Origin of the sequence: Streptomyces yangpuensis, assembly GCF_001005295.1 — a bacterium.
Lineage (GTDB): Bacteria > Actinomycetota > Actinomycetes > Streptomycetales > Streptomycetaceae > Streptomyces > Streptomyces yangpuensis.
The window spans coordinates 407,478-453,310 of record NZ_LBMK01000002.1; the positions used below are offsets into that span (position 1 = coordinate 407,478).

Sequence of the window (45,833 nt, forward strand, 5' to 3'; positions counted from 1 at the left end):
GATTATGGAAATAGCTAGTCTTGTTATGGGTGATCGGAGGTACCTATCAGTGGCTGTCGGTAATAGGGGAGCGAAGCAACCCACCCTCGCTCAGTTGCGCGCCTTCGCGGCGGTCGCCGAGCACCTGCACTTCCGTGACGCCGCCGCGGCCATCGGGATGAGCCAGCCGGCGCTCTCCGGCGCCGTCTCCGCGCTGGAGGAGGCCCTCGGCGTGCAGCTGCTGGAGCGCACCACCCGCAAGGTGCTGCTCTCCCCGGCGGGCGAGCGGATCGCCGTCCGGGCGCAGGTGGTGCTCGACGCCGTCGGCGGGCTGCTGGAGGAGGCGGAGGCGGTACGGGCCCCCTTCACCGGGGTCCTGCGACTCGGGGTGATCCCCACCGTGGCGCCCTACCTGCTGCCGACGGTGCTCGGGCTGTTCCACCGGCGCTACCCGCGGGTGGACCTGCAGGTGCACGAGGAGCAGACCGGCTCGCTGCTGGAGGGGCTGGCCGCCGGCCGCCTGGACCTGCTCCTGCTGGCGGTGCCGCTCGGCGTACCCGGCGTGAGCGAACTGCCCCTCTTCGACGAGGACTTCGTCCTGCTCGCCCCGCGCGACCACCCGCTGGCCGGACGCCGGGACATCCCGCTCGACGAACTGCGCGACCTGCAGCTGCTGTTGCTGGACGAGGGGCACTGCCTGCGGGACCAGGCCCTGGACATCTGCCGGGAGGCCGGGCGGACCACCGGGGCCGATGTCACCACGACCGCCGCCGGACTGTCCACGCTCGTACAACTGGTCGCCGGGGGAATGGGGGTGACGCTGTTGCCGCGGACCGCGCTGCGGCTGGAGACCGCCCGCAACGAGTACCTGTCCACCGGCTGCTTCGCCGAGCCCGCGCCCTCCCGGCGGATCGCCCTGGCCATGCGCACGGGGACCGCCCGCCAGGAGGAGTTCGCCGCGATCGCCGCAGCCCTGCGCGAAGCCGTACGCCCGCTCCCGGTCTGGCCCACCGACTAGGGGGTGTGGCCGGGCCGCGGGGAGCGGGCGTACGGGTTCAGGGGCGTACGGGTGTCACTCCGTACGCAGGCCGTCAGGGCGCATCATCCGCAGCAGCGGCGGCAGGCTGAGCAGGGTCACGGCGGCCACCACGCCCGCGCCGACCCCGGTCATCCCGAGCACCGAGGGCCAGTCGATCCGGACCGGCTGGGCGGCCATCGACATCAGGACGGCTCCGAGGGAGGTGCCCACCGCGGCCGCCAGCACCAGGCCCAGCACGATCGGCACGGCCGTCTGCCAGAGCACCGACAGGCTCAGAGTGGAGCGCTTGGTACCGAAGGCGACGAGCGAGGACAGCAGCTTCCGCCGCTCGCGCAGCTGCTCCAGCTGGGAGACGAACAGGCTCCCGCCGATCAGGACCAGTACGGCGGCGGCGCCGAAGAACAGCCCCGTGCGGATCGAGGAGAAGCCGGCGGCCTGGGTGCTGTGCCGCAGCGTCATCGCCGTGACGAGCGGGTCCGCCTCGAAGACGGCGTTGCGCGCCCGGTCCAGGGCGTCCGGACCGGACTCGTCGACCTGCACGAAGACCTTCGCGTCCGGGAAGTCGCCCAGCTCCTTCGGTGCGACCGACGGGGTCACCAGCAGGCCGGTGCGCAGGGCCCCGGAGGGGTCCTCCCGGGCGGGGACCGTACGGGCGCCCGCCGGGACCTGCCACTTCACCGGACCGGGCCGGTCGTCCGGCTCGGACGCGTAGCGCCGCACGTTGCCGACGAACAGCTCCTCGCCGGGCTTCGCCGTGCCCCCGTAGATCCCCGTGGAGGAGGGGCCGGTCAGGACGAAGGCGTCGCCCTCCTTGCAGGAGTCGAGCGTGGCGACCTCCCCGAGCGCGGCGCAGGTGCCGACGGTCACCTGGATGGTGTCCTCCTCCGCGGGCATCCCGTGGGCGGCCTGCGTGGAGGTCAGGGCGACCGCGCGGGTGACGCCCTGTACGGAAGCGATCCGCCGTGCGAGGTCGTCGACCCGGGCGTCCGACGCGCGGTTGGCCAGGACGGCGACGGCGGCCCTGGAGGGGTCCTGGCCGGTCGACTCGGTGTAGTCGCCCTCGACGCCCGCGAAGAGCATCTGGAGGGCGATGGCACCGGCGACGGCCACGGCGATGCCGTTGACGAGCCGGGCGGCGCCGCCGCTGTCGACCTGGAGCCGGCGGACCGCCAGCTGCCAGGAGACCGGGCCGCCGGCCGTCTTCCCCACGAAACGCTCCAGCAGCCAGGGCAGCAGCACCGTGATCCCGATCAGCAGGAGCGCCACGCCACCGCTGACCTGCCACTGGTTGAACCTGCCGTGGTTGTTGCCGCGGCCGCCCATGGGCAGGAGCAGTCCGATGCCGACGAGCGGGAGCAGCAGCCGCCACCAGATGCGGCGCCGGGAGGGCTTGGCCGTACGGACGACGCCGAGCGGCTCGATGACCACGCCGCGCAGCGCGAACAGGGTCACGGCCACCGCCGCCGCGGGCACCGCGACGGCTACCAGGGCGGCCAGCCAGGGCGCGGGGTCGAGGTCGGCGGGGAAGACGCTGCGCTGCCGGAGGCTGACGCTGCCGACCAGGGAGCGGCCGACGGCGAAGAACCCGGTGCCCAGGACCAGTCCGACCACGGAGCCGGCCAGCGCCTCGCCGGCCGCGATGCGGCGCACCATCCGGCTGTCCGCGCCGACCAGCCGCAGCGCGGCGAGCCTGCGGTCGCGCCGCTCCCCGCCGAAGCGGACGGCGGTCGCGATGAACACGGCGACGGGCATCAGCAGGGCGACGAACGTCAGGACGACCATCAGCATGAGGACGGGGTCGAGGGTGTCGCGGTCCGTCTCGTAGCCGAAGCTCGTGATGCGCTCGACGCGGTGGTCATCGGGGCCGTTCTTGGTGAGGGTGTCGCTGCCCAGGTAGAAGAGCAGTTCGCCGGGGCCGACCAGGCCCTGGTCCCCGACGATCTCGCTGACCGGCCCGTCGAGCCGTTCGCGCAGCAGGGCGCCCTCGGAGGACTTCAGCAGCCGGTCCAGGGCGGGGGAGAGGGCCAGCTCGCCCGGGCCCGGGATCTTCTTCAGGCCCGGCGGCAGCGGGGCGTGGGGGCCCTCCGCCCGCAGGACGTGCCCCTCGATGTCCTTGCGCTGGTACGTCTGCCCGATCCTGGCGTACAGGAGGGTGTCGGGCCCGGGGGCGTCGGCCGTGTCGGAGTGCATCGTCGACCGTGCGTCACCCCGCTCGTACCGGGCGGTGAGGGCTCCGGGGATGGCGGTGCTGATCAGCAGCAGTGCGACGCCGAGACCGACGCCGACCCCGGTGAGCAGGGTGCGGATCCACCCCTCGCGGCCGCCGCCGAAGGCGAAGCGGGTGCCCATGCCGAGGTCCCGGGTCCATACCCGCGGCCGGCTCATACGATCCGCTCCATGTCGCGTGACCTGCCGTCGCGCACGACGATCTCGCGGTCGGAGTACGCGGCCACGCGCGTCTCGTGCGTGACCAGCACGACGGCGGCGTTCGCGGACCGGGCGGCCTCCGTGAGCAGCTGCATGACGAGTTCGCCGTTGAGGGAGTCGAGGGCCCCGGTGGGCTCGTCGGCGAAGATCACCCGGGGGCCGGTGACGAGGGCGCGGGCGACGGCCACGCGCTGCCCCTGGCCGCCGGATATCTCCCCGGGCCGCTTGGCGCCGAGGTCCTCCACCTGGAGCTGCTCCATCCAGTGCAGGGCGGTGCGCTCGGCCTCCTTGCGTTTGACGCCGGTCAGGCGCAGGGGGAGGGCGACGTTCTCCACGCAGGTCAGTTCCGGTACGAGCTGGCCGAACTGGAAGACGAAGCCGAACTCGGTGCGGCGCAGCTCGCTGCGCTCGCCGTCGTTCATGGAGGTGAGCTCGCGGCCGGCGTAGACGATGGAGCCGGAGTCGGGCGGGACGATCCCGGCGAGGCAGTGCAGCAGCGTGGACTTGCCGGAGCCGGAGGGTCCCATGACGGCGACGACCTCGCCGGCGTGGATGGAGAACTCGGCGCCGTCGAGGGCGTCGGTGCTCCCGTACGCCTTGCGCAGGCCGGTGGCGGCGAGCAGGGAGCCGGCCGGGGCGGCCGTCATCGGCGCACCTCCTCGGCGAGCCGGCCGAGGCGGGCGGCGGTGAGCTCCAGCCACCGCAGGTCCGCTTCGAGGTGGAACAGGGCGTGGTCGCAGACCAGCTGGTCGGCGAGGTCGCCCTTGCGCTTGCGGGTCGTCAGCACGCGCATGAGGCGCAGGTGCTCGGCCCGCTGGGTGTCCAGCAGTTCGTCGGCGCGACGGCCGGTGAGCAGCGCGAGGACGACCTTCGTGTAGAGGGTCGAGTGGAGGTACGGGTCCGGCTTCTCGGGCTGGGAGAGCCAGGTCTCGACGTCGGTGATGCCGGCGTCGGTGATGGCGTACCGCTTGCGGTCGGGGCCGCCGCCGCTCTCGATGCCGTCGACCTCGACGAGGCCGTTCTTCAGCAGCCGGGACATGGTCGAGTAGACCTGCCCGTAGGCGAGGGGGCGGTCGTGGCCGAACTTCTCGTCGAAGGCCCGCTTCAGGTCGTAGCCGTGGCGCGGGCCGGCCTCAAGGAGGCCCAGGAGGGTGTGACCGATGGACATGGCGCCGACTATACATCGTGTGTATACGTTGAGTGTATAGAGGTCCGGCCTGCGGAAACGCGAAAGCCGCTCCCGTGCACGGCACGGGAGCGGCATCGGACGAGGTCAGTTCGTGGGCTTCGGCGGCCGGCCCCGGCGGGGGATGGGGCCCGGGGCGGAGGGGAGCCGGCCGGCCTCGGCGAGGGCCCGGCGGAGCAGGAACTCGATCTGCGCGTTGGCGCTGCGCAGCTCCTCGCCCGCCCAGCGGGCCAGCGCGTCGTACACCTGCGGGTCGAGTCGCAGGAGCACCTGCTTGCGCGCCTGCCGGCCCGCGGGCTTCTCCTCGCCGGAGGGGGTCACTGGTAGAGGGTGCCCGTGTTGAGCACCGGCTGTGCGGCGCGGTCGCCGCACAGGACGACCATCAGGTTCGAGACCATGGCCGCCTTGCGTTCCGAGTCGAGGTCCACGATCTCCTCCTCCGCCAGCCGGGTCAGGGCGAGCTCGACCATGCCCACCGCGCCCTCCACGATCTGCTTGCGGGCCGCCACGACGGCGCCCGCCTGCTGGCGCTGGAGCATCGCGGAGGCGATCTCAGGAGCGTACGCGAGATGCGTGAACCGCGACTCGATGATCTGCACACCGGCGGCCTCCACCCGGGCGTGCAGTTCGGCCGCGAGCTTCTCGGTGATCTCCTCGGCGTTCCCGCGCAGCGACAGGCCGCCCTCCTCGTGGGCGTCGTACGGGTACTCGATCGCGATGTGCCGGACCGCGGCCTCCGTCTGCGTCTCGACGAACTCGGTGAAGTCCTCCACCTCGAAGACGGCCCGTGCGGTGTCCTCGACCCGCCACACCACGACCGCCGCCAGCTCGATCGGGTTGCCGTAGGCGTCGTTGACCTTCAGCACGGCCGTCTCGTGGTTGCGCACCCGGGTGGAGATCTTCTCGCGGGAGGTCAGCGGATTGACCCAGCGCAGTCCGTCGGTGCGGATGGTGCCGCGGTAGCGGCCGAAGAGCTGGACGACCCGGGCCTCGCCCGGGGCCACCGTGTTGAGTCCGCTCATCGCGATCACGGAGGCGAGACCCAGGAGCACGCCGGTCGCGATCAGGGCCACCTTGACCCCGGTGGCCGACGCCACCGCGCCGGCCACGACCAGACCCGCACCCGCGAGCAGGCCGCCCAGTCCGAGCAGCAGCGCGAGTCCGCCGCCGACGCTGCGCGCGGTGAACTCCCGTACTCCGTCAGGATTGACTATGTGATTCGTCATGGTTCGCCCCGTTTCTCTGCGCACGGCCGGTCGGGCCGCTTAGCAAAGTGATATCACTTTTTTGCGCAATGGCAACCCATCCGCTTATCTGAGCGTCGGTTCCTGTGATGTGGGTGCTGATTCTCACGTCCGAAATGACCGGAATTAGTCCGGATTGGCCAAACTTTGTCACAGCCTGCGGTGTTAGCTTTCTGAGTTGACGTCGGGGGGTTTATCGAGCGGAGCGGGAGCGATGGGCCGAGCAGAAGCGCGTAAGGCGCAGCAGCAGCGCGGTGCGCGGCGGGCGCCGAGCGGACGCGCGAAGGGCGCCAAGGAAGGCGGGGGCGCCGGGAAGCGCACGGGCATACGCCGCTTCTTCAACTGGAAGACGATCCTGGGCACGTTCCTGGGAGTCAGCCTGCTGCTCATGGCTGCGGCGGTCGTCCTCTACTACTCGGTGGACGAACCCACCGACCCGAACAAGCAGGCGACGCTCCAGAGCAACACCTACCGGTGGTCCGACGGCTCGATCATGGCCAACACCGGCAAGATGAACCGCGAGAACGTCACCCTCGACAAGATCCCGGTCGATGTCCGCACCGCCTTCATCGCCATCGAGAACAAGTCCTTCTACCAGGACCGCGGCATCGACGTGATGGGCGTGGCCCGAGGCCTGTTCAACACGGTCCGCGGAAAGGGAACGGCCGGCGGCTCCACGATCACCCAGCAGTACGTCAAGAACTACTACCTGACGCAGGACCAGTCGGCGGTCCGCAAGCTCAGGGAGCTGGTGATCGCTCTCAAGGTCGACGAGCGCATGGAGAAGGACGACATCCTCGCCGGGTACCTGAACACCAACTTCTACGGCCGCAACGCCTACGGCATCCAGGCGGCGGCCCAGGCCTTCTACGGCGTCGACGCGGACAAGCTGACGCTGGAACAGGGCGCCTACCTCGCCGCCGTCATCCAGGCACCCAGCCAGTACGACCTCGCGACCGCCGGCCCGAACGGCACCAAGCTGGTCAACATCCGGTTCAACGCCGTCCTCGACAACATGGTCGAGATGGGCAAGCTGGACCCGGAGAAGCGCAAGACCATGACGCTCCAGCCGCCCATCAAGCCCAAGCCCCGCCCGGGCATGGACGGGCAGAAGGGCTACCTGGTCCAGGCCGCCAACGACGAGCTGAACAAGCAGAACATCACCGACGCCATGATCACGGCGGGCGGCTGGAACATCACGCTCAACGTCGACAAGACCAAGCAGAGCGCGCTGGAGAAGGCGGTCCACGACGAGCTGGAGTCCAAGCTCGACCGCAAGGACACCAAGAACCGCCCGCAGGACCAGAGCGTCCAGGCCGGCGCCACCTCGGTGGATCCGAAGACCGGCGCCATCGTCGCCATGTACGGCGGCGTGGGCCTGGAGGAGAAGTCCGCGAGCAACGCCCTGCGCACCGACTACCAGCCGGGCTCGACCTTCAAGCCGATCGTGCTCGCCTCCGCCCTGGAGAACGGTTCCAACACCCAGGACGGCAAGCCGATCACCCCGAACGCCCTCTACGACGGCACGAGCAAGCGCCCGGTCGTCGGCAGCAAGATCCCGTTCAACCCGCAGAACCAGGACAACACCAACTACGGCACCCCGATGATGACGGTCCAGGAAGCGACCAACTTCTCGGTGAACTCCGTCTACGCGCAGATGATCGTGGACGTCAAGCCGCCGAACGTGAAGAAGACGGCCCTGGAACTGGGCATGGAGGACCGCGAGGGCTGGCCCGAGGACAAGCCGGCCATGGCCCTGGGCACCATGAGCGCGAACACCGTCGAAATGGCCGGCGTCTACGCCACCTTCGACAACCACGGCAAGAAGGTCACGCCGACCATCATCAAGAAGGCCGAGCACAAGGACCGCGAGTTCACCCCCCAGGAGGCGGTGGGCAGCCAGGCCATCAGCCGCAAGACCGCCGACACCGTCACCAAGGTGCTCCAGGGCGTCGTGGAGGACGAGGGCGGTTCCGGCAACAAGGTCCGCAGCAGCGCCTACGAGGCGGGCGGCAAGACCGGCACCACCGAGTCCAACGTGGCGGCCTGGTTCACCGGCTACACGCCGGAACTGGTCACGGTCGTCGCCATGTTCGGCGAGGACCCCAACAGCCACAGCCAGGTGACCCTGACCGGCACCGCCGGCCTGGGACGCGCGGGCGGCTCCAGCTTCCCCGCCTCGATCTGGAGGGCGTACACCCTCGCCGCCCTCAAGGGCGGCAGCACCGGCAAGTTCCAGCTGACCGAGGCCGACATGGGCGCCGTGCAGACGCCGTCCCGCAGCACCTCGCCGAGCGCCTCGACGAGCCCGTCCAGCAGCCCGACGACCGTCACCACCAGCCCGACGCAGTCCCCGACGCAGACGTCTCCGACTCCCACGGCGACCAAGACGGGACCGACGCCCAGCGGGACGACGTCCCCGACGGCCACACCCACCAAGACAGGCGGCCCCAAGCCGCCGGACCCGCCGGTCCTGGGTGAACACCAGGGCACCGGCAACTGACACAGCGCCGCCCCGCAGCCGAGCAGGCTGCGGGGCGGCGCTCTTTCGTTCACCCGTGTACGGTCAGCGGCGTTCGCCCGCGGCCGGCAGCGGCAGCGGCAGCTCGAACCAGACGACCTTTCCGCTGCTGAGCCGGGTCGCGCCCCAGCGGCGGGCCAGCCGGTTGACCAGGAACAGGCCGCGGCCACCCTCGTCGGTGTCCCGCGCCCGGCGCTGGCGCGGCAGCTGCGGGGAGTCGTCGCCGACCTCGCAGCGCAGCACGTCCGTGCGCAGCAGGCGCAGCGTCACGGGCCGCTCCGCGTACCGCACGGCATTGGTGACCACCTCGCTCACCAGCAGCTCCAGCGAGTCGCTCAGCTCCTCCAGGCCCCACCGGGTCAGGGCGCGGCGGGCGAACCGCCGGGCCCGGCCCGGAGCGGTCTCCTCCGGGTCCAGGAACCAGTACGCGACGTCACTGGGCGCGATCCCGTCGAACCGGGCCGCGAGCAGCGCGATGTCGTCGTCCCGGTCGCCCGGGCCCAGCATGTCCAGGACGTCGTCGCAGAGGGCCTCCAGCGGCGGCGGGTGGTCCAGGCCGGTCAGCTGGGCGGTGGTGGCCAGGCGCTCGCGCAGCTGCTCGATGCCGGTCCACACGTCCCGCAGCCGCGACTCGACCAGGCCGTCCGTGTAGAGCAGCAGCGTGGCCCCGGCGGGCGCGTCCAGCTCCACTGCCTCGAAGTCCACGCCGCCGACGCCGATGGGGGCGCCGGGCGGTACGCGCAGCACCTCGGCCCGGCCGCCCAGGTGCAGCAGCACCGGCGGCGGATGGCCCGCGTTGGCGATGGTGATCCGGTGCGCGACCGGATCGTAGACGGCATACATGCAGGTGGCCATGCGGTCCGTGCCCAGGCGCTGCGCCTGCTCGTCCAGGTGGTGCAGCACCTCGGCGGGCGGCAGGTCCAGCTGCGCGAGGGTCTGGGCGGTCGTGCGGAGCTGGCCCATGATCGCGGCCGACGTCATGGAGTGGCCCATGACGTCGCCGACGACGAGCGCCACCCGGCTGCCGGGCAGCGGTATGGCGTCGTACCAGTCGCCGCCGACCCGGGCCGTCTCGGCCGCGGGCAGGTAACGGTGGGCCAGCCGCACCCCGGTGGGCTGCGGCAGGCTGTCGGGCAGCATGGTGCGCTGCAGCTCGTCGGCGATGTACGCCTCGCGGCCGTAGAGGACCGCCTTGTCGATGCCGAGCGCGGTGTGGGTGGCCAGCTGCGCGGCGACCAGCAGGTCGTTCTGCTCGAAGGCCGGACGTTCGGGGCTGCGCAGGAAGACCGCGGCGCCGATCACCCGGCGGCGGCCGCGCAGGGGCGCGAGGACCGCCCGGTTGCCGCGCGGCAGCGGATGGTCCAGCCCGAGCAGCTCGGGCAGCGCCGTGCGGGCGGCGGCGGAGGACCCGAAGACGGGCCGTACGCCGCGCAGCACCTCGGCGAGCGCGCCACCGGGCCGGATCTCGCACAGCTCCGCCGCGGGCAGGTCACCCTGCGGGCCGACCAGCGGCAGCTGGCTGAAGTCGAGCTCGCCGGTGGCCCCCGCGGCCCCGGCGAGCTCCATCCCCGCGCCGATGGTGCTGCTGATGTCGGTGAGGTCGTCGATCGGCCGCAGCCGGTCGGTGCGGCGCAACCTTAAAACGACCGGGCCGACGGGCCGTTCGTCGCCGACCGGGAGCGGGTCGCGCAGGTAGACGAGGATGGCGTCGGAGAAGGTCGGGACGGTCGCCCGGCACAGGCCGAGGACGATCTCGTCGAGGTCGATGCCGCGGGCGATCCGCCGGGTGGCGGCGCCGACGAAACGCAGCCGGTCCCCCTCGCGGCGCGCCGCGGTCGCGTCCGGGGTGCCCCCTGCCGGTGATCCGGGCCCGCCGGCCCCCTGGAGGCCCGCGGCGCCGCTCCCGGCGCCCGCCGGGGCCGGTCCGGCCCCTGTGGCGCGCGCGGCGGCCTCGTGGGCCTCGGGGGCGTCCGCGGTGTCCCGGGGACGGGCGTTGTCGTGGTTCTGGCCCGGGCCGGAGCCCGCACCGGCGGGGACCTCCGCCGACGCCGCTCCGCGCGGCCGGGGCAGCCCCGCGGCAGGGCCCGCCGCCGAGCGCGCGGCCCGCACGTCGGAAGCCGCCGCGGCGGCCGCCGCGCCCGGCTCGGCCGCGGGGCCGGCACCGGCGCCCGGGGCATGCGTGCGTACGGCCTCGGTGGCGGCGATGGGCGCCTTGCCGTGGCCGGCCTCGTCCGTACCTCCGCCGGAGGCGACGGGCTGCGGGCCCTCCTGGGAGGTGGGGTACTCCGTCACGCGTGGAATTCCGTCCGTTTGCGCTCGATGTGCGCTGCACTCAACTCGGTCAGTCGCGGTATACCCGCTCAGCGGCCCGGGCACCATCGCCCAGAGGTACCTCGCTCGAACTTCTCCCCCGGCCCCACGGCCGGGAGCGCCCCGGGCGGACCCCCGCCCCGTCGTCGCCTCTCGTCGTGTGTCGACCTCCGGTCAGATCCCGTGCACGGAAAGACACTTGCCGGTGTGCGGCCCGACCGCACCGCCTTGAGCGCGTGACCTCGCGGAGGACGATCCTACGTTTGAACCCCGGGGGCGCATCAAGGGTCTCATGAGGTCATATGCGCCGGGGTGCGGTCCCAGTCGTCGGGCAGGGCCGGAATCCGCCAGGCCGGATCCGGCCGCCAGTCCTCCCAGCCGGCCGAGAACGGGGCGGCCCACTCCTCGATCGCCGCGACCGCCGCGCGGCCGGCTTCCCGTACCCGCAGCGCCTGCTCACGGCCCATCAGGCCGGAGCGCTGGGCCTGGGCGAACTCGTCCTCGTCCAGCCACTTCCAGCTGCGGTCGGGGTAGACGGCGATGTCCAGGAAGTGGTCCACGGAATCCACTCCTCCGGCCCATCTGGACCGCGGCTCCTCCAGGTTCACGTACCAGTTCTTGAACTGCCAGCCCGGTCCCCAGAACAGCCAGACCGACCAGGGGTCCCCGGGGCGGGCCAGTTTCAGGACACCGCCGCCGAACCAGCGCGAGCGCACGGTGGTGCGCGGCGCGGTGTAGCGGGTGGCGAGCGGTTCCTCGTGGACGGACGTGCCGTCGGCGAGGACCGGTTTGACGCATTCGGTGCCGGGGGCCATCCAGACGGCGAGCAGCTCGTCGGTGTCCTGCACCACGGTCACCGGGCGGCAGATGTGCACCGCGCCCGTCGGTCCCGGGGCGTGGTCGCGGTAGCGCCAGAGGATCCGGTCCCCGGGTGCCCAGCGCGTGCCACGTGCGGGGCCGGTCGGCGTGCCCGGCGTCCGGCCGCCCCCGGACTCGAAGGTACCTGTCATGCGCAGATCTTAGGGCGGGGGCCCGTACGCCCGCTGCGGTGCAGGTCACCGAGCGGTTCGGGGACGGTGAACGACCGGATCCGGCCCCCGCCCGGGGGGTGCGGACGGCCGGTCAGGGACGCGTCATGCGCAGGACGTCCAGGGCCTCGTCGAGCTGTTCCAGGGTGAGGGCGCCGCGTTCCACGTAGCCGGACTCCAGCACGATCTCCCTGATCGTCCGGCGCTCGGCGAGGGACCGTTTGGCCACCTTCGCGGCCTCCTCGTAGCCGATGTAGCGGTTGAGCGGGGTGACCACGGAGGGCGAGGACTCGGCGTACTCCCTGGCCCGGGCCTCGTCGGCGCTGATCCCGTCGACCGTGCGGTCGGCCAGCAGGCGGCTCGCGGCGGCCAGCAGCCGGATCGATTCGAGGAGGTTCCTGGCCATCACCGGGAGCATCACGTTGAGCTCGAAGTTGCCGGAGGCCCCCGCCACCGCGACGGTGGCGTCGTTCCCCATGACCTGTGCGGCGACCATCAGGACGGCCTCCGGGACCACCGGATTGACCTTCCCGGGCATGATCGAGGAACCGGGCTGGAGGTCCGGGAGGCTGATTTCGGCCAATCCGGTCCGCGGGCCCGAGGCCATCCAGCGCAGGTCGTTGCAGATCTTGGTGAGCGAGACGGCGACCGTACGGAGCATGCCCGAGGTCTCCACCAGCGCGTCCCGCGCCCCCTGGGCCTCGAAGTGGTCGCGGGCCTCGGTCAGCGGCAGTCCGGTCGCGACCGCGACCTCGGCGATCACGGCGGCGGAGAAGCCGGGCGGGGTGTTGATGCCGGTGCCCACCGCGGTGCCGCCCAGGGGGAGTTCGGCGAGCCGGGGCAGGGACGAGCGCAGCCGTTCGACGCCGTAGCGGATCTGGGCCGCGTAGCCGCCGAACTCCTGGCCGAGGGTGACCGGGGTGGCGTCCATCAGGTGGGTCCGGCCGGCCTTGACCACGTGCCCGAACTCGGCCGCCTTGCGCTCCAGCGCGGCGGCGAGCCGCTCCAGGGCCGGGACCAGGTCGTTCGTGACGGCGGCGGTGGCGGCGATGTGGATGGACGACGGGAAGACGTCGTTCGAGCTCTGCGAAGCGTTGACGTGGTCGTTGGGGTGCACGTCCCGGCCGAGGCGCTCGGTGGCCAGCGTGGCGATCACCTCGTTGGTGTTCATGTTGGACGAGGTCCCGGAGCCGGTCTGGAAGACGTCCACGGGGAAGTGGTCGTCCCAGCGGCCCTCCGCGACCTCGGCGGCCGCGGACCGGATCGCGTCGGCCACGTCCTGGTCCACCACGCCGAGGCGGGCGTTCACGAGCGCCGCCGCGGCCTTGATCCGGGCGAGGGCCTCGATGTGGGCCCGCTCCAGGCGCTGTCCGGAGACGGGGAAGTTCTCCACGGCGCGCTGGGTCTGCGCCCGCCACTTGGCGTGCAGGGGCACCCGTACGTCGCCCATGGAGTCGCGCTCCGTCCGGAACTCTCCGGCCTGCTGATCGTCTGTCATGTCTGCTGCCTCCTCGAAAAGGTGAGCAATTCTCTTGTCGGAAGTGTTCCCAACTCCCCTACTGACCAGTAAATACCGTGAGTAACACCGATATCCGGGGAGGCGTCCATGGCACGTTCCCGCACGAGATCCACGCTCAGATCTACCTTCGCCGCCGTCGCGGCGTTCGCGGCCGCCCTGGGGGGCGTCACCGCCGTCACCCCCATGGCCCAGGCGGCCACCACCACCGGGGTCGTCAAGCCCCTCCCGCCCGAGCTGGAGGCGATCCGCGCAGCCGAAGCCGTCACGATCTACGGCGACCCGGCCGTGCGACCACAGGCCGACCGCAGGACCGGCCTGATCTCGCTGGGCGACAGCGAGATATCCGGCGAGGGCGTCGGCACCTACGACCCGGCGACCAACACTCCCGCCAACCAGTGCCACCGCTCGCCCGACGCGGCGATCCACCGCACTGGCATCCCGGCCGACCTGACCTTCAACGTCGCCTGCTCCGGCGGCTACACCGGCAACATCAGGATCGGCGGCAGCAAGCAGTACGCCGACGAGCTGGTGCAGAGCGACAGCCTCGCCATCAAGGCCCGCAACACCAGGATCAAGATGGTCCTGCTGGTCGCCGGCGCCAACGACGACCTGCAGTTCGGCCCGGTCATGACCGACTGCGTGACCCGCTGGGTGCTCAGCCGGGGCGCCTGCGAGCCCACGTACGCACCCGGCTGGCAGGCTCGCGTCGACGGCCTGCGGCCCAAGGTGGAAGCCACGGTCGCCGACCTCAGGACGGTCATGCGCGACGCCGGCTACGCCGACGCCGACTACAAACTCGTCGTGATGGGCTACCCCAGCCCCATCGGCCCCGACTTCTACGACAACCCGAACTTCCCCGGGAAGCTGCCCGGCGGCTGCGCCGGCTACGACTCGGACGCCACCTGGGGCCGCAACCACGCGGTGCCCGCCTTCGAGAAGGGCATGCGCGCGGCGGCCCTGGCCTCCGGCGCGATCTACCTCGACAACTCCCGCCTCTTCCACGGCCACGAGGTGTGCATGGAGGACACCTGGGCCCGCGGCCTCTACCTGGACCTCGGGGACCACTTCCCCTGGGACGAGAACACCGCCCGCCAGTCCTTCCACCCCAACTACCGCGGACACGGCGCCTTCGCGTCCTGCCTGACCCAGCTCTACGACTCGGGCCTGCGCGAGGCCTCCTGCGCCGACCCCGCGAGCACCGGCAGGCCCGTCCTCCAGGCCGGGGCCTGGGACGACAAGTTCGCACCCCTCCGGAACGAGGCCACCGGCAACTGCCTCGACTCCTTCGGCGGCTCCAGCGCCAACGGGACGAAGACCGTGGGCTGGGACTGCCACGGCGGCCGCAACCAGGGCTGGTGGTACGACACCGCCCGCAAGTCCGTCCACATCGAGCTGACCCAGGACCGCTGCCTCGACGCCCCCGGCGCGAACTACGGCTCCGGCACCGGCCTGATCATCTGGAACTGCCACGGCGGAGCCAACCAGCAGTTCCTCCGCGACGGCGCCACCCTGCGGCCCGCCGCCGCCCCGGGCATGTGCCTGACCGTGGCCGCCGCCCATGAGCCGCTGCGCCTCCAGCCCTGCAACGGAACCGCGAACCAGCGCTTCGCATGACCGGCGCTCCGCACTGACCGCCCCGCCCCCACCCGATCCCCCCACGCCCGGCCGGCGCACCCCGGCCGGGTGTTCCCGTAGCCATGCCGGTGCCGGGTCACAGCGAGCGCAGGTACTCCCGCACCTCGCGCGGCCGGTTGGTGATCAGGGTGTCCACGCCGAGCCGTACGCACAGCTCCACGTCCGCCGGCTCGTCCACCGTCCACACCCGCACCGCCAGCCCCTTCGCCTTCAGCCGCCCCACCAGCCCCGGGTCCCGGCGCACCAGATCGATGCCCGGGCCGGCATGCCCCGCGAACGGCGGCCGGACCGGCCGCAGCCGCCGCTCGATCAGGTAGACCGCCGGCAGGCCCGGCGCGAGCCGGTTCAGCCTGATCAGGGCGTTGCGCGAGAAACTCATCACCTCGACCAGCCCCGCCCGGCCGTCCGCCAGCCCGTGCTCCTTCAGCACCCGCACCAGCTCGGCCTCCAGCCGGCCGCCCGCACGCGTGGGGTGCTTGGTCTCCACGGCCAGCCCGACGGGCCGGTCGGCGGCCAGCGCCTCCTTCAGCAGGTCCTCGAAGAGCAGCACCTGCGCCCCGCGGTGCTCCGCGCCCTTCCAGCGGCCGAAGTCGAGGGCGCACAGCTCCTCGTACGTCATCTCCGACACCACCCCGCGCCCGTCCGAGGTCCGCTCCACGCGCCGGTCGTGCACACAGACCAGCTTGTGGTCGGCGGTGAGCCGTACGTCGCATTCGAGGGCGTCGGCACCGTCCGCGATGGCCTGCCGGTAGGCGGCGAGGGTGTGCTCGGGGTGCTCGTGGGAGGCTCCGCGATGGGCGACGACCCTGACGGCGCGGTCGGTACGGAGCGGCGTGTGCGTCATGCCCCCGACGTTATCCGCATGCGCGGGACGCCCCGGTACCGCATCCTGCCGGATGGCGGAACAGCAGATGTACGGGGTCACGCACTGCGAGCCCTGCGAGGAGTGCGTCCGGGAGGAGTGGCAGTCCATCCGGGACGGCGCGCTGCGCTGGGAGGCCTACGAGTACTGCCCGCGCTACCTGGTCCAGGCGTGCGAGCAGGGCCGGGGCATACCCCCGCCGTGGATCCGGGAGCGCATCCTCGCCCGGGAGGGCGCCGTCCACCTGCCGGTCGGCGGACCCGGCGGGGTGCCGATCGCGCTGGGCGCTCGGCGCGCGGCCCTTGGGCCCGCTGCGGACGCGGAGGCGGCAGGCACGCCGAGAGCCCCCGGCGTGGGCGCCAGGGGCTCTCCGGGGGCGGGGGGAGTGCCGGCTACGCCAGACCGGGACCCCGGACGGGGATGCTGGTGAACGTCGGCTGCTCGGGTTCACGCGAGGTGAAGAAGTCGTTGCCCTTGTCGTCGACGACGATGAAGGCCGGGAAGTCCTCGACCTCGATCTTCCAGACGGCTTCCATGCCGAGCTCCTCGTACTCCAGGACCTCGACCTTCTTGATGCAGTCCTGGGCCAGGCGCGCCGCGGGGCCGCCGATCGAGCCCAGGTAGAAGCCGCCGTGCGCGGCGCACGCGTCCGTCACCTGCTGGGAGCGGTTGCCCTTGGCCAGCATGACCTTGGAGCCGCCCGCCGCCTGGAACTGCTCGACGTAGGAGTCCATGCGGCCGGCCGTGGTCGGGCCGAAGGAGCCCGAGGCGTAGCCCTCGGGGGTCTTCGCGGGGCCGGCGTAGTAGACCGGGTGGTCCTTCAGGTACTGCGGCATGTCCGCGCCCGAGTCCAGCAGTTCCTTGATCTTGGCGTGCGCGATGTCGCGCGCCACGACCAGCGGGCCGGTCAGCGACAGGCGGGTCTTGACCGGGTGCTTGGTCAGGGTCGCGAGGATGTCGTCCATCGGCTGGTTCAGGTCGATGGAGACGACGTCCGAGGACGCGGAGAGGTGCTCGTCCGTGGTGTCGGGCAGGAAGCGGGCCGGGTCGCGCTCCAGCTGCTCCAGGAAGACGCCCTCGGCGGTGATCTTCGCGGTGGCCTGGCGGTCTGCCGAGCAGGAGACGGCGATCGCGACGGGCAGCGAGGCGCCGTGGCGGGGCAGGCGCACGACGCGGACGTCGTGGCAGAAGTACTTGCCGCCGAACTGCGCGCCGATGCCGATCTTCTGGGTGAGCTCGAAGACCTGCTGCTCCAGGGCCTCGTCGCGGAAGCCGTGGCCCAGCGGGGAGCCCTCGCGCGGCAGCTCGTCCAGGTAGTGCGCGGAGGCGTACTTCGCGGTCTTCAGCGCGTGCTCGGCGGAGGTGCCGCCGACCACGATCGCCAGGTGGTACGGCGGGCAGGCAGCGGTGCCGAGCGAGCGGATCTTCTCCTCCAGGAACTTCATCATGGAGGCCTCGTTGAGGACCGCCTTGGTCTCCTGGTAGAGGAAGGACTTGTTGGCGGAGCCGCCGCCCTTGGCCATGAAGAGGAACTTGTACGCGCCGCCGTCGGTCGCGTACAGCTCGATCTGCGCGGGCAGGTTCGAGCCGGTGTTCTTCTCCTCCCACATGGTGAGGGGCGCCATCTGCGAGTAGCGCAGGTTCAGGCGGGTGTAGGCGTCGTAGATGCCGCGCGAGAGGGCCGCCTCGTCGCCGCCCTCGGTGAGGACGTTCTGGCCGCGCTTGCCCATGACGATCGCCGTGCCCGTGTCCTGGCACATCGGCAGCACGCCGGCCGCCGCGATGTTGGCGTTCTTCAGGAGGTCCAGCGCGACGAACTTGTCGTTCGAGGAGGCCTCGGGGTCGTCGATGATGCGGCGCAGCTGCGCGAGGTGCGCGGGGCGCAGGAAGTGCTGGATGTCGTGGATGGCCTCTTCGGCGAGCTTGCGCAGCGCCTCCGGCTCGACCTTGAGGAACGTACGGCCGTCCGCCTCGAAGGTGGACACGCCCTCGGCGGTCACCAGCCGGTAGGGGGTGGTGTCCTCGCCCAGGGGCAGCAGGTCGGTGTACGCGAACTCCGGCATTGGGGCCATTCCTCACTCGGCAGACAGCACTGACGACCAAATTGGCAGCGCAGTCCACCAGCGTAGAACCTCCCGCCCGGCGTGTGTTTGTGAGGTAAGGCTCACTCGGGGCCGGTGGGGGTCCGGTCGGAGACTGCTCGGGGTCCGCTCGGGGTCGGGTCCGGGTCGGGTCAGGGTCGCTCGGTAGTATCGCGATCTATCGTGTCTCGCTATGCTGGCGTCGTGGACCTGGAAAAGCACCCCGCCGCCCCCGCGCCCGCTCCGGCCCCTGCCCCCGCCGGGCTGCGCGCCTCCGACGCCGACCGGGACCGGATCGCCCAGATCCTCGGCGATGCCCTCGCCGAGGGCAGGCTGACCGCCGAGGAGCACTCCGAGCGCCTCGACACGCTGTACGCCGTCAAGACGGTCGGCGAGCTGGAAGTACTCGTACGGGATCTGCCCGCGCCCGGCGGTGTCCATGCCGCGTCTCCATCCGCATCCGCATCCGCATCCTCGTACGCCGGGGCCGCGGCCGGCCCGGCCGCCGAGAACATCGTCGCCGTGTGCAGCAGCTCCAGCCGCAAGGGCCGCTGGCGGCCGGGCGCGCACACCCGCGCGGTCTCGGTCATGGGCGACATCACCATCGACCTCACCCAGGCGGTCTTCGAGCAGCAGGTCACCGAGATCAACGTGACCTCCGTCCTCGGCAACGTGGAGATCCTGGTCCCGGAGAACGTCACCCTGCGCGGCTACGGCAGCGGGGTCCTCGGCAATTTCGACGTGCGCGGGGAGAGCCGCGGGGAGACCGACCCGCAGGCGCCCGTGGTGATCGTCCGCGGCTTCTCCCTCCTCGGCAACATCGAGGCGCGGCCGAAGATGGGTGCCCGCCTGGTCGATCTGGCGCGCAAGCTGCGCAAGAACCTCGACGGCTGACGCGAGGGCCGGCCCGGTGGCCGGTCCGGGCGGTGGTGCGCCGTATCCGGATGCGGAGGGTCTCGTTTCGGACGAACCCCGGGCGCCCCGTGGCACACAGTGCATAGGGGGGCGTACAGCGGGTAGGGACAGGTGCGTCGTCTCTCGCTCACGTATACGTCGTCAGGAGTAGACCGTGCCGCATCCGCCGCATCAGTCCCTGCAGGTAGCCGCCGTGAAGAGCCTTCAGGGTCCTGGGGCGCGCCCGTCGGCCGTGCCGGAGCCGCGGGTGCCGGCCAGGGCGGCGGAGGACGGCCCATGGCACGCGGAGGCGGTGTGCCGCCGGGACGAGGCGGGGCTGTTCTTCGCGCCGTCCAAGGAGCCGACGGCCGCCCGGCTCTCCCGCGAGGAGGCCGCCAAGCGCGTCTGTGCCCGCTGCCCGGTGATGGTCGCCTGCCGTGAGCACGCGCTGCTCCAGCCCGAGCCGTACGGGGTCTGGGGCGGGCTCACCGCGGCCGAGCGCCGGGTGGTGCTGGCGCGGATGCGCCGCAGGTCCGCCGAGCTGCGCCAGGCCCCCGGGGCGGGGTCGATAGCCGCGGCGGGCTGAGCCCGCCACCGCCACAGCCCCGCCGTCGGCGCCGTTGCGGCCGTCGGCCGTGGTCCGCGTCCCGGGTGCGTGCGTATGTACGTACGTACGGACCTCGCGGGTGCCTCGTGCGTCCCCCACGCCTCGTACGCGGACACGCGAGAGGGGCGGTCACCCCCGCACAGGGTGACCGCCCCTCTCGCGTGGTGCCCCCGCCTCCTACTGGGCGCGGTCGAAGTCGATCGCGCTGTAGGCGCGCAGCTTCGACAGGCGGTGCGTGGAGTCGATCTTCCGGATGGTGCCGGACTTGGAGCGCATGACCAGCGAGGACGTCGTCGCGGTCTGGGAGCGGTAGTGGACGCCGCGCAGCAGCTCGCCGTCGGTGATGCCGGTGGCGACGAAGAAGACGTTGTCACCCGAGACCAGGTCGGTGGTGGTGAGCACCCGGTCCAGGTCGTGGCCGGCGTCGATGGCCTTCTGGCGCTCGGCGTCGTCCTTGGGCCACAGCTTGCCCTGGATCACGCCGCCCAGGCACTTGATGGCGCAGGCCGAGATGATGCCCTCGGGGGTGCCGCCGATGCCCAGGAGCAGGTCCACGCCGGTGCCCTCGCGGGCGGCCATGATGGAGCCGGCGACATCGCCGTCGGAGATGAACTTGATGCGCGCGCCGGTCTCGCGGATCTCCCGGACGATGCCCTCGTGGCGGGGGCGGTCCAGGATGACGACCGTGACGTCCTCGGGGTGCATGCCCTTGGCCTTGGCGACCCGGCGGATGTTGACCGAGACCGGGGCGTTGATGTCGACGAAGTCGGCGGCCTCGGGGCCGGTGACCAGCTTGTCCATGTAGAACACGGCGGACGGGTCGAACATCGTGCCGCGGTCGGCGGCCGCCAGGACGGCGATGGCGTTCGGCATGCCCTTGGCGTTCAGGGTGGTGCCGTCGATCGGGTCGACGGCGATGTCGACCTCGGCACCCGTGCCGTCGCCGACCTGCTCTCCGTTGAAGAGCATCGGGGCTTCGTCCTTCTCGCCCTCGCCGATGACGACGACGCCGTTCATCGAGACGGTGGAGATCAGGGTCCTCATCGCGTTGACCGCGGCGCCGTCCGCGCCGATCTTGTCGCCGCGGCCGACCCACCGGCCGGCGGCCATGGCGGCCGCCTCGGTGACCCGTACGAGTTCGAGCGCGAGGTTGCGGTCGGGGGCCTCCGGGGAGACTTCGAGCTGGGGCGGCAGGTTGTGCTCGGTCATCGGAGCGCACCTTTCTGTACGGCGACGGCCGGGAAGTGAGGGTGCTGGAACTCTATCGGTACGTCGACATATTGAGCAGGGCGGGTCACGTATGAGCGGAATATCGGTCATTCGATTGTCCTGAGCGGACGCCTTGCGTGGCGTGCGCCGACCGGGCGGGGAGCCCGGCAGGGCGCGGGGCGGGCGACTCAAGGGTGCGCCGCGCGGCGCGCCCGCGCGACCCCGGCGGTGATCGCCCCCCGGCGATACGGGACGATGGTGCCGTGGCAGGTATGAAAGGCAAGCAGACGATCTGGGACATGGTCCGGTCGCTGGCGGTGATCGGTGTCGTCGTCGCCGGGATCTACCTCTTCGTCCCGCATGACGACAAGGCCGATCCCACGCGTACGGTCGACTACCGGGTGGAGACCATCACGGCCCGGCGCGCGGCCCCGTACCCGGTGGCCGCCCCTGTGGGCCTCCCGGAGCAGTGGCGGGCGACCTCGGTGACGTACGAGCGCAAGAAGGACGACGCCTGGCACCTGGGCTTCCTCGACCCGGAGCAGCAGTACGCAGCGGTGGAGCAGTCCACCGACACCTCCGTCAAGTACCTGGAGCGGGTCACCCGGAGCGCCACGGCCTCCGGCCAGACGCAGCAGGTCGGCGACATGTCCTGGGAGCGCTGGGAGGGCGAGAAGTACGACGCCCTCGTGCGGAAGGAGCAGGGCTACGTCACGGTGGTGACCGGCACGGCCTCCTTCGAGCAGCTCGGCAAGCTGGCGGCGGCGCTGGAGTTCAAGCAGGGCCGCTAGTGCTGTGACCCGGTGAACCTTTCCGGTCACAGCACTGGTCTTCTGCCGCCGAAGTGGCGCCGGTCAGCGCCGCGGGCCGGGCGAGCCCTTGTCACGACAGGCCTGAGCTAAGGGCTGTCCTCGGCGGCCCGGCCCTCGCCGGCCATGAACCGCCAGACCAGGGAGTGCCCCAGCACGATCAGGCCGATCAGCATCAGCGCCTCGGCCTGGATGGGCCGCAGCCCCAGGGGCTCGGCGAGCTCCGGAAAGGCGCCGACCACCGCGATCAGGGCGTAGAGGAGCCCGGCCGCGGCCTGCTGCCAGATCAGGAAGCGGTCGCCGCGCGCCCGGGCCAGCAGCCGCAGCGTGCAGACGCAGCCGACCGCCGCGAGGACGATGAAGGCCGCCCGCCAGACCTGCGGCTGCTGGGTGCCGCCGATCTGGGCGAAGAGGCCCATCAGGGCGGGCAGCAGGAACGACAGGTAGATGCCGCCCACGACGCGCCGCAGGGCCGGTTCGCGCATCCAGTCGTGGTGGCTCTGGACGACGTTCCACCACAGGCCGACCAGCGTGAAGCAGGTGGCGGAGAACAGGGCGTAGAAGGTGCTGACGTCCATGGACCACGAGGGTGGCAGCGATCCCGCCGGCCGGGCCCGTCCCACGCCCGCCGCCGCCCAGGATCCGCCGGTACGGCCCACGGTCACCCGCCGGGCCGCGTACGCCAGAAGGGCCGTGGCACCCGGATCACCGGGGGCCACGGCCCTTATGGCGTGCCTCGCGTGCCTCGCGAGCCTCGCGCAGCTGCGGAGGCGATCAGACGGTGGTGATGACCTCGTCGAAGGCCAGGCGCGGGGAGCGGTCGAACCAGGCACCCTCGGCGGCCGGCTTGCCGATGTTGATGACCATGATCGGCGTGTGGTCGGCGTCCAGGAACTCCTTCTGGATGCCGGCGAAGTCGGCGCCGGTCATCGGGCCCGCGGCCAGACCGGCGGCGCGGATGCCGATGATGAAGTACGCGGCCTGCAGCGCGGAGTTCAGCAGCGCGGACTGCTCGCGGACCGGGCGCTCGGAGAAGAACGCGTCCTTGGCCTGCGGGAAGTGCGGCAGCAGCTGCGGGAGCTCCTCGTGGAACTCGTTGTCCGCCGCGAGGATCGCGACCAGCGGGGCGGTCGCGGTCTTGGCGTCGTTGCCCGGGGCCATGTGCTTCACGAGGCGCTCGCGGGCCTCGGGGGAGCGGACCAGGGTGATGCGCAGGGGGGTCTGGTTGAAGGCGGTCGGGCCGAACTTCACCAGGTCGTAGATCGCCTGGACCTGCTCCTCGGTCACCGGCTCGTCGGAGAACGAGTTGGCGGTGCGGGCCTCGCGGAACAGCAGGTCCTGCGCGGCGGAGTCGAGTACGAGAGACATCAGGAAAGCCTTCTTCCGAACAGAGGTGAAGCGATGTCCATGACTCTACGGCCGAGATAGATGAAATTTCAACTAAATCGGGGTGGTCGTGACCGGGATCACTCGGGATCACTCCTCCTCGGCGGCCTCGCGCGCCGCCAGCGCCGAGTCCAGCCGGGCCCGCGCCCCCTCCAGCCAGTGCCGGCACACCTTCGCCAGCTCCTCGCCGCGCTCCCAGAGCGCGAGGGACTCCTCCAGCGAGGTCCCCCCGGCCTCCAGCTTGCGGACCACCTCGATGAGCTCGTCGCGGGCCTGCTCGTACCCCAGCGCCGTATCGGCCTCTGCCATTCCCTCGTCCATCCTGTGTGTGTTGTGCGACCACGTGATTGCGGCCGTATGGCGCTACTGCGAAGTCCCGGCCGCGTCGGCCGCCTCTGCGGTGTCCGGCACCTCCGGCGCGTCGGTCGGGGAGACCTCGACGGAGAACGTTCCCTCCGCCACCCGCGCGCGCAGTACCTCCCCCGCCGACACCTCCTGCGGCGAGCGCACGACGTGGCCGTCGGCCCGCTGCAGTACGGCGTACCCGCGCTCCAGCGTCGCCGCCGGCGACAGCGCCACCACCCGGGCCAGCGTGTGGGCGAGTTCCGAGTCGGCCCGGTCCAGCAGGTGCCCCAGCGTGCGCCTGCTGCGCGCCAGCAGCGCGTCCAGCTCGTCCTCCCGCAGCTCCACCATGCGCTGCGGATGGACGAAGACCGGCCGGGCCAGGGCGTGCGCGAGCCCCCGCTCCTCCCGGTCGAGCAGGGAGCTCACCGCGCGCAGCCCCCGGCCCTGCAGCTGACGTACCCGCTCCAGCTCCTCGCCGACGTCCGGGACCACCTTCTTCGCCGCGTCCGTGGGCGTGGAGGCCCGCAGGTCCGCGACCAGGTCCAGCAGCGGTGAGTCCGGCTCGTGGCCGATCGCCGACACCACCGGGGTTCGGGCCGCGGCGACGGCCCGTACGACCTCCTCGTCGGAGAAGGGCAGCAGGTCCTCGACGCTGCCGCCGCCACGCGCCACGATGATCACGTCGACCTCGTCCATGGCGTCGAGCTCCTTGACCGCCCGGACCACCTGCGGCACGGCGTGCACGCCCTGCACGGCGACGTTGCGCACCTCGAAGCGGACCGCCGGCCAGCGGCGCCGGGCGTTCTCCAGGACGTCGCGCTCGGCCGCCGACGCCCGCCCGACCACCAGCCCGACCAGCTGCGGCAGGAAGGGCAGCGGCTTCTTGCGCTCCAGCGCGAAGAGCCCCTCGGCCGCCAGCGACCTCTTGAGCCGCTCCAGCCGGGCCAGCAGCTCGCCGATACCGACCGGCCGTATCTCCGTCGCCCGCAGGGACAGCTGCCCGCGCGGGGCGTACCACTCGGGCTTGGCCAGCAGGACGACCCGCGCGCCCTCGGAGACGACGTCCGCGACCTCGTCGTAGACCTGGCGGAAGCAGGTCACGCTCACCGAGATGTCGTGCGAGGGGTCGCGCAGCGTCAGGAAGACCACCCCCGCCCCCGGCCGCCGCGAGAGCTGCGTGATCTGCCCCTCCACCCACACCTGGCCGAGCCGCTCGATCCAGCCCCCGATGAGCCGGGAAACCTGGCCCACCGGCAACGGCGCCTCGGCCGACGTATTCAGACCCATGTGCGCAGGCTATCGGGCCCCACCGACACCCCGTCAGGCTCCCGCACAGTGTCGCAACCTCCTCGCCCAGGCCCTTGCGGGCGTAGGTGAAGACCGACCCGGCCTGCGGGGCGACCCGCACCATCTGCGCGTAGGAGAACGCCGTGAAGGCCATCGCGACCGTCGCGACGAGGTAGACGAGCGCCACGGCACCGTGCGACGCGGCGTCGAGCGCTCCGAAGACCCCGACCGGCGCCATCGGGGCGATGAACAGCAGCCCGTAGACGACCAGGTCCCGGAAGCCGAGACTCCGCCGCAGCGCGGCGGACGACCCTGACGCCGGGGCCCTGCCGGAATCCGTGGCGGACGCCATCAGTCCTCCGGGTGATGGGTGGGGCGTGCGTGCGAAGCCTCCCGGTCAGTCTCTGCCGAACGGGCGACGTTCGGCCTGCTGGAGACCCCCGTACGATGGAGCACATGACTGCTCCCGCCCCTGCTCCCGCTTCCCGCCGTGTCCTGCTCGCCGCGCCCCGCGGCTACTGCGCGGGCGTGGACCGAGCCGTGATCGCCGTCGAGAAAGCCCTTGAGCAGTACGGGGCGCCGGTGTACGTCCGGCACGAGATCGTGCACAACAAGTACGTCGTCCAGACGCTGGAGCGGAAGGGCGCCATCTTCGTCGAGCGGACGGAGGAGGTGCCCGAGGGCAACATCGTGATGTTCTCCGCGCACGGCGTGGCCCCCGTCGTCCACGAGGAGGCCGCGCGCGGCAAGCTCGCGACGATCGACGCGACGTGCCCGCTGGTCACCAAGGTGCACAAGGAAGCCATCCGGTACGCCAACGAGGACTTCGACATCCTCCTCATCGGCCACGAGGGCCACGAGGAGGTCATCGGCACCTCCGGCGAGGCCCCGGACCACATCACCATCGTCGACGGCCCGCACGACGTGGACAAGGTCACCGTCCGCGACGAGTCGAAGGTCGTCTGGCTCTCGCAGACCACGCTGTCGGTCGACGAGACCATGGAGACCGTCGACGCCCTGAAGACCAAGTTCCCCCTGCTCGTCTCGCCGCCGAGCGACGACATCTGCTACGCCACCTCGAACCGGCAGGCCGCCGTCAAGGTGATGGGCGCCGACTCCGACCTGGTGATCGTCGTCGGCTCGAAGAACTCCTCGAACTCGATCCGGCTGGTCGAGGTCGCCAAGGACGCCGGCGCCAAGGCCGCGTACCTCGTCGACTTCGCGAGCGAGATCGACGAGGCCTGGCTGGAGGGCGTCACCACCGTCGGCCTCACCTCGGGCGCCTCGGTGCCGGAGGTCCTGGTCGAGGAGGTCCTGGAGTGGCTGGCCGCGCGCGGCTACGCCGACGTGGAGATCGTCAAGACGGCCGAGGAGCACATCACCTTCTCCCTGCCCAAGGAACTCCGCCGCGACCTGCGCGCCGAGGCCGCGGAACTGGTCGCCGACAAGTAACTCCTTTCGTACGGTATGTCCATGCAGATCTTCGGCGTGGACATCGGCGGATCCGGGATCAAGGGCGCTCCCGTGGACCTGGAGCGCGGCGACCTGGCACAGGAGCGCCACAAAGTACTGACACCGCAGCCGGCCACCCCCGACGGGGTGGCCGGCTGTGTCGTCGAGGTGGTGCGCCACTTCGGCTGGGACGGCCCGGTCGGGGTGACCTTCCCCGGCGTGGTCACGGGCGGGGTCACCCGCACGGCGGCCAACATGGACAAGGCCTGGATCGGAGTGGACACGGCGAAGCTGCTCGCGCGCGAGCTCGGCGGGCAGCAGCCGGTCACCGTCCTGAACGACGCGGACGCGGCGGGCGTCGCGGAGATGACGCACGGGGCCGGACGCGGGCGCGGCGGCACGGTCCTCCTGCTCACGCTGGGGACCGGCATCGGGAGCGCGCTCTTCACGGACGGACGGCTCGTCCCGAACACGGAGCTGGGCCATCTGGAGCTGAAGGGGCACGACGCGGAGACGCGGGCATCGGTGAAGGCCAAGGAGGACGGGGAGCTCACCTGGGAGCGCTGGGCGCACCGGCTGAGCAAGTACATGCAGCACGTGGAGATGCTGTTCTCCCCGGACCTGTTCATCATCGGCGGCGGCGTCAGCCGCAAGCCGGAGAAGTTCCTGCCGCTGATCGAGGGCGTGCGGGCCGAGATCGTCCCGGCGGCGCTGCAGAACAACGCGGGCATCGTCGGAGCCGCGATGGCGGCGAAGAGGTAGGCAGGCGAAGAGGCCGGAAGGCGAGAAGGCCGGGAAGGCGCCCCGCGCACTCAGGCGACGGCGTACTCAGGCGACGCGACGGGGGAGGCGCCGCCGGCCGATGAGCACTGCCTTGCGCACCAGCGCGATGAGGGCGGCCACGAGCGTCCCCGCGTACAGCCAGCCGGCATGCAGGGACAGCGCCGAGACCAGCCCCATCAGCTGGCCGCCGAAGCCGCCGGAGCCGCCCGAGATGGGCCACACTCCGGCGGCGAAGGCGATGGGGACGCCGATCGGCGCGGTGATCAGGTCGGCGGGCCGCACCCAGAGCGCGGTGGCGGCCGCGACGGGCGGGAAGAGCAGCCCGTAGACGAAGAGCGAGGAATCGAACAGCAGCGCGCAGATCCCGGCGACGAGCACCATGGAGGTGCAGGCGAAGAGCCCGCCGCCGAGGCCCGTCAGCCGGGGGCGGGGCATGCGCACGCGGCGTACGGGCACGGGCCGGGGGGCGCCGCCGCCCTGGGCGGGCACGCCCGTGGGCCGCGGGCCCCGGCGCTGGGCCGGGGGTCGCTGCGGGTGAGGGGCCGGTCGCGTCCTGTGTTGCTCCACCCCACCAAACTAGGCGGGAGGGCGGCCGGATCCGGGCCCGGACACGCGTACATCGACCGCCACTCATCGGAAAGTAAACTGTCCGGTGGCCCACTCCCGGGCCGCCGCCCCCTCCAGCTACGGGAAGTCGCCAACGTGTCGCTCACGATCGGAATCGTCGGCCTGCCGAATGTCGGCAAGTCGACCCTGTTCAACGCCCTGACCAAGAACGACGTGCTGGCGGCCAACTACCCGTTCGCCACCATCGAGCCGAACGTCGGCGTCGTCGGCGTCCCCGACGCCCGCCTGGCCGTCCTCGCGGGCATCTTCGGCTCCCAGCGGATCCTCCCGGCGACCGTCGATTTCGTCGACATCGCGGGCATCGTGCGCGGCGCCTCGGAGGGTGAGGGCCTGGGCAACAAGTTCCTCGCGAACATCCGCGAGTCGGACGCCATCTGCCAGGTCATCCGCGCCTTCAAGGACGAGAACGTCGTCCATGTCGACGGCAAGGTCTCACCCAAGGACGACATCGAGACGATCAACACCGAGCTGATCCTCGCCGACCTCCAGTCCATCGAGAAGGCCGAGCCGCGCCTGACGAAGGAGTCCCGTCTCCAGAAGGACAAGGTCGCGGTCCTCGCGGCCGTCGTCGAGGCCAAGAAGATCCTCGAAGCCGGCGACACCCTCTTCTCGAAGGGCATCACGAAGGGCACGGAGCAGGGCGACCTCCTGCACGAGCTCCACCTGCTCACCACGAAGCCCTTCCTCTACGTCTTCAACGTCGACGAGGACGAGCTGACCGACGACGCCTTCAAGGCGGAGCAGTCGGCGCTGGTCGCCCCGGCCGAGGCGATCTTCCTCAACGCCAAGCTGGAGCAGGACCTCTCCGAGCTGGACGACGAGGAGGCCCTGGAGCTCCTGCAGTCGGTGGGCCAGGACGAGCCCGGCCTCGCCACCCTCGGCCGCGTCGGCTTCGCCACGCTGGGCCTGCAGACCTACCTGACGGCCGGCCCGAAGGAAACCCGCGCCTGGACCATCAAGCAGGGCGCGACGGCCCCCGAGGCGGCCGGCGTGATCCACACCGACTTCCAGCGCGGCTTCATCAAGGCCGAGGTCATCTCCTTCGCGGACCTGGTCGACTGCGGCTCGGTCGCAGAGGCCCGCGCCAAGGGCAAGGCCCGCATGGAGGGCAAGGACTACGTCATGCAGGACGGCGACGTGGTGGAGTTCCGCTTCAACGTCTGAGCTGGTGAATTAGCACCACGTCGCTGACGTGGCAAACGTGCAGGTCAGAAGGGGTCGGCTCCGTCGGGAGTCGGCCCCTTGTGGTTTTCCGTGCTGGGATGGTGCCGGGATATCTGACTATCCGTCAGCCGTTCGACCCGGCCGGAGGGCGCCGAGAGTGGTACGTTATTAGGTACCACTTGAGGGATGGGGAGATGGGGTCAGGTCATGTCCATAACCGCGAGCGAAGCCCGCAAGGAACTCTTTCCGCTGATCAAGAAGGTCAATGAGAATCACGAGGCCATCGAGATCGTCTCGAAGCACGGCAACGCCGTGCTCGTCTCGGCCGAGGACTATGCGGCGCTGCGTGAGGGCTCGTACCTGCTGCGGTCTCCGGCGAATGCCCGGCGGTTGCTCAAGGCGTACGAGAACGCCCTGGCCCACATCAACGTGTCGGAGCGCGAGCTGATCGATCCGGACGCAGCGGACGCAGGTGCGGATGCCGCGTGAGGCTTGTCTTTGAGGATCAGGGCTGGGAGGACTACACGTCCTGGCTCAAGAACGACCGCAAGATGCTCGCCCGGATCAACAAGCTCATCGAGGACGTCAGGCGTGACCCCTTCGCGGGGATCGGCAAGCCGGAGCCGCTGAAGTACCACCTGCCTGGGGTGTGGTCGCGGCGGATCGATGACGAGCATCGCCTCGTCTACCTGGTGACGGACAGGGAGATCGTCATCCTCGCGGCTCGGTATCACTACTGAGCTCTCATGCAATGCGGGCGGTGCTGGTAGGTGCCTCCCGTGCTGAGATGGTGCTGGGAGGGGCTGCTCCCGAACAGCGTTTCCGCAGGTCGCAGCACTGCACTCGACGTTCCGCTGCAATGCGTAGTCATGCGCTTGCTGTGCGTTAGGCATTGAGTCAAGCGTGCACGTCAGAAGGGGTCGGACTCTTTCGAGTCCGACCCCTTTGTCGTCACCGTGCCGGATGGGTGCTGGATATTCACGGTAGCGGCTGTGGCCACCTCAGGTGAGGTGCTCCTGGGCGCCTGATTCTCACGTTTTGCCAGCTACCGCAAAAGCCGCTGACGCGGGGTTGGGGCTCCGACTGGGCTCGCGTCATGGACGCTGTCGAGCAGGCAGGGCGTGAAGAGATCTTGCGCCGACAGAAGGCGAGTTCGGCTGCCTGCGACGAGATGGTTGCCGGTTGCGGGGAGGGTGGCGCAGGCGAGCGCCCTGGTTGAGGCGCAGCTTCGCCACGTGGCAGCACATCGGTGATCTGGCAGACATGCAGGAGACGGGGTCCGGCTCTTCGGAGCCGGACCTCTTGGTTTGCACCGTGCTGGATTCGTGCGGCATTCGGGTCCTGCCCGGCGGCCAGTCGCGTCAGGCCGGGTGGGCGCCGGTGAGGGCCGCTCCGGTGGTGTGGTCGCCGCGCTCGGTGATCTCGCCCGCGACCCAGGCCTCGACGCCCCGGTCCGCCAGCGTGGTCAGCGCGGCGCCGACCGATCCGGCCGGCACCACCGCGATCATGCCGACCCCCATGTTCAGGGTCTTCTCCAGCTCCGGTCGCTCCACCTGCCCGGCCTTGCCGACCAGGTCGAACACCGCACCGGGCGCCCACGTCGAACGGTCCACCCGCGCGTGCAGCCCGTCCGGGACCACCCGGGCCAGGTTCGCCGCCAGACCGCCACCGGTGATGTGGCTGAACGCGTGCACCTCGGCCGTCCGCGTCAGCGCCAGGCAGTCCGGCGAGTAGATCTTCGTCGGCTCCAGCAGCTCCTCGCCCAGCGTCCGCCCGAACTCCTCCACCCGCTGCTCCAGACGCATCCCCGCCCGCTCCAGCAGCACGTGCCGCACCAGCGAGTACCCGTTGGAGTGAAGACCGGAGGCCGCCATCGCGATCACCGCGTCCCCCGTACGGATGCGATCGGCGCCCAGCAGCCGGTCCGCCTCCACCACACCCGTGCCCGCACCGGCGACATCGAAGTCGTCCGGCCCCAGCAGCCCCGGGTGCTCGGCCGTCTCCCCGCCCACCAGCGCGCAGCCGGCCAGCACACAGCCCTCCGCGATGCCCTTGACGATCGCCGCGACCCGCTCCGGGTGGACCTTGCCGACACAGATGTAGTCGGTCATGAACAGCGGCTCCGCGCCGCACACCACGATGTCGTCCATCACCATCGCCACCAGGTCATGGCCGATGGTGTCGTACACCCCCATCCGGCGGGCGATGTCGACCTTCGTCCCCACCCCGTCGGTCGCCGACGCCAGCAGCGGACGCTCGTAACGCTTCAGGGCGGAGGCGTCGAAGAGCCCGGCGAACCCACCCAGACCGCCCAGGACTTCGGGGCGGTCGGCCTTCCTCACCCACTCCTTCATCAGTTCGACGGCCCGGTCGCCCGCTTCGATGTCGACGCCCGCGGCCGCGTAGCTCGCACCGGTGTCAGAGGTCACGGTCATGCCTTTCGGAGAAGTGCGGGACGGCGGGTCACCACGCGCCGGCGCCGTCGAAGGAGGTGGGCGCCGGGTCGAAGCCGAGGTCCCGGCGCGCGGCGCCCAGGGCGAGGGTGCGTTCCACCGCGAGGTGGCTGATCGCGTAGCGGGTGAGCCGCGGCGGGCGGGGCCGCCGGGCGAGCCGCCACGCGGTCTCGGCTGCCACGGCGGCGGCGTCCGCGGCCCGGACGGGCAGGCATCGCAGGCGTACCCGGATGCCGCGCGCGGCCAGCAGCTCGCGCAGCGCCTCCCCCACGGGTACCGGCTCGGCGTCCGCGACGTTGTAGGTGCCGGGCGGGGCGGCGGGGTCGCAGGCACGCAGAGCGGCGGCGGTGAGGTTGCCGATGTGCGTGAGGGACTGTGCGGCCGTGCCGTCGCCGGGCAGGAACAGGGAGCCGCCGCGCACGGCGCCGAGCACCCGGGGCAGCAGGGTCCGGTCGCCCGGGCCGTACACGGCGTGCGGGCGCAGCACCACGGTGTCGGGGCGCCCGTCGAGGGCGCGTTCGGCGGCGGCTTTGGACGCGGCGTACGGGGTGAGGTAGCGGCGGACGGGGGCCTCGGACTCGTCGGCGTGGACGGTCGGACGGAAGGGGTCGTACACGCTCGCGGTGGAGATGTGGACCAGCCGGGTGCCGGGGAAGGACGCGGCGACGTGCCGGGTGCCGGCGAGGTTGGCCCTCCACACCGGGCCGGGGGCGCCCCAGTCGCTCACGGCAGCCGCCGCGTGCACCACCGCGTCGACCCGGGGGGCGCCGGCCCACCGGCCGGCGGCGAGGTCCCAGTCGGCGCGGGTGAGGGCGTGGACGGTCCAGCCGCGCTCGGCCGCCGCGCGGCAGACCGCGCCGCCGACGAAGCCACGTGCGCCGGTGACGGCGATCCTCATCGCACCGGCTCCGTCCCCCGGGCGGCGCCGCGGCGCAGCCGGTCGCGGAGCGCGTCGCGGTCCGGTTTGCGGGAGCGGCCGGCGACCGGGACGCGGTCCAGGACCACCACGTCGTCGGGGAGCACGGCGGCGTCGAGCAGCGCGGGGAGCCGGCTGCGGACCCGGTCGGCGAGCGACTCCGCTGCGGTGCCCGGCCGTTCGGGGACGAGGACGAGGACGACGCGTTCGTCGCCGTAGTCGTCGGGGACACCGACGATGACCGCCTCGGCCACCCCGGGCAGGGCGGTGATGGCGGGTTCGTACAGGCCGGGGTAGATGTTGGTGCGGCCCCGGATGAGCATGTCCTTCTTGCGGCCGTGCAGGACCAGCCGGCCGTCCTCCAGCCGGGCGAGGTCGCCGGTGGCGTGCTCGTCCATGGGGGGACGGCCGAGGTAGCCGCGGCACAGGTTCGGCCCGGACACCAGCAGTTCGCCGTCCGGGGCGGTGCGGACGGTCACCGAGGGCAGCGGGGTGCCGAGCAGGTCACCGGGGCCGTCGTGGGCGAGCTTCTCCGCACCGGTGGCGACGGCGACGGGCAGGATCTCGGTCATCCCGTACACGGCGAGGACGGTGACGCCCGGCAGGGTGCGGGCGGCGCGGCGGAGCAGCCCGGGAAGGACCGGGGCGCCGCCGAGGACCAGGTACCGGAGGGTCGTGGGCACGGTCGCCTCGCCCCGCTCGACGGCGTCGAGGACGGCGGGCAGGTCGGCCGGTACGCAGAAGGTGTGGGTGGCGCCGTGCAGCCCGGCGGCGTACCGCACGGGGTCGGCGGCGGGCGCGAAGCCGTACGGGGGCATGGTCCAGTGGGCGCCGGTGATGAGGGCGGGGATGCCCAGCATCAGCTGGTCGGTGTGCACGGTGTCGCCGTCGCCCATCCGCAGGGCGTGTCCGCAGCCAGCCAGGCCGGCGCCGAGAGAACCGCGGGTGTGCACCACGGCCTTGGGGGCGCTGGTGGTGCCCGAGGTGAAGACGACCAGCGCCTCCTGGCCGGGCGCGGGTCGCGGCCGGAAGGCCCCGGCCGGTCCGGCGGCGAGCCGCCGCGCGGAGAGCGCTCCGGCGGGCACGCCGGGCAGCCTGCGCCCGGCGTGGATGTGGCGCAGGCCGAGCCGGTGATAGTCCGGCAGCAGCAGTCCCCGGCGCCGGGCCAGCGGGCGGCCGTACCGGGCGGCGGCGTACAGCAGTGACTCGGCGGCGGCCCAGCGGGGGGCGGCCAGCTCCTTGCGGGCGGCGAACAGTCCGGGCCCGGCGCCCGGGTCGATGAAGACGACGGTGGCGCCCGCCGCGATGATGCCCAGGGCGAGGACGACGCCATCGGGACCGGGGCGTACGGAGAACAGCACCCGCTCGCCCGGTACCATGCCCGCCGCGCGCAGCCCGTGCTTGGTGGCCAGCACGGCGTCGGCGAGCCGACGGTGGCTGAGCGTGGGCCCGCCGGGGCCGGTGAGCGCCGGGGCGTCGCCGCGCCGGCGGGCGGTGTCCATCAGCGCGGTGAGCACATCGGTGGTGCCGGGGTTGGTGGCGTGCGGGGTGTCGGTCACGGCGCGCTCCGTCGGGTCAGGGTGAGCCGGGCGTATCCGGGGATCAGCACCCGGCGGGCGGTGCGGCGGCCGGCGACCACGACCGGCCCGGCGGCGAGGACCGCGTCCAGTACCGCGCGGATCTGCGCCATGGCCAGCGGCATGCCGATGCAGAAGTGGGGTCCGGCGCCGAACCACAGCCGGCGCAGCTCCGGCGGGTGGGGCCGGCCGGGGTCGAACCCGCCGTACGCGGCGGCGCACAGCAGGGTCGCGACGACGACCCGGTCGCCGGGGGCCACGGGCACTTTGCCGACCTCGGTGGCCCGCGCGACGCTGCGGAGCATCACAGGCGAGGGGACGGTGACCCGGAGGGCCTCCTCGATCACGGCGGCGGTGTCGGCCGTGCCGTCGCGGAGCCGGTCGAGGAGGCCGGTGTCGTGGCAGATCGCGATGAGCCGGGGGATGAAGGACACCAGGGTCTCGGTGCCGGTGAGCAGGAACGCGCCGACCGCGCCGCGCGCCTCCTCCTCGGTGAGGCCGAGGCCGCGCAGCCGGCCGGGCAGGGTGTCGTCGCCCCCGCGCCGGTAGGCGTCCACGGCGGAGGCGGTGAGGCGCCCCAGCACCTCGCGGGCGTGCCGGATCTGCCGCGGGGGCAGGGAGTGCCGCCAGAGCCGTACCGCCTTGGTGACCTCCGAGGCGTCCGCGTGGGCGGCGGCGAACCGGTCCGGCTCGGCCGGCATGCCGGTGATCTCGCAGATGGCGGCGCCCGCGCAGGACTTGGCGACGGCGACGAGGTCGGCCTCCTCGCCCGCCGCGAGCCGCCGGGTGAGGCCGGCGAGCTGCTGGGCCAGCACCCGGTCGCAGAGCCCGGTGACATACCCGGGGGTGAAGAGGCCCGAGAGGCGGCGGCGCAGCGCGGTGTGGTCGGCCCCCTCCATGTTGAGCAGCACGGCGGGCCCGAGGACCGGGGTCCACAGGTCGGACGGGGAGCCGGGCCCGGTCTTGGTGAAGTGCGTGGTGTCGCAGAGGACGTCGCGTGCGAGGGCCGCGTCGCTGACGACGACGCCGACGCGCGGGACGCGCACCACCGGGCCGCGGGCCGCGATGGAGCGGAGCAGGCGGTAGGCGACCGGGTGGGCGGAGGTCTGCACCCGGTGCTCCCACCGCTGCCAGCCGGCGTCGGGGACGGTGGCGAGCGTGGTCATCGGATGTCCACCACCTCGGGGCGGTAGCGGTGGTCCGCGTACCAGCCCAGGGTCCGGCGCAGGCCCCATTCGCGCACCCGGCGGGCGGAGCCCCGGACCCGTACGTCCCTGCGCAGGCCGTACGCCGTCGTCAGCAGCCGTACCGCGTTGACCAGGGCCCGGTCCTCGTGGACCTCCTCGATGGCGGTGCGGGGGAAGCCTCCGGCGCGGACGTATAGCCGGGCGGTGATCGCCATGTTGCAGCCGGGGGCCATGATGTACGGGCCGAGGTAGCCGGCGCCTCGGTTCCCGGGCCGGAACCGGCCGAACAGGGCGGCGACCTCGGTGGCGGCGACGAGCGCGGTGCGGCGCAGCGGGGGCAGCGGCGACTCGTCGGTGCGGGGCCTCAACTGCCCTGCGATCAGCTGCAGTCCGGTGCCGAAGGCGACGCGGATGCGGGCGGTCCAGTCGGGCGCCGGAAGGCAGTCGGCGTCGGTGCGGGCGAGGTGCGTGGCGCCGCGGGCGATGGCGTACCGCATGCCGGTGTCGGCCGCGGCGCCGGTGCCTTTCCGGGTTTCGTGGACGACGTGCACGTCGCCGGGGAACGGGAAGGACCGGACGACATCGGCGGTGCCGTCCGTGGAGTTGTTGTCCACGACGACGAGGGAGAAGTCCCCGTCGGTCTGGGACGCGAGCGCGCGGAGCGTCGCCGTGATGCCGTGGGCCTCGTTGTACGCGGGGACCACCACCCAGAGATTCACAGCCGGATCACGCTCATTCCCATGCTGATGCCGCCGGCGAGACCCACCAGGGCGACCAGGTCGCCGGGGGCGGCCCGGCCGCTCTCGCGCGCCCGCAGCAGCTGGAGGGGCAGGCTCGCCGAGGCGGCGTTGCCGTGCTCGGTGATGGTGACGGGGATCTTGTCGAGGGGCAGGCCGAACCGGTCGGCGAGCTGTTCGAGGTACGGCTCGGACACCTGGTGGACGCAGACGGCGGCCATGTCGTGCCAGCCGAGACCGAGCCGCTCCAGGGTGTCGTCGAGAACCTGGGAGCCGAGCCGTTCGAAGGCGCGGCGCAGGCCCACGCCGTCGAGGCGGAAGTAGGTGTGCTCCTCGCCGCGCGGGTGGGCGGAGCCCCCGGAGGGCAGGGTGCCGACGTTCCAGGAGGCGGAGTCGGCGGCGAACCCGCAGCCGATGATGCCCGGTTCGGCGGACGCCTCGACGAGGAGGGCGGCGCCCGCGTCGGACAGGGTGTAGCCCGGTATCGAGGTGAGGTAGGTGCGCAGGTCGGGCACCGACCAGCGCACCGCCCGGGAGGGGGACTCGCCGCAGGCGATGAGGATACGGCGGTAGCGGCCCTGGGCGATGAGCGCGTGCGCGGTCTCCAGCGCGTTGAGCACACTGTTGCAGGCGTTCTTGACGTCGAAGGCGGGGCAGCGCAGGCCGAGGCGGTCGGCGGTCATGTGCGAGGTGGCGGGCTCGATCATGTCCTGGCTGGCCGCGGCGAACAGGAGCAGGTCGATGTCGCCTGGGTCGGTGCCGGTGTCGGCGAGCAGCTTGCGCGCGGCGGCGGCGGCGACGTCGGACGCCTGCCAGTCGTCGGGCATGACATGGGTCTGCCGTACGCCGGTCAGCCGGGTGACGAGGCCGGGCGGCGGGCGGAAGCCGGTGGAGGCGGCGGCGACGAGGCTCTCGGTGTCGGCCGCGGTGCGCAGGGTCTCCGGCAGGTGTACGGCGACTCCGGCGAGCCGGGCGTGGGGTGCGGGCATGGACTGGTCTCCCGTCAGACGAGTGTCACGGTGAGCCGCTCGTACGTGGGGATGACCACGCGGCGGCTGTAGCGTCGCTCGACGATCCGCCAGGGACGGCCGACGCCGGCCAGAGTCTCCAGCGTCCGGCCGATCTCCGCCTGGGCGATCGCGGAGCCGAGGCAGCGGTGCCGTCCGGCGCCGAACCACAGCTCCCGGTTGGCCGGCTCCGGTGGCCGGCCGAGCCGGAAGCCTCCGGTGAGGCTGTTGGCGGTGTAGTTGAGCAGGGTGATGCGTTCTCCGGCCCGGAGCGTGCGGCCGGCGAGGCGGACGTCGCCGCGTACGGTTCTGCCGATGACGGGAGCGGGGGCCGTCACGCGCAGTCCTTCGCGGACTGCGTCGGGGACGAGTTCGGGTGAGGCGAGCAGGCGGTGCTGGTCGCCGGTGTCGTGCAGCAGGGCGACGGTGCGGGTGATGGCGCTGGCCGCCGTCTCGGTCGCGGCGACCCCGACGAGGGCGGCCATCCCAGCGGTCTGGTGGGCGTCCAGGCCGGCTTCGCGGCAGCGGCCGACGAGGTGCTCGGTGGAGCCTGTGCGCCATTCGTTCTCGACGTGTCCGGTGAGGCGGGCGACGACGCGGCGGCCCCGGGCGACGGTCTCGTCGGTGAGGCCGGCACCGCCGGCGGCCTCCAGGGAGATGGCTGCGAGTTCACGGGCGGTGGCGAAGACCTTCTCGTATGCGGCGTCGTCGGTGCCGGACACGGGGACCCGCAGCAGCTCGGTGACGATGCGGCCGACGAGCGTGCGGCCCAGGGCGGCGACGTCGACGGGGCGGCCGGAGGCGAGGTGGATGCGGGTCTCGGCGAGCCTGGCTCCGATGACGCGGTCCACCAGGGCGCGGGCGGTCGTCTCGCCGAAGAGGTCGCGGGTGGCGGTGCGCAGGGCACGGTGTCCTTCGCCGTCGAAGAGGTCGTCGACCCAGTCGCCGAGGAGCTGGGCCCACAGCCGGCCGACGCCGCCGCGGTCCAGGACGGTGAAGTGCTCGGGGTCGGTGAGGACGGACCGCGCCGTCGCCGCGTCGGCGGTCACCCAGCCGATGCGCGGGATGTGCTTGAGGGGGCGGGCCATTCGGCCGGCGTGCAGCAGCAGGGGCAGTGCGGGACGGCTGGCTGCCAGCACGCGCAGTTCGTGGAATTCGGCGCGGTTCATGGTGATCCATCTCGTCGTTGCGCGGTGCGGCGGACACGGCGAAGGGCCTGCCGGGCCTCCTCCGGGGCCCGGGGGAAGGTCGCGTGGAGGAGGTCCGGCAGGAGATCGGGCCCCCGGGTCCGGGGCGGCCTGGCGGTACGGGGAGGTCGGACGGCACGGCCGGAGCGGGCGGCCGGTGGAGGCCGGGTGGGCCGGGCGCGGCGGCCCGGGTGCGGTGGGGTGCGGACGGGCGCGGCGGCGGTGCGGCCGGGCGGCGCGGGCGGCACGGGCGGCCCGGGCGGTACGGGGGCGCGTGGACGGGCCCCAGGGGCCGGTGCGGGTGCCCGGCCCCGGGACGTGCCGCGCGGGCGCCGCCCCGGGGTGGGTGTGCGGCCGGGTTCAGCCGGTCTGCGGCGGGAAGAGCGCGGCCATGCCGTCGATGGACTCCGGTCCGTACCCGACCGAACCGACCGGGATCCGGGACTTGGTGGCCTCGATGACCTTGGCCGTCCACACCGGCCCGAAGCCACCGCACAGCTCGATGAGCTGAATGCCCTCGTCCACCAGCGCGGCCGCGACCTCGGGCCCCTGCGCCGGGTCGGCCATACCGACGATCACGGCACGGAACCCGTCCCGCTCGATCACCGTGCGGTCGCGGTCCGGGTCGAGCCCGCGTCCGGTGAAGAGGAACCCGAATGCGTCGAGTGCCATGGTGTCAATTCCTTTCGGGAAGCGGTCGCAGCAGGGCCACGACCTCGTCTGCCACTTCGGTCAGGGTGAGGCTGCCCAGTGCGCCGGCGCTCTCCAACTGTGCGCCGCACCACTTCTCCACGCCGGCGACGAGGACGGAGCTGGTCATGGAGTCGATACCGAAGGCGCTCAGCGGCACCTCCTCGTCGAGGTCCGAGGGCTCCATCTCCAGCAGTTCGCCCAGCAGTTGCTTCAGCCGCTCGGCCACGGCCTCCCGGGTGAAAGCCCCCTGCGCGGTGCTCTGGACGGCGCTCACGCGGCACCGCCCGTGCGCCGGCTGGACCACTGGGCCAGGGGCTGGAGGCGGCCGGACGTCACCTGCTCGGCGCACGCCCGCCGGCGGATCTTGCCACTGGTGGTGCGGGGCACCTTGTTGCGTGGCACGGCGTAGACGCTGACCGCGGTGGGCAGGACCTTCGCCACGGCGATACCGGCCGCCCGTACGGCGACGGCCAGAACCTCCGGGTCGCGCTCGATGGTCTCCACGACCACCGCCACGCCCTTGTCGTCCTCGCTCAACGGCCAGGCGGCGGCCCGCTGCTGGGCGAAGGCGGGGTGCGCGTCCAGCGCGACGGCCTCGGCGTCCTGCGGGAAGTAGTTCTCGCCGCCGATGATCAGTACGTCCTTGATCCGGCCGGTGATGAACAGCTCGCCGCCGTCGAGGAACCCGAGGTCGCCGGTGCGTACGTAGGTCCGGCCGGACTCTTCACCGTCCGTACCGGCGAGGCGGGCGGCGAAGATGTCCGCCGACTCCTCCTCGCGGCGCCAGTAGCCGCCGCAGTTGCCCGGGGAGTCCACCCAGATCTCGCCGACGACCCGGTCGGCCAGCGGCCGGTGCGTCTGCGGGTCCACGATGGCGACGCGCACGTCGTCCACCACCGTCCCGCAGCCGACGAGCTCGATGCCCTCGTCCGCGACGGTGGTCACCACCGCCTTGCCCTCGGCCAGCGCCTCGCGGTCGTAGAGGCCCACGACGGTCGGGACCAGCGAGGGCGTCAGGCTCACCGCGAGAGTGCACTCGGCGAGGCCGAAGCCGGGCGAGAAGACCTCCTCGCGGAAGAAGCTCGGCCGGAACGCCTCGGCGAACCGGCGCTGGGTGGCGGCGCGCACGGGCTCGGAGCCGTTGACGGCGACCCGCCAGGTCGACAGATCGATCGCGGCGCGCTCCTGCGCCGGTATCCGGTTGACGCAGATGTCGTACGCGAAGTCGGGCGCGGCGGTGAAGACGTCCTCCTCGGCGGAGATGGCGCGCAGCCACACCCGGGGGTCGCGCACGAAGGTGGCCGGTTCCATGGTGACGGTGGTGGCACCGGACACCAGCGGCAGGACGACCGCCGTGCACAGGCCCATGTCGTGGAAGAACGGCAGCCAGCTGACGATGGTGGTGGTGGGCTCCACCTCGCAGCGGTCGCGCATGGCGGCCTGGTTCGCCACCAGGTTGCCGTGGCCGACGACGACACCGCGCGGGTCGCCGGTGGATCCGGAGGTGTACTGGAGGAGCGCGGTGGCCGCCGGGTCGAGCGCCAGCGGGTCGGGCAGGGCGGCGGTGTCACCCGGCTCGCCCTCCGGGCGGCGCACGGCGACCCACTCCACGCCGGGCGCCAGATCGTCGCCGGCGTCCTCGGCGTCCTGCTGGGTGGAGACGAGCACCGCGCACGGCGTGCAGTCGCCGCAGATCGCGGAGAGCCGCTCGGCGCGGGAGGTGGTGCCGGTCCGGGCCGCGGCGCGGAAGGCGGGCACCGGTACGGCGATCATGCCGGCGTACAGGCAGCCCAGGAAGCCGATGTGGAAGTCGAGCCCCGGCAGGGCGGGGACGATCACCCGGTCGCCGGGGCGGCCGGTCCGGCGCAGCGCGGCGGCGAGTGCGCGGGCGTGCCGGTCGAGTTCGACGGGGGTCAGGGTCTCGATCACCTCGCCGGCCGCGTCCAGGGCGGTGACCAGGGCGCGGTCGGCGTCCGGGCCCTGGGTGCGGGCGATGAGGGCTTCGACGATGGTGCGGGCATCCCGGCCGGTGTGCGCCTCGGCCGGCGCGCGGGTGGCGGTCGCCTCGGTGGGCGTGTTCACTGCTGGGGTTCTCCTCATTCGGCGGTGCCTTGGGATGCAAGGGCGGTGGTGGTGCCGGCGCCCGGCGCGGCGGCTGCCGGCCCGGTGGCGCAGGCCGGTGCGGGGAAGGCCCCGGCGGGGGTGGCGGTCGGGTAGCGGCCGGTCAGGCAGGCGGTGCAGTAGCCGGAGCGGTCGCCCCCGGCGGCTTCGAGCAACCGGTCCAGCGAAAGGAACGCCACGCTGTCGCAGTCCAGTTGCCCGGCCAGCTCCGTCATCGACAGCCGGGCGGCGAGCAGCTCCTCGGGGCGCCCGGTGTCGATGCCGTAGAAGCAGGGCCAGCGGTACGGCGGTGAGGCGACGCGCAGGTGGACCTCCAGCGCCCCGGCGTCGCGGAGCATCCGCGCCACGGTGCGCATGGTGGTGCCGCGGACCAGCGAGTCGTCCACCAGGACCACCCGGCGGCCGGCGACCGCCGCCGGGACGGGGCTGAGCTTGCGCCGTACGGCGTGGTGGCGGGCCTCCTGGTCGCGGGCGATGAAGCTGCGCCCGCCCTGGCCGGGCCGCAACAGCCCCTGGACGACGGTCAGTCCGGCGCGCTCGGCGTACCCGTCGGCCGCGACGCGCGCGGTCTCCGGGGTGGCCACGACCACCGGCCGCGGCGAGCCGTCCACCGGAGCGTGGTCCGCGAGCGCCTGGCCGGCCCGGAAGCGCGCCTGGTAGACGCTGCGCCCGGACAGGTGGGAGTCGGCGCGGGCGAAGTACACGTACTCGAAGAGGCAGGCGGCGGTCTTGGCGTCGGGCACCTCGAGCCGGCTGCTCGCCGTGCCCTGCGGGCCGATCGACAGCACCTCGCCGGGCTCCAGTTCCCGCACCACGTCGCCGCCGACGGCGGTGATCGCGGCGGTCTCCGAGGCCAGCAGCCAGGTGTCGCCCCGCCGGCCCACCGCGAGCGGCCGGAAGCCGTGCGGGTCGCGGACGCCGTACAGCCGGTGCCCGTCGGACACCACCAGGGCGTAGGCGCCCTTCAGCCCGGGGAGCACCGCGTGGAGCGCGGCCACGGTGTCGAGGCCCTTCTCCACGCGGGCGGCCAGCAGCAGGCGGGTCAGCAGCTCGCTGTCGGTGAACCACTGGCCCAGGCCGACGGCGTCCGCCCCCGGCGCGGTGTGCGGGTCGACGAGCGTGCCGTTGTGGGCGAGGGCCAGCGGCGGCCGGTCGAGCACGACCGGCTGCGCCCCGGCCAGCGCGTCGCGCGTGCCGTGGGTGGCGTACCGGACGTGGCCGACCGCCACCGGGCCGAGGGGCAGCCCCTCCAGGTCCGGCAGGGCCTCCGCGACGGTCCCGGCGCCGTGCCGGGCGACCAGGGCGTCCCCGATGCCGACGGCGATGCCCGCGCTCTCCTGCCCGCGGTGCTGGAGCGCGACGAGCATCTCCCGTACCACGGCGGCGTGGTGGCCCGCGGGGCCCCAGACGCCCGCGACACCGCAGGCTTCCCTGGGCTTGTCCGCGTCCATATGGTCGCCGTTCACGACGTGTCCCCGCCCGCGTCGAGCCAGTCGGTGAAGGCGTCCAGATCCGGCAGGATGACCGTCGAGCAGGAGAGCACCGCCAGGTTCTGGCGCATGTCGGTGATCGAGACGACCGTGCGCCCGGCGCGGTGGGCCGACAGCATCTCGGCCGCGGTGCCCATGCTGGCCTCGTGGCCCGGCAGCCACGCCACGCACACGTCGCTGGCGGCGGCCAGCTCGGTGAGCCGGTGGAACAGCCCGGTCAGCTCGCGCAGTTCGGGGGCGAGCCGGTCGTGGTGCAGCACCGCGCGGTCCGCGAGCGCCGCGTGTGCGGGGCGGGCGCCGGGGTGGGCGGCCAGCCACTCGGCCATCACCACGCCCGGGTCGTTGACGACGGCTCCGGGCCGGCGGGCCAGCAGGGCCGCGGTCAGCCGCTCGCGGTAGGTCTGGTCGACGAGGTCCGATCCGGTGCGGGCGCCCTGCATGGTGCCCGCGAGGAAGTAGGAACGGGTCGGCGGGGGCGCGCCCGGCGCTTCGAGGGCGCTCACTCGTCCTCCAGGGAGTACGGGGCCAGGTCGAGCCCGGCGGGGGCGGCGGCGCGGTGGATGGCCGCCGCCTCCAGCAGGAAGGCGACCACGTCGTCGGTGGAGGCCGCGACGGCGTCCGCGACGACCTCCAGGTCGCGCTGGAAGCGGGCGTCGCCGTGGGTGGCGACGGCACCCTGGTTGTCCTTCGTCAGCATCAGGCCGCTGTCCTCGGCGACGCCCGCGGGGCGTCCCGCCAGCGGGAGGATCAACTCGGCCATCCCGCGGGTGACCGGGTGCAGGACCCGGATGGAGACGCTGTGCTGCTCAGGGTGGACCAGCAGCCGCCGTACGAAGTCGGCCGCCGGCGGCACCGTGTCGAGCCGGGACTCGGGGCGCAGCAGGAAGGACCGGGAGGCCGTGTTGTGGCCGCGGCTCGGGCTGTACCGCAGGTAGTCGAGGCGGATGGAGTCGTCGGCCAGGTTCCAGGTGGCCCGCACCCGGCTCGGCGCGGGGGTGCCGTCCGCCTTCACACGGAAGGGGTAGGCGTCGACCGTCGTCCGTACGCTGCCGTCGACGGCCGCGCCCCGGTCGAGCCGCAGCGGTTCGCCGTGCAGCAGGTAGGGGTCGAGGATGACCAGGCCGTCCGGCGTGCGGTAGACGGCGGCCACATGGCGGCCGTCGATCAGGTACTCGGTGGTGATGCCGGAGCGCTCCATGACCATGCGTCCGGCCGTGAAGGACTGCCAGGCGCAGGACAGACCGAAGCGCGGCGGGGCGGCCTTGGTGCCGAAGTACTCGTGGAACTGGGAGGCGCTGTTGTAGGGGACGCCCACGAGGACCTCGTCGAGGACCTCCTTCTGCACGTCGCTCAGCAGCGCCGCACCGACGGTGTTCACTTGCGACCTCCCTGGAGGAGCCCGGCCGCCTGCTGGAGGAGCGAGGGCCGCCGTGCGTACGTGGTGTCCTGGCCACCCAGCACCGCCAGGTGGTCGCGCAGGATGCGCAGATACGTGGTGAGTTCGAACTGGGTGAGGTTGCGCCGGGAGTCGAGGAAGTTGATGCCGCCGGTGATGTCCACGCTCCGGCTGCGCTTCAGCTCGTCGAACCGGCGGGCCGCCTCGGGGTCCCGCCTCCGTGCCGCCAGATATCCGGCGATCACGCGCGACTGGAGTTCCACCGTGGGGAAATGACCTCCCGTACCGTCGGTCATACCGGCGATGAACAGGTCGTCGTAGCGCGGCGAGAAGGCCAGGAGGTAGAAGTCCGGACGCTCCTTGACCCAGTCGAGGTGTTCCTCGCCGACGAACGGAATGTGAATCCGGAAACCGGTGGCGAGAATGACGGTGTCGTATTCCTCCGAGGTCCCGTCGGAGAATTCGACGAACTTCCCGTCGAAACGCACGGGCGCCTTGCGGACCTTCACCCTGCCGTGCGCGCAGTAGTACGGCAGCAGCGAGTTGACGATCGGCGGCGATTCCAGCGGCTCGTGGTCGGGCTTCGGCAGCCCGAACTGCTCCGGGCGCCCGATGCTCAGCTTGAGCATGGTGCGGTACACCGCGCGCGCCACCGGGGGAGGCAGGCGCAGGTGCTGGCTCGACTCGGAGACCTGGTCCGCAGGCTTCCCGAAGATGAACTTGGGGAAGAAGTGGTAGCCGCGACGCATGCTGATGGCGACATGGTCCGCGACCCCGGCGGCCTCGACGGCGATGTCGCAACCGGAGTTGCCGGCGCCGACGACCAGCACGCGCTTGCCGGTGAGCGCCGCCGCGTTGGTGTAGTCGCGGCTGTGCAGGAGTTCCCCGTCGAACTTCCCGGAGAAGGCGGGGAGATAGGGGTGCCAGTTGTGCCCGTTGGCGATGATCAGCGCGCTGTGCTCGTGCTCCTCGCCGTCGCCGGTAGTGACCCGCCAGCCGTCGGTGAGCCGCTCGACGCCGGTGACGTCGGAGTTGAACCGGATCAGCTTCAGCAGGTCGAACCGCTCCGCGTACTGGCGGAGGTACCCGAGCACCTGATCGTGGCGCGGATACGCCGGGAGCGCCCGGTCCATCGGGAGGTCCGCGTACCCGGTCACCTCCCGGGACGTGATGGTGTGCGTGTTCTGGTACACCGAGCTTCGTGCGTTGCCGATGTCCCAGATGCCACCGACACCGGAGTGGGACTCGTAGGCCACGCAGGAAATGCCGAGATCGGTGAGGCTTTTCAGTGAAGCCAGACCGGAAGGTCCTGCTCCGATCACTGCGACCGGACGCGAATCGTTCTGTGGTTCTGCCATGTGCGTCAATTCCCCCGTTGATTTCATGACCTACGCCACGCACACCGTGCGACGTCGGATGCATGAAGCGTGCCGCACGGCTCCGGCCCGACTCCAGTGACTTTCAAGGACTTTGAAGCGAGGGGCGAATGACCGGCAGAAGCTTGACTTCCCGGCGCCGGCCTCCGCCTAATGGCTACCTCCAGGCTTCCGCGAAGAGTGAATTGCATCACTTTTCCTCTTCCGATTGAACCTGCTGAAGAACTCTCGCGTTAGGAGTGCCAGTGGCACGCGTCGTGGTCGACGTCATGCTCAAGCCGGAGATCCTCGACCCCCAGGGCCAGGCGGTGCAGCGCGCACTGCCCCGTCTGGGCTTCGAGGGCATCGCCGACGTCCGTCAGGGGAAGCGCTTCGAGCTGGATGTGGAGGGGCCGGTGGATGACGCCGCCCTTGCCCGTATCCATGAGATGGCCGAGTCGTTCCTCGCCAACACCGTCATCGAGGACTTCACCGTGAGGGTCGAGTCGTGACCGCTCGGATCGGGGTCGTGACCTTTCCGGGGACGCTGGACGACCGGGACGCTCTGCGTGCGGTCCGGCTGGCGGGCGCGGAGCCGGTGTCGCTGTGGCACCGGGACAAGGACCTGAAGCAGGTCGACGCTGTCGTGCTGCCGGGTGGCTTCTCCTACGGGGACTATCTGCGGGCCGGCGCGATCTCCAGGTTCTCGCCGGTGATGGAGACGGTCATCGCGCAGGCGCGGTCCGGGATGCCGGTCCTGGGGATCTGCAACGGTTTCCAGGTGCTGACCGAGTCGCACCTGCTGCCGGGGGCGATGCTGCGCAACAACCATCTGCACTTCGTCTGCCGTGACCAGAAGCTGCGGGTGGAGAACGCGCAGACCGCCTGGACCTCGGACTACGCCCGGGGGCAGGAGATCGAGGTCCCGCTCAAGAACATGGACGGCCGGTACGTGGCCGACGAGCGGACGCTGGATGAGCTGGAGGCGGAGGGCCGGGTGGCGTTTCGCTACCTGGACGTCAACCCCAACGGCTCGCTGCGGGACATCGCGGGCATCACCAACGCCGCGGGCAATGTCGTCGGTCTGATGCCGCACCCCGAGCACGCGGTCGAACCGCTGGTCGGTACGGGGAAGACGGACGGCCAGGGTTTCTTCACGTCGATTCTCAAGAAGCTGGTCAACGCCTGATGACTCTCGATACCGTCAAGCACGCGAGCGAGACGCCCGACAGCGAGCAGCCCTGGAAGGAGCTCGGCCTCAAGGAGGACGAGTACGCCCGGATCCGGGAGATCCTCGGCCGCCGCCCGACCGGCGCCGAG

General features: G+C 72.2%; 44 protein-coding genes and 1 pseudogene. 14 read left to right on the forward strand and 31 right to left on the reverse strand.

The window, feature by feature from the left end:
• Positions 1-25: 25 nt before the first annotated feature.
• Positions 26-997 (forward strand): hydrogen peroxide-inducible genes activator, encoded by a 972-nt coding sequence (locus AAT21_RS07250; RefSeq protein WP_046775918.1) that lies wholly within the window; start codon positions 26-28, stop codon positions 995-997.
• 54 nt (positions 998-1,051) lie between these two features.
• Here AAT21_RS07250 and AAT21_RS07255 read toward each other — a convergent pair whose 3' ends face one another.
• The 5 genes from AAT21_RS07255 to AAT21_RS07275 form a co-directional block, all read right to left on the reverse strand.
• The gene (locus AAT21_RS07255) at positions 1,052-3,403 is read right to left on the reverse strand and encodes an ABC transporter permease (protein ID WP_046775919.1); all 2,352 of its coding nucleotides are present in this window, start codon (positions 3,401-3,403) and stop codon (positions 1,052-1,054) included.
• The gene (locus AAT21_RS07260) at positions 3,400-4,092 is read right to left on the reverse strand and encodes an ABC transporter ATP-binding protein (protein WP_046775920.1); all 693 of its coding nucleotides are present in this window, start codon (positions 4,090-4,092) and stop codon (positions 3,400-3,402) included. Before AAT21_RS07260 ends, AAT21_RS07255 begins: the two co-directional genes overlap by 4 nt.
• On the reverse strand, positions 4,089-4,613 hold the full coding sequence (locus AAT21_RS07265) for a PadR family transcriptional regulator (protein ID WP_046775921.1): 525 nt from the start codon (positions 4,611-4,613) through the stop codon (positions 4,089-4,091). The genes AAT21_RS07260 and AAT21_RS07265 overlap by 4 nt, the downstream gene beginning before the upstream one ends.
• A gap of 105 nt (positions 4,614-4,718) precedes the next feature.
• Positions 4,719-4,952: a type II toxin-antitoxin system antitoxin gene (locus AAT21_RS07270; RefSeq protein ID WP_030774585.1), complete on the reverse strand. Its 234-nt coding sequence runs from the start codon at positions 4,950-4,952 to the stop codon at positions 4,719-4,721.
• A complete protein-coding gene (locus AAT21_RS07275) occupies positions 4,949-5,857 on the reverse strand; it encodes an SPFH domain-containing protein (protein WP_046775922.1) in 909 nt (302 codons plus the stop codon). The genes AAT21_RS07270 and AAT21_RS07275 overlap by 4 nt, the downstream gene beginning before the upstream one ends.
• A 232-nt stretch (positions 5,858-6,089) precedes the next feature.
• On the opposite strand from AAT21_RS07275, the gene AAT21_RS07280 reads away from it, so the two are divergent.
• A complete protein-coding gene (locus AAT21_RS07280; RefSeq protein WP_046775923.1) occupies positions 6,090-8,378 on the forward strand; it encodes a transglycosylase domain-containing protein in 2,289 nt (762 codons plus the stop codon).
• Positions 8,379-8,441: 63 nt separating this feature from the next.
• Here AAT21_RS07280 and AAT21_RS07285 read toward each other — a convergent pair whose 3' ends face one another.
• The 3 genes from AAT21_RS07285 to AAT21_RS07295 form a co-directional block, all read right to left on the reverse strand.
• The gene (locus AAT21_RS07285; RefSeq protein WP_046775924.1) at positions 8,442-10,688 is read right to left on the reverse strand and encodes an ATP-binding SpoIIE family protein phosphatase; all 2,247 of its coding nucleotides are present in this window, start codon (positions 10,686-10,688) and stop codon (positions 8,442-8,444) included.
• Between the two features lie 308 nt (positions 10,689-10,996).
• Complete coding sequence (gene fomD, locus AAT21_RS07290; RefSeq protein WP_046775925.1) at positions 10,997-11,716, reverse strand: cytidylyl-2-hydroxypropylphosphonate hydrolase; 720 nt, start codon at positions 11,714-11,716, stop codon at positions 10,997-10,999.
• Between the two features lie 112 nt (positions 11,717-11,828).
• Positions 11,829-13,232: a class II fumarate hydratase gene (locus tag AAT21_RS07295; RefSeq protein ID WP_046775926.1), complete on the reverse strand. Its 1,404-nt coding sequence runs from the start codon at positions 13,230-13,232 to the stop codon at positions 11,829-11,831.
• Positions 13,233-13,340: 108 nt separating this feature from the next.
• On the opposite strand from AAT21_RS07295, the gene AAT21_RS07300 reads away from it, so the two are divergent.
• Positions 13,341-14,867: a ricin-type beta-trefoil lectin domain protein gene (locus tag AAT21_RS07300; RefSeq protein ID WP_046775927.1), complete on the forward strand. Its 1,527-nt coding sequence runs from the start codon at positions 13,341-13,343 to the stop codon at positions 14,865-14,867.
• 97 nt (positions 14,868-14,964) lie between these two features.
• Here AAT21_RS07300 and AAT21_RS07305 read toward each other — a convergent pair whose 3' ends face one another.
• The gene (locus AAT21_RS07305; RefSeq protein WP_046775928.1) at positions 14,965-15,732 is read right to left on the reverse strand and encodes a glycerophosphodiester phosphodiesterase; all 768 of its coding nucleotides are present in this window, start codon (positions 15,730-15,732) and stop codon (positions 14,965-14,967) included.
• Positions 15,733-15,784: 52 nt separating this feature from the next.
• On the opposite strand from AAT21_RS07305, the gene AAT21_RS07310 reads away from it, so the two are divergent.
• Positions 15,785-16,180: a hypothetical protein gene (locus AAT21_RS07310; RefSeq protein ID WP_046775929.1), complete on the forward strand. Its 396-nt coding sequence runs from the start codon at positions 15,785-15,787 to the stop codon at positions 16,178-16,180.
• On the opposite strand, the gene AAT21_RS07315 is transcribed toward AAT21_RS07310, so the two are convergent.
• Positions 16,143-17,813 (reverse strand): fumarate hydratase, encoded by a 1,671-nt coding sequence (locus tag AAT21_RS07315; RefSeq protein WP_046775930.1) that lies wholly within the window; start codon positions 17,811-17,813, stop codon positions 16,143-16,145. The two genes, AAT21_RS07310 and AAT21_RS07315, sit on opposite strands and share 38 nt — an antisense overlap.
• Before the next feature lie 222 nt (positions 17,814-18,035).
• Here AAT21_RS07315 and AAT21_RS07320 point away from each other — a divergent pair, with 222 nt between their 5' ends.
• Both AAT21_RS07320 and AAT21_RS07325 read left to right on the forward strand, forming a co-directional pair.
• Positions 18,036-18,725 carry a DUF1707 SHOCT-like domain-containing protein gene (locus AAT21_RS07320; protein WP_046775931.1) on the forward strand — a complete coding sequence of 230 codons (690 nt, stop codon included), beginning with the start codon at positions 18,036-18,038 and terminating at the stop codon, positions 18,723-18,725.
• A gap of 175 nt (positions 18,726-18,900) precedes the next feature.
• Complete coding sequence (locus AAT21_RS07325) at positions 18,901-19,311, forward strand: WhiB family transcriptional regulator (RefSeq protein ID WP_107081223.1); 411 nt, start codon at positions 18,901-18,903, stop codon at positions 19,309-19,311.
• A 198-nt stretch (positions 19,312-19,509) separates the two neighbouring features.
• Here the strand turns inward: AAT21_RS07325 and glpX are convergent, their stop codons facing one another.
• A complete protein-coding gene (glpX, locus tag AAT21_RS07330) occupies positions 19,510-20,541 on the reverse strand; it encodes a class II fructose-bisphosphatase (RefSeq protein ID WP_030829704.1) in 1,032 nt (343 codons plus the stop codon).
• A gap of 272 nt (positions 20,542-20,813) precedes the next feature.
• Between glpX and AAT21_RS07335 the strand changes: the two genes are divergently transcribed.
• A complete protein-coding gene (locus AAT21_RS07335; protein ID WP_200904390.1) occupies positions 20,814-21,332 on the forward strand; it encodes a DUF4245 domain-containing protein in 519 nt (172 codons plus the stop codon).
• A 107-nt stretch (positions 21,333-21,439) separates the two neighbouring features.
• On the opposite strand, the gene AAT21_RS07340 is transcribed toward AAT21_RS07335, so the two are convergent.
• The 5 genes and pseudogenes from AAT21_RS07340 to AAT21_RS38700 all read right to left on the reverse strand — a co-directional run.
• The gene (locus AAT21_RS07340; protein ID WP_046775933.1) at positions 21,440-21,928 is read right to left on the reverse strand and encodes a hypothetical protein; all 489 of its coding nucleotides are present in this window, start codon (positions 21,926-21,928) and stop codon (positions 21,440-21,442) included.
• A 196-nt stretch (positions 21,929-22,124) separates the two neighbouring features.
• A complete protein-coding gene (locus AAT21_RS07345) occupies positions 22,125-22,718 on the reverse strand; it encodes a malonic semialdehyde reductase (protein ID WP_046775934.1) in 594 nt (197 codons plus the stop codon).
• A 108-nt stretch (positions 22,719-22,826) separates the two neighbouring features.
• Complete coding sequence (locus AAT21_RS07350; RefSeq protein ID WP_200904345.1) at positions 22,827-23,045, reverse strand: exodeoxyribonuclease VII small subunit; 219 nt, start codon at positions 23,043-23,045, stop codon at positions 22,827-22,829.
• A 54-nt stretch (positions 23,046-23,099) separates the two neighbouring features.
• A complete protein-coding gene (gene xseA / locus AAT21_RS07355) occupies positions 23,100-24,368 on the reverse strand; it encodes an exodeoxyribonuclease VII large subunit (protein ID WP_046775936.1) in 1,269 nt (422 codons plus the stop codon).
• A 40-nt stretch (positions 24,369-24,408) separates the two neighbouring features.
• A pseudogene (locus AAT21_RS38700) lies at positions 24,409-24,720 on the reverse strand (amino acid permease); the annotation flags it as partial.
• A gap of 95 nt (positions 24,721-24,815) precedes the next feature.
• Between AAT21_RS38700 and AAT21_RS07360 the strand changes: the two are divergent.
• Positions 24,816-25,820, forward strand: a complete 1,005-nt coding sequence (locus tag AAT21_RS07360; RefSeq protein WP_046775937.1) for a 4-hydroxy-3-methylbut-2-enyl diphosphate reductase — start codon at positions 24,816-24,818, stop codon at positions 25,818-25,820.
• Positions 25,821-25,841: 21 nt separating this feature from the next.
• Positions 25,842-26,582 carry a polyphosphate--glucose phosphotransferase gene (gene ppgK / locus AAT21_RS07365; RefSeq protein WP_046777137.1) on the forward strand — a complete coding sequence of 247 codons (741 nt, stop codon included), beginning with the start codon at positions 25,842-25,844 and terminating at the stop codon, positions 26,580-26,582.
• Between the two features lie 66 nt (positions 26,583-26,648).
• On the opposite strand, the gene AAT21_RS07370 is transcribed toward ppgK, so the two are convergent.
• Positions 26,649-27,170 carry a DUF6542 domain-containing protein gene (locus tag AAT21_RS07370; RefSeq protein ID WP_052757684.1) on the reverse strand — a complete coding sequence of 174 codons (522 nt, stop codon included), beginning with the start codon at positions 27,168-27,170 and terminating at the stop codon, positions 26,649-26,651.
• Between the two features lie 135 nt (positions 27,171-27,305).
• On the opposite strand from AAT21_RS07370, the gene ychF reads away from it, so the two are divergent.
• The 3 genes from ychF to AAT21_RS07385 all read left to right on the forward strand — a co-directional run bounded on the left by ychF (position 27,306) and on the right by AAT21_RS07385 (position 29,134).
• Positions 27,306-28,394, forward strand: coding sequence for a redox-regulated ATPase YchF (gene ychF / locus AAT21_RS07375; RefSeq protein WP_046775939.1), 1,089 nt, complete (start codon positions 27,306-27,308; stop codon positions 28,392-28,394).
• A gap of 207 nt (positions 28,395-28,601) precedes the next feature.
• A complete protein-coding gene (locus AAT21_RS07380; RefSeq protein WP_046775940.1) occupies positions 28,602-28,883 on the forward strand; it encodes a type II toxin-antitoxin system Phd/YefM family antitoxin in 282 nt (93 codons plus the stop codon).
• On the forward strand, positions 28,880-29,134 hold the full coding sequence (locus tag AAT21_RS07385) for a Txe/YoeB family addiction module toxin (protein ID WP_046775941.1): 255 nt from the start codon (positions 28,880-28,882) through the stop codon (positions 29,132-29,134). Before AAT21_RS07380 ends, AAT21_RS07385 begins: the two co-directional genes overlap by 4 nt.
• 621 nt (positions 29,135-29,755) lie before the next feature.
• Here the strand turns inward: AAT21_RS07385 and purM are convergent.
• The 14 genes from purM to AAT21_RS07455 all read right to left on the reverse strand — a co-directional run bounded on the left by purM (position 29,756) and on the right by AAT21_RS07455 (position 44,543).
• Positions 29,756-30,823 carry a phosphoribosylformylglycinamidine cyclo-ligase gene (gene purM / locus AAT21_RS07390; RefSeq protein WP_046777138.1) on the reverse strand — a complete coding sequence of 356 codons (1,068 nt, stop codon included), beginning with the start codon at positions 30,821-30,823 and terminating at the stop codon, positions 29,756-29,758.
• 34 nt (positions 30,824-30,857) lie between these two features.
• Positions 30,858-31,745, reverse strand: a complete 888-nt coding sequence (locus tag AAT21_RS07395) for an NAD-dependent epimerase/dehydratase family protein (protein ID WP_046775942.1) — start codon at positions 31,743-31,745, stop codon at positions 30,858-30,860.
• A complete protein-coding gene (locus AAT21_RS07400) occupies positions 31,742-33,322 on the reverse strand; it encodes a class I adenylate-forming enzyme family protein (protein WP_200904346.1) in 1,581 nt (526 codons plus the stop codon). Before AAT21_RS07400 ends, AAT21_RS07395 begins: the two co-directional genes overlap by 4 nt.
• On the reverse strand, positions 33,319-34,506 hold the full coding sequence (locus tag AAT21_RS07405; protein WP_046775943.1) for a cytochrome P450: 1,188 nt from the start codon (positions 34,504-34,506) through the stop codon (positions 33,319-33,321). Before AAT21_RS07405 ends, AAT21_RS07400 begins: the two co-directional genes overlap by 4 nt.
• Positions 34,503-35,246, reverse strand: a complete 744-nt coding sequence (locus tag AAT21_RS07410; RefSeq protein WP_046775944.1) for a glycosyltransferase family 2 protein — start codon at positions 35,244-35,246, stop codon at positions 34,503-34,505. The genes AAT21_RS07405 and AAT21_RS07410 overlap by 4 nt, the downstream gene beginning before the upstream one ends.
• Positions 35,243-36,253, reverse strand: coding sequence for a 3-oxoacyl-ACP synthase III family protein (locus tag AAT21_RS07415; RefSeq protein ID WP_046775945.1), 1,011 nt, complete (start codon positions 36,251-36,253; stop codon positions 35,243-35,245). Before AAT21_RS07415 ends, AAT21_RS07410 begins: the two co-directional genes overlap by 4 nt.
• Before the next feature lie 14 nt (positions 36,254-36,267).
• Positions 36,268-37,440: a cytochrome P450 gene (locus AAT21_RS07420; RefSeq protein ID WP_046775946.1), complete on the reverse strand. Its 1,173-nt coding sequence runs from the start codon at positions 37,438-37,440 to the stop codon at positions 36,268-36,270.
• 378 nt (positions 37,441-37,818) lie between these two features.
• Entirely contained in the window at positions 37,819-38,130 is a 312-nt protein-coding gene (locus AAT21_RS07425; RefSeq protein WP_046775947.1) for a DUF6506 family protein, read from the reverse strand.
• A gap of 4 nt (positions 38,131-38,134) precedes the next feature.
• On the reverse strand, positions 38,135-38,425 hold the full coding sequence (locus AAT21_RS07430; RefSeq protein WP_157879645.1) for an acyl carrier protein: 291 nt from the start codon (positions 38,423-38,425) through the stop codon (positions 38,135-38,137).
• Positions 38,422-40,233, reverse strand: coding sequence for a fatty acyl-AMP ligase (locus AAT21_RS07435; RefSeq protein ID WP_052757685.1), 1,812 nt, complete (start codon positions 40,231-40,233; stop codon positions 38,422-38,424). The genes AAT21_RS07430 and AAT21_RS07435 overlap by 4 nt, the downstream gene beginning before the upstream one ends.
• A gap of 14 nt (positions 40,234-40,247) precedes the next feature.
• Positions 40,248-41,738, reverse strand: coding sequence for an amidophosphoribosyltransferase (gene purF / locus AAT21_RS07440; RefSeq protein ID WP_157879646.1), 1,491 nt, complete (start codon positions 41,736-41,738; stop codon positions 40,248-40,250).
• On the reverse strand, positions 41,735-42,265 hold the full coding sequence (locus AAT21_RS07445) for a hypothetical protein (protein ID WP_046775949.1): 531 nt from the start codon (positions 42,263-42,265) through the stop codon (positions 41,735-41,737). Before AAT21_RS07445 ends, purF begins: the two co-directional genes overlap by 4 nt.
• On the reverse strand, positions 42,262-43,140 hold the full coding sequence (locus AAT21_RS07450; protein WP_046775950.1) for a hypothetical protein: 879 nt from the start codon (positions 43,138-43,140) through the stop codon (positions 42,262-42,264). Before AAT21_RS07450 ends, AAT21_RS07445 begins: the two co-directional genes overlap by 4 nt.
• Positions 43,137-44,543: a flavin-containing monooxygenase gene (locus tag AAT21_RS07455; protein WP_079025498.1), complete on the reverse strand. Its 1,407-nt coding sequence runs from the start codon at positions 44,541-44,543 to the stop codon at positions 43,137-43,139. The genes AAT21_RS07450 and AAT21_RS07455 overlap by 4 nt, the downstream gene beginning before the upstream one ends.
• A 236-nt stretch (positions 44,544-44,779) precedes the next feature.
• Between AAT21_RS07455 and purS the strand changes: the two genes are divergently transcribed.
• On the forward strand, positions 44,780-45,025 hold the full coding sequence (purS, locus tag AAT21_RS07460) for a phosphoribosylformylglycinamidine synthase subunit PurS (RefSeq protein WP_046775952.1): 246 nt from the start codon (positions 44,780-44,782) through the stop codon (positions 45,023-45,025).
• On the forward strand, positions 45,022-45,702 hold the full coding sequence (gene purQ / locus AAT21_RS07465; protein WP_046775953.1) for a phosphoribosylformylglycinamidine synthase subunit PurQ: 681 nt from the start codon (positions 45,022-45,024) through the stop codon (positions 45,700-45,702). Before purS ends, purQ begins: the two co-directional genes overlap by 4 nt.
• Positions 45,703-45,833 lie beyond the last annotated feature (131 nt).

Coding starts and splice junctions, on each gene's coding strand:
- AAT21_RS07250 (WP_046775918.1), top strand. CDS start 26: ATGGGTGATCGGAGGTACCTATCAGTGGCTGTCGGTAATAGGGGAGCG.
- AAT21_RS07255 (WP_046775919.1), bottom strand. CDS start 3,403: ATGAGCCGGCCGCGGGTATGGACCCGGGACCTCGGCATGGGCACCCGC.
- AAT21_RS07260 (WP_046775920.1), bottom strand. CDS start 4,092: ATGACGGCCGCCCCGGCCGGCTCCCTGCTCGCCGCCACCGGCCTGCGC.
- AAT21_RS07265 (WP_046775921.1), bottom strand. CDS start 4,613: ATGTCCATCGGTCACACCCTCCTGGGCCTCCTTGAGGCCGGCCCGCGC.
- AAT21_RS07275 (WP_046775922.1), bottom strand. CDS start 5,857: ATGACGAATCACATAGTCAATCCTGACGGAGTACGGGAGTTCACCGCG.
- AAT21_RS07280 (WP_046775923.1), top strand. CDS start 6,090: ATGGGCCGAGCAGAAGCGCGTAAGGCGCAGCAGCAGCGCGGTGCGCGG.
- fomD (WP_046775925.1), bottom strand. CDS start 11,716: ATGACAGGTACCTTCGAGTCCGGGGGCGGCCGGACGCCGGGCACGCCG.
- AAT21_RS07295 (WP_046775926.1), bottom strand. CDS start 13,232: ATGACAGACGATCAGCAGGCCGGAGAGTTCCGGACGGAGCGCGACTCC.
- AAT21_RS07300 (WP_046775927.1), top strand. CDS start 13,341: ATGGCACGTTCCCGCACGAGATCCACGCTCAGATCTACCTTCGCCGCC.
- AAT21_RS07305 (WP_046775928.1), bottom strand. CDS start 15,732: ATGACGCACACGCCGCTCCGTACCGACCGCGCCGTCAGGGTCGTCGCC.
- AAT21_RS07310 (WP_046775929.1), top strand. CDS start 15,785: ATGGCGGAACAGCAGATGTACGGGGTCACGCACTGCGAGCCCTGCGAG.
- AAT21_RS07315 (WP_046775930.1), bottom strand. CDS start 17,813: ATGCCGGAGTTCGCGTACACCGACCTGCTGCCCCTGGGCGAGGACACC.
- glpX (WP_030829704.1), bottom strand. CDS start 20,541: ATGACCGAGCACAACCTGCCGCCCCAGCTCGAAGTCTCCCCGGAGGCC.
- AAT21_RS07335 (WP_200904390.1), top strand. CDS start 20,814: ATGAAAGGCAAGCAGACGATCTGGGACATGGTCCGGTCGCTGGCGGTG.
- AAT21_RS07340 (WP_046775933.1), bottom strand. CDS start 21,928: ATGGACGTCAGCACCTTCTACGCCCTGTTCTCCGCCACCTGCTTCACG.
- AAT21_RS07345 (WP_046775934.1), bottom strand. CDS start 22,718: ATGTCTCTCGTACTCGACTCCGCCGCGCAGGACCTGCTGTTCCGCGAG.
- AAT21_RS07350 (WP_200904345.1), bottom strand. CDS start 23,045: ATGGCAGAGGCCGATACGGCGCTGGGGTACGAGCAGGCCCGCGACGAG.
- xseA (WP_046775936.1), bottom strand. CDS start 24,368: ATGGGTCTGAATACGTCGGCCGAGGCGCCGTTGCCGGTGGGCCAGGTT.
- AAT21_RS07360 (WP_046775937.1), top strand. CDS start 24,816: ATGGAGCACATGACTGCTCCCGCCCCTGCTCCCGCTTCCCGCCGTGTC.
- ppgK (WP_046777137.1), top strand. CDS start 25,842: ATGCAGATCTTCGGCGTGGACATCGGCGGATCCGGGATCAAGGGCGCT.
- AAT21_RS07380 (WP_046775940.1), top strand. CDS start 28,602: ATGTCCATAACCGCGAGCGAAGCCCGCAAGGAACTCTTTCCGCTGATC.
- AAT21_RS07395 (WP_046775942.1), bottom strand. CDS start 31,745: ATGAGGATCGCCGTCACCGGCGCACGTGGCTTCGTCGGCGGCGCGGTC.
- AAT21_RS07405 (WP_046775943.1), bottom strand. CDS start 34,506: ATGACCACGCTCGCCACCGTCCCCGACGCCGGCTGGCAGCGGTGGGAG.
- AAT21_RS07415 (WP_046775945.1), bottom strand. CDS start 36,253: ATGCCCGCACCCCACGCCCGGCTCGCCGGAGTCGCCGTACACCTGCCG.
- AAT21_RS07420 (WP_046775946.1), bottom strand. CDS start 37,440: ATGAACCGCGCCGAATTCCACGAACTGCGCGTGCTGGCAGCCAGCCGT.
- AAT21_RS07425 (WP_046775947.1), bottom strand. CDS start 38,130: ATGGCACTCGACGCATTCGGGTTCCTCTTCACCGGACGCGGGCTCGAC.
- AAT21_RS07455 (WP_079025498.1), bottom strand. CDS start 44,543: ATGAAATCAACGGGGGAATTGACGCACATGGCAGAACCACAGAACGAT.